This is a genomic window from Pseudarthrobacter xylosi (assembly GCF_055412765.1).
This window is the reverse complement of the sequence record NZ_JBVAYT010000001.1, coordinates 395,728-451,329: the sequence shown is the minus strand read 5'-3', so window position 1 is coordinate 451,329 and position 55,602 is coordinate 395,728. Positions and strand designations below refer to the sequence as shown.

Sequence of the window (55,602 nt, the reverse complement as noted above, 5' to 3'; positions counted from 1 at the left end):
CGCGGCACTCGCTGGCCTGGACCGGAAACTTCCCGCCCGTCACGTCCGTCACCTCAAGCACGGCGACAGGAGAGCAGTAGCGTCCGTCGTTCGCGAAGGTGGCGAAAGCGTTGGCCAGGTGGACCGGGGCGACGCCGATGGCCCCGAGCAGATTGCCCAGCTGATGCATATTGATCTGGGCACCATCCAGTCCGCTGTGCAGCCCCACGGTGTCCACCATCTTCTGGATACCGCAGAAGTCGAGCTGGGTAGCCTCAGCGAACGTGGCCGTGTTGATGGAGTTGTACAGCCCGTAATTCACGGGCATGGGACGGTAATAGCCCTCGTCAGCATTCTGCAGGTCATCGGCGGCGCCCAGCTCGGGGTTGTTCTGGGCCGTACTGTAGGCGCCCAACACCTTTCCGCAGCTGGAGCGCCACGGGAAGCCCAGCGGATACACCCGGCGGGAGGCGTCCACCACGCCTGTCAGTGACTTGCCCTCGTTCAGCCACTCGGCAAACGTGAAGGGCTTCATGGTGGAGCCGGGCTGGAATCCGCCCGCCCCGTTGAGGTCATTGCCTTGCGGATCATGGGAATCCACATTGAAGTTCAGCTGGGTGTCGAACCTACCTTCGGCCGGCAGGAATACCGTGTTCTGCGCCATTGCCAGGATCTTCCCCGTCCCCGGCTGGATCGAGACCAGGGACGCGCCCCAGCGGTCGGGATTCGCTCCGGCGGTGCTGTCAACCTGTGCCTGGGCCGCCGCCTGGAGCCGGCTGTCCAGCGTGGTGACAATGGTGAGCCCGCCACGGAACAGCTTGCGCTCGCGCTCGATCAGGGTTGTGCCGAAGGCCGGGTTGTTCAGGATCAGATGCGAAACGTAGTCGCAGAAGTAGGGTGCCATCTGGGCATTGGCGCAGCCCTGCTTCCCTGGACTGAGCTTGAGTTCGATGGGCGTGGCCGCGGCGGCGTCGTGGTCCGCCTGGGTGATCTTGCCCAGGGCCAGCATCTCGGAAAGAACCTGGTTCCGGCGGTTCGTGGCATGCTCCGGATTGACCGCGGGGTTGTAGTAGCTGGGGCTGTTGACCAAGCCGGCCAGCAGGGCGGCCTGCGGCAGCGTGAGGTCTCCAGCCCCGGTGCTGAAGAAATACCGGGCCGCCGCCTCGACTCCGTAGGCCTCGCGGTTAAAGAACACGATGTTCAGGTACCCCTCGAGGATCTGGTCCTTGCTGAACTTCTTCTCCAGCGCAATGGCCAGCTTCATCTCGCGGAGCTTGTCCCCGAGGCTCTTCTGGCCGCTGAGGATGACCTCGTCGGTTTTGTCCTGGGACACGAACGACTCGTTGATCACGTTGGTGACGTACTGCTGGGTAATCGTGGAGGCGCCCTGCCTGCCCTCACTCGTCAGGTTGAAGATTGCAGCCCGGAGAATCCCTTGCGGGTCAATGCCCGGGTGCTCATAAAAGCGGCTGTCCTCGATGGCTACGATGGCATCCCGGATGTAAGGGGATATCCGGTCCAGGGGGATTTTGATCCGGTTCTCGGAATAAAACGTGGCGAGCGGCTGGCCGTCAGAGGTGAGGACTTTGGTGGACTGCGACGGCGGCGAAACGATCAGTTCCGAGGGCAGATTTTCAAAGTAGCTGATGGATGTGCTGACTCCGTAGCCGACAGTCGCAACAGCAGGGACAACCAGGCTTGCGGCCAGGACGCCGCACGTTGCGCTCGCCACAAAGAATCCGATGACCCCTCCCAGGGCCCTGGCCAGACGATGCTCGCGTTTCTTCTTCTTCGCCATTGTTCAGCTCTCAAGCTAGCGACGTGTGATCAGAATACGCCGTGGGACGTGCTGCATCCAGATGTTGGGCGAACCGATGCCAAGCCGGTACTTCATTGCAAAAATGTCTTTCTCGAGTCTTGTCAGACGATAGTTACCGATATATCGTTAAGTGTCGGTGAGTAGTTGACCGATAACCATTCAATAAGAGCAGAGCAGTCAAGAAGACAGAGAAGGGACGATGCCACCATGAAAGGCATTCACGACGACAAGTTTTTGGAACCGCCGTTCGGGCGCGAACAGTTCGATCGGGGACGATTTGAGCGCGGCAGAGGGCGGCGTGGGCCGCACGGGCACCGGGGGGGAGGATTCGGACCGGGCTTCGGGCCGCGGGGAGGATTTGGTCCCGGGTTTGGACCGGGCGGAGGGTTTGGTCCCGGATTTGGGCCCGGTCCCCGGCGGGCAAGCAGGGGTGACGTCCGTTGGGCCATCCTGTCCCTGCTGGCCGAGGCCCCGTCCAACGGTTATGGCCTGATCAAGACCATCGCGGAGAAAACGTCCGGCGCATGGCGGCCCAGCCCGGGGTCGATTTACCCGACGCTCCAGCAGTTGGTGGACGAGGACCTCATTGCGCCCCTCAGTGAGGGCCGGCGGACCGACTTCACCCTCACTGAGGCGGGCAAGGCCTACGTGGCCGAGCATGCGGAGGAGTTGGAGAACGCGTGGAACAGCGATGCGGAAGGATCGGGGCCAGCGTTTCACCAGAGTGTGGGCAAGCTGATGGGAGTCATACATCAGTTCCGCTCGGCAGCCACGGAAGAACAGCGCAATGCCGCGGTGGAAAAGCTCGACGAAACACGCCGCGCGCTTTACCAGATCCTGGCCGACTGAGCCCTGCCAGGTCAGACGGCTGGGCCCGCTCACGTCAAACTGAACGGGCTCAACCGGAGGCGCCAGAAAGCGTTTATCAGCCTCTGTCCTTAGGCGAAGGTGTCTTCCTTGGCGGGAGCGGCTTCAGTAATGGCAGCAACTGCTGGCGGCCGGTGGCCCAGCGGGTTGAAGTGGCTCCCCAAGCCGCCGAAGGCGTAGGCGGTCTCGGCGTGCTCTGAGAGGTCCACCCCGGCCATCTCGGCCTCGTGGGTCACCCGGAACCCGATGGTCCTGTTGATGGCCCGGCCGATCACCAGGGTCACGCCACCGGAGAGAACTACCGTGACCACCACTGCCACAGCCTGTGCCGTCAGCTGCTGGAGGCCGCCGCCGTAGAAGAGGCCACCGCCCTGGCCGTCCACGGGGAGGGCGACGAAGCCCAGGGCGAGTGTACCGATCAGCCCGGCGCCGAGGTGGACTCCCACCACGTCCAGGGAATCGTCAAGACCAAACCGGTACTTCAGGTCAACAAACACACAGCAGGCTGCCCCGGCCACCAGGCCCAGGCCGATGGCGGCCACTGGACTGATGTTGGCGCAGGACGGTGTGATGGCCACCAGGCCAGCGACAACACCCGAGGCTGCGCCCAGTGACGTGGGGTGGCCGTGGCGGATCTTTTCGGTCAGCAGCCAGCTGAGCATGGCCGCGGCCGGGGTGACCAGGGTGTTGATCCAGATCAGGCCGGCCTGCTCCGCGGTGGTGGCGGCGCCGCCATTGAACCCGAACCAGCCGAACCACAGGATGGCCGCGCCGAGCATGATGAAGGGGACATTGTGCGGGCGGTGGCTGGGATCCTTGGCGAAGCCGTGCCGCTGGCCAACCACCAGGGCCAGGACCAGGGCTGCTGTGCCCGAACTGATTTCCACCACTGCACCGCCGGCGAAGTCGATGACCTGGCCGAAGGCCTCGGTGAGGGCTCCGCCGGCGCTCATGAGCCCGCCGCCCCAGATCATGTAGGCGAGGGGGCAATAGACCAGCGTGACCCACAGCGGCACAAACACTGCCCAGGCGCTGAACTTGGCGCGGTCCGCGATGGCGCCGCTGATGAGGGCCACGGTGATGATGGCGAAGGTGGCGCTGAAGCCGGCCTTGATGAGGTCAGGGGAACCCATGAGGTTCTGGAGCCCGAAGTTGGCGAAAGGGTTGCCAAAAATACCCAGGATTCCCTCGCCGGTGGTCATCGAGTAACCCCACAAGACCCACACCACGCCTACGATGCCGGCGGAGATGAAGCTCATCATGATCATGTTCAGCGCTGCCTTGGCGCGCGTCATGCCGCCATAGAAGAGACCGAGTCCGGGTGTCATGAACAGCACCATTGCCGCCGCGATCATCATCCAGACGTGTTGCGCACTGATCTCCACCGGTGGGTCCCTTCCATTGATCCTGAATACGGGGACTTCCTGTGTGGCCCGCGCAATCCCCCCGATCAATATTTGTCGCCGTGTGTTTCCGTATGCGCTTCGCCACGTTGCGTACAGGTTACGGACAGGCGGCTTTCGTGAAGATCGCATGTCCGTAGTGTTTCCGGCGTGTAAACGGAACCTGCTGAACGGCGCCGGGATGGAAGCCCTGCGACCGGGATCCCAGCACTGGCGGGCGATGTCGCGCAGACGTGGTGAGATGCCGGCGTCGGACGCCGAAAACGGCAACGTTTCCTGAAGGTGAACGGCGGCTCACCGCCGTGGGGCAGCCGCTTTGACGCAGCGTGGGGGAGTGCCTGAGCCGTTCCGGGAATTTACAGTGCGCGGACGCGACGGCGGCTTCCGGCCAAGGTTCGACGCCGGCGTCATGGTTGCTGCCATCAGCGCGGTGGCTGCGCCGCGGTGGGCGGAGTGTGGGCAGGAACGTGACGCGGGTGGATCTCCCTGGGGCTTCGCATGATGCGCACCTGGACTGTTTTGGGCCGTGGCTGGCTGCGCTCAGGGGATTTGTGCTTTCCTGAGCGCAGCCGGGCCTTCGCTGGAGCGCCCGCGGGGCCGGCTGCCGGCCGGGTCAGAAGGTCCGGGCGTTGGCCAGGACGGGCAGCTTGCCGCGGACCTCGGCAATGAGCTCCGGGTCAATGTCGACGACGGCGAGTTCCGGTTCGCCGCCGAGGGCCACCAGCGCAGAACCCAGGGGAGAGATGACGGCGCTGTGGCCGACGCCCGTGGGAGCCTTGCCCGTGGAGGCAATACCGACGCTTGCCGGATCGCCCTGACCGCTGGCCACCACGAAGGTGGTGCTGTCCAGCGCGCGGGCCCGGACCAGGAGGTCCCACTGTTCGGCTTTGCCTTCGCCGGCACCCCATGAGGCGCAGACTATGTTGACCTGGGCGCCGGCTTTGGCGTTGGCCGTGAACAGTGCCGGGAACCGTACGTCGTAGCAGGTGGCCAGGCCGAAGGTGGTGCCGTTTACCTCGAAGGTCACGGGGGCTGTGCCGGCGTCCACGGTATCGGACTCGGCGAAACCAAACGCGTCAAAGAGGTGGATCTTGTCGTAGGAGGTCTCAACGCCCGGTCCGGTGACCAGCAGGGTATTTCGCACGCGGCCGCCCTCGCCCGGGGTGAACATGCCCGCCACCACGGTGATGTCCAGTTCGTGGGCAATGCCGCGGACGGCGGCGGCCCATGGCCCGTCCAACGGCTCGGCGATGTCCTTCAGGCTGTTGCCGAAGGCCCGCATGGCGGCTTCGGGGAACACCACGAGCTCGGCTCCGGCGGCTTTGGCCCGCGTGGCGTAGTCTCGGATAAGCTCCAGGTTGGCGGCCAGATCGGCTCCGGTGATGATTTGGGCCACTGCTAAACGCATGAAAGTACTCCAGTCTGTTGTATACATAATGTATGCGAAAAAGTTCGGTGACGGCTGCGTCCGGCCGCGAGAAAGCGTACGCGTACCTGCGGGAAAACATCCTGATTGACCCGGAGGTGCAGGGGAAGTTCCTGAACGAGCAGGAGCTGGCCGCCGAGATCGGCGTCTCGCGAACTCCGGTCCGGGAGGCGCTCCTCCTGCTCGTCTCCGACGGCCTGGTGGAACTGATTCCGCAGCGCGGGGCCTACGTTCCGCCGGTGACGGGCCGCGAAATGTCGGAGCTGATGGAACTCCGGGGCGTGCTGGAAAGTCATGCCGCCCGCCTGGTGATCGCAGAGCGCCGTGTTCCTGCGAAAACGATGCAGGACACCCTGGACCAGCAGGCCCAGCTTCCCGAGGAGCTGAGCGCGGAGGCTGCACAGGAGTTCATCCGGCTGGACACCCTCTTCCATCAGCTGCTGATCGACGCCGCGGGCAATGAGCTCATCTCCCGAACGTACAGCAAGCTCCATGTCCGGCAGATCCTGGTGGGCGTCTCCGCCTTGTTCCGCACCGGTGACCGGCGCGGGCAGGTGTGCGCCGAACACCAGGACATCCTCGATGCCCTGGTGTCCGGCGACGCCGCGAAGGCGCAGGGGGCCATTGACCATCACCTGGCCATCACCCGGGATATCCTGCTCCGCGCATAGCAGGGGAATCCTCAGTTGCCTGTGCCGGTACCCGACTGCTGGCGTTCTAGTGCGGATCCTTCCAGCATCAGGCGGTAGTCCTCGTCCTCCACAGTGTTGGAATCACGGCCCAGGGCCAAGCCCACGGCGGTGACGCCTGCAGCGACTGCCACGTAGATGGCAACCGGAATCCAGGTGCCGAACTGCGCCAGCAGCAATGTGAACATCAGCGGGGCGATGGCGCCGCCGATCACGCCGGCGAAGGTGTAGGCCAGGGAGCTGCCCGTGGACCGGAGCCTCGGTGAGAACTGCTCCACGATGAAGGCAGCCTGCGGGCCGTACATAAACGAGTGCGCCATAAGGCCGAGCACAATGCCGATGATCAGCATCGGCTCGTTGTCGGCGCCCAGGACGCCGAAGAAGACGAAGGTCCACACGGCGCCCACCACTGCTGCGGTGCCGTAGACCAGGCGGCGGTTGATGCGGTCGGACACGGCGCCGGCCAGCGGGATCATAAAGAGCTGGAACGCGGAGCCGATCAGGACTGCCGTGAGCACCTGGCTGCGTTCATAGCCCAGGGACTGGATGCCGTAGGTGAGGGTGAAAACGGTGAACAGGGCATAGAGCACGTCCGGGCCCACCCGGCACAGCGTGGCCGCGATGAGCGGCCGGAGCTCCTTGCTGAAGACCTCGCGGACAGGGGCGTTGGGCTGTTCGCCATGGGCCTCGATGGCCTTGAAGATGGGGGTGTCTTCGAGCTTCAGGCGGATCCAGAGGCCGAAGCCGACCAGCACCGCCGAGACCAGGAACGCGATGCGCCAGCCGAAACTGATGAACTGTTCTTCGGTCAGTGCGAGGGTCAGGACGGCAAGGGCGCCGTTGGCCATCAGGTTGCCGGCGGGAGGGCCCACCTGGGCTGCAGACGCCCAGAACCCACGGCGGTGCGGATCGCCGTATTCACTGGAGAGCAGGACGGCCCCGCCCCATTCGCCGCCGACGCCCACACCCTGCGCGAAGCGGAGCAGCACCAGGATGATCGGGGCAGCGACGCCGATGGTTGCGTAGCCTGGCAGCACGCCGATCAGGACGGTGGCCACGCCGATGATCATCAGGGTGGTCACCAGCACCTTCTTGCGGCCGATCCGGTCACCCAGCCGGCCGAAGATGATGCCGCCGACAGGCCGGGACACATAGCCCACCGCATATGTGGAGAAGGCCAGGATGGTGCCCGTCAGAGGATCGGATGACGGGAAGAAGACGAGCGGAAATACGACGGCGGCCGCGGCCGAGTAGACGGCGAAGTCATACCACTCGAGTGCGGTGCCGGTGAGGCTGGCGGCGAAGGCCTTGTACAGGCCCTTGGGGTGAATCGGCTTGTCCGGACGCGGCGCTGCGCCGGAAGCCGGAACTGGGACGTTGGCCATGGGTGTTGTCCTCCACGAGATGTTTACGGGTGACGCCCGTCACGCTGGCGTTAAATGTATACATTACGCATACTGGATGTACGTTGGCCACCGATTCCGGTTTCCAGTTTGTAAATTTCTCCAGCAGGACACGCAAAGGATGGATAGAACATGACGACTCTGAGCTTCGAACTTCCCGACGGCAGCACCCGGACAGTCCAGGTCAAGCACCTCCTGAACGCCGGATATGCGGGCCGGGAGCAGGAAGAAGTGCAGGCCCACATTGCCGAACTGGCGGAACTGGGCGTCCCAGGCCCCACCACCACGCCGGCGCTCTACCCGGTCTCGCCGTACCTGGCTCAGCAGGTTTCCGAAGTCCGCGTGCAGCATGCCCGGACCTCGGGCGAAGCAGAATGGGCGCTGGTGATCGCGGAGGACGGTGTGCTGCTGACCGTCGCGTGCGACCATACGGACCGCGAGCTAGAGGTCCACGGGGTGGCGTGGAGCAAGAATGCCAGCCCGGACGTCCTGGGCCGCAAAGCTTGGAGGCTGGACGACGTGCGCGGCCATCTGGACCAGATCACGCTGAAGGGCTGGGTGGGGCAGGGCGATACTCCGGACACGCTGATCCAGGACAGCTCACTGGAAGCCCTGCTGACCCCGGACTACTGGCTGGAGGTGCTGACCGAGCGCGGCCTGAATGAGCCCGGGACGGTCCTCATTTCCGGCACGGTGGCCATGACCCACGGCGTGAACCAGTTCGCCCGCAGCTGGAAAGTGGAGATGACAGACCCCGTGACCGGATCCACCGTGGATGCCCAGTATGTGGTGGAGCAGATGGCCGAGCCCATCGGCTGATTCCGCCGGGCAGGGGCACACTGGGGGTCGCAACTCCCGGTAGCATCATTGCTATGCCCACTGCGCTTGAAATGGCAGGTCCCATCCTGGAAATGATGACCTGGCTGTGCCTTCCGCCGGGGCTTGCCCTGCTGTTCTACTCGGGCATCCTCCGGCGGTTTGTGCACCCGTGGAATGTTGCCGAAGCGGTGGTCTACGCGGACGCTTCCGGAACGGGCTTCCGCTGGTTTGACCGCAAGTACCAGGTCCACCACGCCCCGATGTCACCCCACGACATCAAAGACCTGGCCGTAGGCGACACCCTGCCGATCTACTACCACCCCAAGCGCCCCACACAGTGGCAGACCGCTGCGCCCGAGGCGGCGGGGAAGACCGCCGTCGCGCTTGGCCGTGTGCTCACCGGGATCGGCGCCGTGGCGCTTGTCGTGGGCTTCCTGCTGCCGATGTTCTGACGTTCCGTGGCTGAATCAACCGGCCAGCACCACGCCGATGCCGAGCGCGCCCAGCGCAACACCCGCAAAGGCGGTCCAGAGCACCGCGCCGTATCGGCGTCGACCCTTTCGCGCGAAATTCCCCGCGCGCTGGCGCCGTACCGCCGGCTCTGAGTCAGCTAGATGGCCGCCGCTGCGGCCGCGGATACGTCGATAAGCAGCGGGATGGGGATGCCGTCGTGGGGCAGCCAGCGCAGGAAGATGGCGCTGACCGTCACCAGCGCCATCATGGTCCGGCCCCACACCAGCGTGGTCCGCTCGGGCTGGAGCCCGGGATCCCCGTGCGGCCCGGGGTCCGGAAACCTGGTGCGGACCACCGGGATAACGCCAGAGGATAACGACGAGGACGACGGCGGCAGCCAGTGCCCCTGCGCCGGCCAGCAGCGGCACAATGAGCGGCAGCGGCAGCGGGAGTGGAGTTTTGTTGCGCATGCTCCGTTCGACGCGGATCCAGCGCCCTGCGGCGCCGGCGCTCAGCAGCATGCCCAGGAGCAGGAGCAGTACCGCCAGGCTCTTGCGGACCGGTTCCAGGAACAGGTCCGAGGTGAAGGCCTCGATGGCGATGCCGCCGGCCAGGAGCGCCAGCGCCGTGCGGATCCAAGCGGGGAAGGTTCGTCATTGGCCAGAGTGAAGCGCGGGTCCGGCTTGGTGCCGCCGGGCAACAGCCGCTCGGCAATCTTTCCGCGCGCGACGGTACTGCGTCGCCGGGCGGCGTCTGGTTGCTGGGCGCGGGGAAAATTTAGCCGCTGGCGTCAGCCGGTCCTGGACGAGATGGAAACCACGGCGCTGATGAAAACCGGAAGCGCGGCGCCACTGATCAGCACTATCGCCCCGGCACCCACCCAAGCCGGCACTGTCCGGCGGGGCCGCGCGGATCTCAGCCAGGAAACCGGAACGACGCTCAGCCAGAGGAACAAGAGGAGGGTCCCAATGACGACGAGGACTGCGAACGGTGGAAACATGATGGCACCAGCGAGCAACGGAACATAGAATTTCGCCGCTCCGGGGCCCCACAGCGGAAGGCGCTCGCTCCACCAACCAGCCGCGGCAGCGACGACGGCGCCGTGAAGGAGGGCAAGTCCGGCATACAGTGCCACCGACAGCCAACCGGGTCCAACGATGTTGAAATCGATGTTGTCCGCGCGCAGGGGATCCATCAAGGACCCTACCCACACGAGGAGGAGCAAACCGAACAACGGTCCGGCGAGACGTCCGCGTGGAAGCCAGCGGCGCACGAGGGGGAACAGGATCGCGGCAAGGAAGCCGGCCGGCAGGCCACCGAAGAACAGCAGGGCCATGGTCCCCCCAACGCTGGGAATTCCCACGAATGCCTGGGCCTCCGTTAGCCGGCCCTGTGCGGAAGCGTGGGATGTGTCCGCCAAAATGCGCATGACCAGCCGCCCGCCGGGCCAGGCGGCAAGCAACGCCGAGACCAGTGCGGAAAAGGACACGAGGTTGGCCCACCAGAAGAACCGGCGCAGCGCGCTCAGTTTCACGTCAGTCCGGAACTTTTGCCCGCCGGTGACCGTGGAGGGGTGGGGTCGTGAGGCGGATGGCTCACGGATGCTGCGGCCTCCCCACAGCACCACCACCAGCAGGCCAAGGAGCAGAAAAAGGGCGGACCCCACCACAATTATTGTGGCCATCGCTGATCACCATCCACATCCAAAGGATGGATCAATTGTGCTCCCAACCGCTGGTACGGGCTACCTCCGCGGGGCAAACATGATCACAGCAACCCCGACCAGGCAGATGACGGACCCCGCAATGTCCCACCGGTCCGGGCGAAGCCGTTGAAGATCATTCCCCACGCCAGTGACCCAGCTACAAACACTCCGCCGTAGGGGGCCAGGATCCGGCCGAAATGGGCATCCGGCCGCAGGGTGGCCACAAAACCGTAGAGGCCCAGGGCAATGACACCCAGCCCTGCCCACCACCAGTTCTTGCCCTCGCGGACTGACTGCCACACGAGCCACGCGCCACCGATCTCGGCGGCAGCGGCCAGAACGAACAGCAGAGTCGTTTTGGCGATCGCCACGGTTTTAGCAGGAATACTCGCAGGCTCGTCATGCCAGCCGGGAATGCGGCCGGCCGCGGGGAGGTTGGGCCGTACATGCAACGCATCGGATTCCTTTCTTTCGGCCACTGGGGCCCCGGCCAGGGCTCCCGCACCAGAACCGCCGGCGAGGCCCTGCTCCAGGGCATTGAGCTGGCGGTGGCGGCCGAGGAACTCGGAATCGACGGCGCGTTTTTCCGCGTGCACCACTTCGCCCGTCAGCAGGCGTCCCCCTTCCCGTTGCTGGCAGCCATCGCCGCCCGCACCAGCCGGATAGAGATCGGCACCGGCGTGATCGACATGCGCTACGAGAATCCGCTGTACATGGCCGAGGAAACCGCGGCCACGGACCTGATCAGCGGCGGCAGGCTGCAGCTGGGTATCAGCCGTGGTTCACCCGAGCCCGCCCGGAACGGAGCCGCCGTTTTCGGTCACAAACCGGCAGAAGGGGAGGCCGACGCCGACATGGCCCGCCGGCATACAGCCCGGTTCCGGCACGCCATCACCGGCGCCGGAGTGGCCCAGGCAGAACCGCGTTACGCCGGCGGTGCCACCGGCCTTTTGCCGGTCCAGCCGCAGTCGCCGGGTCTCGCGGAGCGGATCTGGTGGGGCGCCGGAAGCCGCAACACCGCCGTGTGGGCGGCCGGACTGGGCATGAACCTGATGAGCTCCACACTGCTCACCGAGGACACTGGAGTCCCCTTCGACCAGCTACAGGCGGAGCAGATCCAGCTCTTCCGGGACGCCTGGGCGGCGGCAGGACACAGCCGCCAGCCGCGGGTCTCCGTTAGCCGGAGCATCCTGCCGATCGTCGACGACGAGGACAGCAGGTATTTTGCCGGCAGTGCGCTGCGGGACAGCCGGGACCAGGTAGGCGTTATCGACGGCCTGACGGCACGCTTTGGCAAAACCTATGCCGGCGCCCCGGACGTCCTCGCCGAGAAGCTGGCAGCCGACGTCGCGGTCCAGGCCGCAGACACGCTGCTGGTGACTGTGCCCAACCAGTTGGGCGTGGAGTTCAACGCCAAAATGCTGGGCAACATCGCCCGGTACATTGCGCCCGCCGTCGGCTGGAGTCCGTCACGTTCCTGATCCGGCGCCGATTCCGCTGGGTGATCAGCCCGGAAGGGAATATCCTGAGAAGGTGCGGGCCATTGAGGCCCGGTTATTCCTCACGGCCTAGAGAGGGCTCAGCATGTCCGAGAAGCTACACCTCGCACCCGACGACGAATTCCCGGACGATCTATCCGCGGTTCCGGACAAGGAGTTGCAGGTACTGGACAGCCAGGTACAGCGCCAACTGGACTACGAGTACGTGGCCGAGGGTGAACCGAACCCCGAGACCGAATTCCGGCACCACGACCTGGATGAGGAATTCGAGGAACGCGACTCCCGCTGAAAACCGCCCCCGTCGGGCTCGTCCTTTCCGGTGATCCGAGGTGGAAATTGATCAGCTTCCTTACTATTATTGCTTAAGGAACCATCCAGAAGCCACAGCCGTTAGGCTTGTAGCGGGCTTTGGGGGCACTGCGCCCATGATTACTGCGTGACTGCGGAACGGTCAGGAGAGAGAAATATGGCTCGCGCCGCTTTAGGTATTACTGCATGATCCGGCTACGTCAGCTGGCACAGGCGGCATCCGTACTGACCACGCCATTGGCACCGGAAGATATTCTGGCGCTCTTTAACCCTGTCTTCTCCGCGCGCCAGCTGCGTGGAGTGGTGACCCGTGTGGTCCAGGAAACGGCGCAGTCCGCCACCATCTTCTTCCGTCCCGGCCGGGGCTGGCATTCGCACCTGGCTGGCCAGTGGGCGCGTATCGGCGTCGAGCTGGACGGCGTCCGCCACTGGCGTTCGTATTCGCTGAGTGCGCCCGCCGGCAAGGACCCCGCCATCACCGTCACCGACGTCGGGGCTGTTTCCGGAACCCTGGTGCGGACCACCAAACCCGGTGACGTCCTGTTTCTGGCACCGCCGCAAGGCGACTTCGTCCTGCCCGAGCACCCCAGGCCGCTCCTGATGGTCACCGCCGGCAGCGGCATCACTCCGGTGATGTCCATGATCCGCACCCTTGTTCCCCGCCGCCCGGATGCCGACGTCGTCCTGGTGCACTCGGCCCGCACGCCGGGCGACAGCCTCTTCCGCGAGGAACTCGCCGAACTGGCTGACCAGTTCCCGAACTTCCGCCTGGCCCACTGGTACACCGGCGAACAGGGCCGGATGGACCTGACCAACACGGCCGAGCTCGATGCGATCTGCCCGGACTGGAAAGAGCGTGCCGCCTACGCCTGCGGCCCGGACAGCTTCCTGGACGACGCCGAGGCCCTGTGGAAGCAGGCGTCCCTCACCGCCGGCGCCCCCGGCTCCGATGTTGCGCTTGCCGGCGATCCCGGCAACCTGATGATTGAACGGTTCAACACCACGTTCGCCGGAGGTGTAGGGCACGACGGCGGCCTGGTCACCTTTGAGGCGTCGGACCGGGAAATTGACGCCGACGGCGATACGCCGCTGCTCGACGTCGGCGAGGACGCCGGGGTGCTGATGCCCAGCGGCTGCCGGATGGGAATCTGCCACAGTTGCCTGACTCCGCTCCTGGCCGGACAGGTCCGTGACCTTCGCACCAACGAGGTCCACGGCGAACCCGGCCAACTAATCCAAACGTGTGTCTCGGCAGCCGCCGGACCCGTCAACCTCGAACTCTGAGGAGCAATACCGCATGTCAGTAGTTTCAGAAAGCAAGAAAGTCTCCGACACCAACACCGCCCCCACCGGAGCGGCAAAGACGCGCCCCGGAGCGCTGGCCGAGTCCGGCAGCCCTTCGGTCCGCCCTCCTGCCGCAGCGCACCTTACCGACGAACAGGTAGCTGAGCTGGGCCGCGAACTCGACGCGATCCGCGATGACATCCTCGCGAAGCGTGGAGCCTCCGATGCCGCCTACATCCGGCGCATGATCAAGATCCAGCGCGGGCTGGAGATTTCCGGCCGCGCCGCACTCCTGGTCAGCAAGAACAAGGCAGCCTGGGTCACCGGCACCACGCTGCTGAGCTTCGCCAAGATCCTCGAAAACATGGAGATCGGGCACAACGTCCTGCACGGCCAGTGGGACTGGATGCGGGACCCCGACATCCACTCCACCACGTGGGAGTGGGACTTCGTCACCCCGTCGCGCTCCTGGCAGCACACCCACAATGACCTGCACCACCGCTGGACAAACGTGGTGGGCAAGGACAACGACGTCGGGTACAACCTCCTGCGCATGGACGAGAGTCAGCCGTGGACTCCCATGAACCTGGGCAACCCGCTGTACAACGCCATCCTGGCACCCATCTTCGAGTGGGGCATTGCCATCTACGACCTCGAGCTGACCGATTACAAGGAAGGCAAGAAGTCCAAGGAAGCGCTGAACAAGGACCTCAAGGCCCTGGGCCGCAAGGTGATCACCCAGTTCACCAAGGACTACGCCGCCACTCCGGCCGTCGCCATGCTCACCGGTTCCGGCAAACAGGCCCTCTACGGCACGCTGGCCGCCAACGCCATCCGCAACGTCTGGGCCCACGCCGTGATTTTCTGTGGCCACTTCCCGGAGGGTACGGACACCTTCACCGAGGAAATGGTGGAAGGCGAAACCCGCGGTGACTGGTACGTCCGCCAGATGATCGGCTCAGCCAACATCTCGGGCTCCAAGTTCATGCACCTCATGACAGGCAACCTGTCGCACCAGATCGAGCACCACCTCTTCCCGGACCTGCCGTCCAACCGGTACGCCGAGGTTGCACCGCTGGTCCGCGAAATCTGCCAGCGCTACGGCCTGAAGTACACCACGGGCCCCTTGCTGAAGCAGGTGGGATCGACCTGGGGGAAGATCTTCAAGCTGGCGCTGCCGGGCAAGGCTGCCAGGGCTTGAGCTGACTAAGCCATAAAAGAGTGGAGGGGCCAGGCGAAACGCCTAGCCCTCCACTCTTTTTTGTTATCCGGTCTGCTTCTTCAGGAAGGCGAGCAGGACTTCGTTGACTTCCGCGGCGTGCGTCCACAGCAGGCCGTGCGGGGCGCCGTCGATCTCCACATAGTCGGCGCTGGGCAAGGCCTTGGCGAAGAGGCGCCCGGTGGAATCGATGGGCAGGATGTTGTCCGCCGTGCCGTGGACAATCAGCGCGGGGACATCGATCCGGGGGATGTCCCCGCGGAAGTCGGTGAGCCATGTGGGCTGCGCGGCGACTGAGGCGGTGGCGCCGGATCCCGCTGCGATTCTCCAGCTGGCGTCCACGACTTCCTGGCTGAGCCGCGGCGTGCCCAGGAACGTGTCCGAGTTGTAGAAGTTCTTGAAGAATTCCGTGAAGAACGCGTACCGGTCCGCGGTGACGGCTTCGGTCAGCCCGTCAAAGACGTCCTGCGGAACGCCGTCCGGGTTGTCATCGGTTTTCAGGAGGAAGGGTTCCAGGGATCCGAGGAACGCTGCGCGGGCCACCCGGGCCGAACCGTACGTGCTCAGGTAGCGGGCAACCTCGCCGGTGCCCATGGAGAAGCCCACCAGTACGGCGTTGTGGATTTCCAGCCTGTTCAGGAGGGTATTGAGGTCGGCGGCGAACGTGTCGTAGTCGTAGCCGCTGGTGGTTTTGGTGGATTTGCCGAAGCCCCGGCGGTCGTAGGTGATGACGCGGTAGCCGGCCTCCAGGAGGGCGGTGGTCTGCTTTTCCCAGGAGGATCCGTCCAGCGGATAGCCGTGGATCAGGACAACCGGCTGGCCGCTCCCGTGGTCTTCGTAATAGAGCTCGGTATCGGTGTTGTTCTCGGTTCCAACGGTGACGAATGCCATCTCGGCGGTCCTTTCGAAGCTTTCGGAATCAGTTTCGGGCGCAAGTAAAGCGGGCGCCCGGCATTCCCTACTCTAGGGACCGCCGGCCGCGGCACCAAGGATGTGGCTACTGGGAAGGTTGGGGCAGGTCGCACGCGATCTGCGGGTTGACGCCCACATAGTTCAAGGGCCCGGCGACGATGGTCACGGCCACCGTTCCGGCTTGGGCGCAGGACCCGGGTGCCCCGCCGAAGTAACCGCGCTGCCAGGCTGCTATTCCTCCGATGATCAGCCAGATGATAATCAGTGCTCCGAGAAACTTCATGGTGTCCTCCCAAGGCCGTGGCTGCTGGTGCGTTCAAGTATGCGCCGATATCCGGGTTCCAGACAGAACGCTCTCTCACTAAATGGTGCTTATTCCGGAACGCTCTCTCACTTTCTTGAGAAAAGTGAGAGAGCATCGGTCGAAACCCTCCGTTAAGTGAGAGAGCGTTTCAGGGGCGGGCGCCGAAGCCACCGCCGCCCGGGCCCTGGGCTGCGGTGTACTCGCCGGCCGTCACGGTGCCTTCCTGTTCGGCACCGTCCAGGGACCCTTCGCCCACGCCGGCACTGACCGTGGCCGTGCCGCCGGTGTAGACCGTGTATTCCTCGCCTTCAGTGATCGCGGCCGAGGAGAACACCAGGGACGCCGTCGCCTTGGTGGTTACAAAGGCACTGACCACGTTCCCGGCGGAATCGGCGATCTGCACCACCGTGCCTGCCGGAACCGTGGATCCCAGCGTGACCTGCACGCCGGACTGCGTGGAGGAGGTGCCCGGGGTGACCACCATGCCCACGCTCCCGGCCGCCGCCACGGTGCCGCCGGTGACGGTCAGCTCGCCGTTGACGTCCAGGGCCCCGTTGCCGGAGTTGGTAGGGCCGTTGACCACCACGGTGCCGCCGGAGATGCTGGCGTTGCCATTGGAGTCCAGGCCGTCGCCCTGCGAGTTGATGGTCAGCGAGCCTCCGGTGATTTCCACCGTGTAGTCGCCTACCGTTTCACCGCCGCCCATGCCGCCGCCCATCCCGCCCTGGGCCGAGGTGGAGGTGGAGGCTCCGCCCGAGGCGTTCACGCCGTCGTCGTTGGCGGTGACGTTGGCCGTGCCGCCGGACATCTTGATGTGCTGGGCTTCCAGGGCTTCCTCGGACTTGGCCACGGTGGTGACGCCGGCCGCGATGGTGAGGGTGTTGAAGGCCTTGATGCCGTCGTCCGCCGCGCTGACGTTCAGGGTGCCGCCGTTGATGAGGACCCAGCCGCGGCCTTCGTCCTCCTCGTTGTCCGACATGAAGCCGTCGTCGCCGGCGGTGACCTGGTAGGCGCCGTCGAGCAGGACCGCGTAGTCCTTGCCCACGATGCCGTCGTCGGTGGCGTTCACGGTGACGTTGCCGGCGGCCAGCACCAGGCCGTCCTTGGAGGAGATGCCGTCGTTGAAGTTGCCGTCCACGCTCAGCGAGCCGGTGCCGGCGATGGTCAGATCCGCCTGGGAGTAGAGCGCCGCATTCGGGGCGCCCTCCGCGGTGTCCGTGTAGGTGGACGCGTCGCTCAGGGAGTTGGACGTGCCGTCCTCAAGGAACACGATCGCCTCGTTGGCGCTCTGCACCACAAACGGCGAGCCGGTGGAGCTGGAGATGTCCGCGCCGTCCACGATGATGCGCACCACATCTTCCTCGCCGGCGGCCACCACCACCTGGCCGTCGGACAGCGACCCGCTCAGGCGGTAGGTGCCGGCCGCGCTGATGGTGACGGTGTCGCCGTCGACCTTTACAGCGTCCGACGACGTTCCGGAGGCTACTTTGCTGCCACTGTCCGCCAGGGTCACGGCTACTTCGGCGGCCGCATCCCAGGTGAGGTCATCGGCGTCGAAGTGGGTGTCGGCGGCGAGGGTGTCCAGGGAAACAGCGGCCTGGGCCGTGCCGGACGTCGTGGACGAGTTGGAAGTGCCGGAGGAGGTAGAGGTTGTCCCGGTGATGGAGGTTCCCGTGCCGGCGGTGCCGGTGGCGGAGCAGCCGGCCAGCCCAACGGCGAGGGCGAGGGCGGTGACGGACAGGGCGGTGCGGAAGCGGTTCATGGTGCGTTCCTTCGAAGTCAGGGGGAGGGGGTCAGGCGGCGGGGCGGAGGTTCATGGTGCGGCGGAGCGTGCGGTTCCAGCGGTTGGCCGGCAGTTCCGGGCAGAGCGCCGCCATGCCGGTGGCGAACTTGGAGATCCGGGAAGGCCGGATCCCGTGGGCCCAGAGGTGCCGGTCCAGCGGGCCGGACGCGGAGCCGGACTTGGTTTCGAGGATCACGGCGCCGTCCAGGACCCAGGCCTGCCCGCCGGGGCGCTGCCAGGTGACGTTGGTATCGATGGTGGCCCGGCTGCCGGATTCCGGCAGGTAGACGGTGGTGCGGCGGTAGCGGGTTTCGAGGACCGGCCCGAGGGCTCCGGCAGGCGCTCCGCCCACCGCGGCGGCGAGGGTTTCGTGGACGTAGGCCAGGCCTTCGGCCGTCAGCCGGGAACGGTCCGTGAGTTCGTAGGGGATGCGTTCCTTGACGGTGGCTTCGCGGGCGCCTTCGGTTTTGACCTCCAGGAAGCTGATGGCGCTGTCCACGTACGTTCTGGTGCGGACCTTGTAGCGGCGCCGGCGGCCGTGGGCGGCGAGGAGGTAGCTGTCCAGCTGCGCGGTGTCGAAGTAGACGGAGTCGTAAGCGAAGCAGCGGGAGCCGTCCATTTCCAGGACCCGGACCTCGGCGTCGAACGTGGCCAGGAGCGCCTGGGCCAGGTCCTCGGGGACCACGTACTTGCGGTCCACCCGGGTCTGGAGCGCGGCTTCGGCGTTCAGTTCGTCCAGCCCCACGGCCGGCAGTCCGCTGAGGCTGCTGACGACGCCGGCGCCGGCGGGGGCGCTCATGCCGCACCAGCCGAGGCGTGGACGGGGGTGGCCGCACGGTCGGGAGTGGCCGCGAAGGGTGCCGGCTCAGCGTGCCGGGGTGCCGCCGTCGTGATGGCTGAGATGGTGGTGTGAGCGGCTGGCTGGACGATGCGGGGAGTGTAGGCGTACCGGACGTCCACGATGGTTTTGTCGTTGACCAGGTCAAGTTCCTGGACGGTGGCGGAGTGGACCTTGCCCTGCAGGACTTCCTCGAGCCGTGCGTACAGTTCGCCGTCCTCCGCCAGCGCCCGGTCCAGGATGACCAGCTGGTGCCGGTGGGCGGGCAGGACACGGGGGTGGTCGCCGACGAACATCACCAGCAGGATCAGGCCCATCAGCGAGGCGGTCAGCCAGACGGGTTCGATGCCGAGGCCCGCGATCAGGCCCAGCGCCAGGGCCGAGAAGTAATAGGCCACCTCGTGCTGGGCCAGCTCGGTGGAGCGGAGCCGGATGATGGACAGGACGCCGAAGAGACCAAGTCCCAGGCCGATTCCCGCAGCTGAACCGGAGAGTGCGGTGGCCACTGCCAGGACACCCACGTTCATGCCCAGGTACGAGACCACCAGGTCGCGGCGGCGGTGGCGGCGGAGGTAGAGGACGAAGGTGAGGATGGTGATGGCCGCGAGGTCTGCGGCAATGAAAATGAGGGAAGTCATCGGGATTCTCCGGAATCTGTTGGTGGGCTGTTTTCTACGATCCACGGCCAAACTGTGCAGGTGCTGTGACGGAACCCAGGCCCGAATATGAGTGCGGGCTGGGCGCCCGGCTGCTGTTTCCCGGGTGTCGTGCAGCCGCCGTTCCTCCTGGCGGACTTCGATCGATAGGATCAGACCCGTGCTCCGACTTAAACGCCTTGCGGTTTTCTGCGTGTTCGCGATCTGCGTCATCACCGCGGTGGCATTCTGGGCATTCGGACCGTCCGGCGCGGACTCCCGCGGGGCTCTTCCTCCTCCGCCACGGGCTGAGGCGAAACTCGAAACGCTCTCCACCGGCCTTACCACCGCCGTCAATGTCACCCGGAACGCGGACGCCGAGTGGCTCATCCAGGCTGCCGCTCAAACCGGCATACCTGCCCGCGCCCTGCGGGCCTACGTGGGTGCGGCTAGCGCGGCCAATCATTCCGCTCCGGCGTGTGGGATCGGCTGGAATACGGTGGCGGCAGTTGGCTTCGTCGAATCCCACCACGGAGCATACGGCGGCGGAAGCCTGAATGCCGCAGGGCAGGCGAGCGGGCCACTTGTCGGCCCGAGCCTGGACGGCAACGGATTTGCCGTCATTGCTGATACCGACGCCGGCGTCCTGGATGGCGACGCTGCATGGGACCGTGCTGTTGGACCCATGCAGTTCATTCCCTCCACCTGGGAGCTCGCGGGACGGGACGGGAACGGTGACGGCGAAGCGGATCCCTTCAACATCGACGATGCCGCACTTAGCGCGGCCGGCTACCTATGCGCCCATGGCCGCGACCTCACCGCCGCGAACGGATGGACTGCGGCCATCTACTCCTACAACCAGTCCGACTCCTACGTGGACCAGGTGCGCCGCCAGGCCACCTCCTACGCCGAGAAGACGGCCACCACCGGATAAGACCTCGACTACCGGCGTAATGTCCCGGGGTGGTGGCCGCGGCTCAGAGCCGGAGACTGATTCTCAGCCTCCCGCGTAGGGCTCCCGGCCGTGCGCCGGGAAAAGAGGAACCGCTGCTGCACCACATAGCTGACGGCCAGCAGCGCGATTTCCGCCACGATCTTCGCCGGCAGCGCTGCAACGGAGAGCGCCTCCAGGGCTGAGATGAGGCCATAGTTGGCCGCAAGGAGAATAAGAACCAGACCGAAGTAGCGCAGGCCGGCAGCGGCGGCGGGCCTGTCCCGGCCGTGCTCGAACACCACCCGCCGGTTGACGACGAAGTTCACCACCGAGCTCACGGCCCGGGCCCCCACCACTGCCAGCAGCAGCGAGTCGGCGGCCAGGGACAGGAGCAGGAACATCACGGTGTCCACGAGAAACGCCGTGAAGGAGGACGCCAGGAACTTCAGCAGCGGCGCGTAGATGCGGACCGAGTCCGCCACCGGCCGGAAATGCGACCCCAAATTGTGGTCCAGATACACCGTGGCGATGTCCACCGTGTTGATCGCATAGCCGGCCGGCTTGGCTTCCAGCAGGAGGTTCAGCTCGTATTCGTACCGCTCCCCACGGACGGACCGCAGCCACGGGAGCATGGCTGCCGGATAGCCGCGGAGGCCGGTCTGGGTGTCGGAAATGCGCTCGCCGGTGGCCAGCCGGAACAGCAGCCGGGTGGCGCTGTTGCCGAATTTGCTGCGGGCCGGGACGTTGCCGGTGAAGTTCCGGGTTCCCAGCACCATGGCCGGCGAACCGGGCCGCACCGCTGCCGCCACGCGGAGGATGTCCGCGATGGTGTGCTGGCCGTCGCTGTCAGCACACACCACGTTCCGGTTCGGGAGGTGGTCAGCGATGAACCCGAACCCGGTCTTCAGCGCGAAGCCCTTGCCCCGGTTGTGGGAATACCCGATGACGTGGCACCCGAGTGCCCTGACGCCGTCGAACACGTCCTTGTACCCAGGCCCGCTGCCGTCATCAACCACCACCACGGTGGCCCACGGCTCGGCGTCGCGGATGGAACGGATGAGGGCAGGCAGCTGCCGGTCCGGCTCGTAGGCCGGGATCAGGATGATCATGGCGGGCCCTACTCCGCGATGTACAGGATGTCGGAAGTGCCGCGTTCCTTGTTTTCACCCAGCGGGTTGTTGACCAGTCCGCCGTTGAAGTACATGGTGGACGAGCCGCCGCCGTCGAGGTTGTACGCAGTGGTGGCGCCCAGGCCCTGCATGATTTCCGCCAGTCCGGTCATGGTCACGCCTGCGCTGTAGCCGGGGCTGCGGCCGTCCACCACCACAAACACCAGGTGGTTCTCGTCGACGACGCCGACGGCGGTGCGCGGCTGTTCGCCCTGGATGGAATGGTTGCCGAAGTTGGTGTCCACCTCCACGTCCTCGATGCCCGCGGCCACTTCCCCGTTGTCCAGCAGGGACGGGCCGAAGGACAGGGTGTTCCAGACGCCGTCGGCCACGAGCTGCTCGGCGGTGGTGGTGGTCTCGTCGTAAACCTGGACGGTGCCGTCGCGGTAGAAGGCCAGGCCCTGGCGGGCGCCGTCGTCGCGGAACACCACGCCGTTGCGGATCACAATGCCGGTGTCGCGGAAGCCGTAGTAGTCGCCGTTGATGGCGAAACTGGCGTCGTTTGCCGCCGCGATTTCCGAGGTGGTTTCGGTGATGTTTTCGCCGAAGCTGTTGTTGGCGAAGGCTGACCGGAGGGTGGTGGCGTCGCCAAGCACGACGTCGGCAACGTAGTAGGTGACGGTGCTGTCGCCGCTGCCGGTGGTCACCGTGGAGATGGTGATGTTCGAGCTGTCCGAGACGTGGGACGTGGCTGTGGTGACGGCGGTGGCGGCGGAATCGCTGGTGGTGGCCGCCGTCGTGCCCTGGCTGGTTCCCGTTTGGCTGGCCTGATACGCGGAGACGTCCGCGATTTCCACGTGCTGGACCACAAAACGGTCCAGCGCCCAGGCCGTGGCACCACCTGCCGAAAGGGTGAAGGCCACGGCCCCGGCGACGACGGCGCGCCGGACGCGGCTGCCCTTGCGTGGTTTGTTCTGGAGAGGAGTCATGCCTCATTTGTAGGCAACCAAGCTATCGCTTCGATTTGCCGAGGATGTGCGCCGCCTGTGAAACGACCCGGAGACGGGTCAGCCCAGCCCGGGCAGCGCAATGGCCGGCCCAACCGTGGTTGAGCCAGCCATTGGACCGGAGGACTGTGTCAGCGGGTCAGACGGAGGCGCCCTCGAAAGAGATGCGCTTGGCCGCTTCCTTCGCCTCGATCTTTTCCGCCTCGGCCAGGACCTGTTCGGCCTCGTCGCGCCTGACCACTACGACCCCGTCGGCGTCCGCCACCACGATGTCTCCGGGGGAAACCACGACGCCGTCGATCGCCACCGGGATCTGCAGCCGGCCCGGGCCGAACTTGTATGGCCCGGCAGGGGTGACCGAGCGGGCGAAGACCGGCAGCCCGCAGTCCGCCAGGGCGTCGGCGTCCCGGACGGCGCCGTCGATCACAAAGCCGGCCAGGCCCATGTTCTTGGCGCGGAGGCCGATCATGTCGCCGATCAGGGCGCGGGACTGGTCCCCGCCGCCGTTGACCACGATCACGTCTCCCGGCTGGGCTTCGTCGAGGGCCTTGTGGATGTAGAGGTTGTCACCCGGGCGGGTCCACACCGTGTAGGCGGGTCCGGCGAGCTTGGCGCCGGGCCAGCTGGGCGACAGGGCGGACGCCACGCCGATCCGTTCCTGGGCGTCGCCGATGTTGGCCGCCGGGATGGCTGCCAGGCGGCGCACCAGCTCAGCCGTGGAGAGGGGAGGGGTGTGTTCTGCGTGCATGGTGTCGCCGGCCTTTCTGGTGGTGTCCATGGTTACTGCTGTTTCAGGAGTTCATCGATGACCGGCTTGATCAGGGTTTCGCGCTCTTCCCACATCTTGCTGACCTCGGCGGCCGGGACCCAGGTGGGCTGCGTCGCCGCGCCCTTGAGCTTGTCCTGCACGGCAGCTGTCTCGGCAGCCTTCTTCAGTGAAGACTCGAGCCTTGCCACAACTTCCTTCGGCGTCTTGGACGGGACCGAGAGGGCGAAGTTGCTGGCCATCGGCTTGACGTCATAGCCGGCGCTCTTCATCGTGGGAACATCCGGAACGAACGGGCTGGCGTTGTCCTCGATGACGGTCAGGAGCTTGATGTCCCCGGACTTGTACTGGCCGAAGAAGCTGGACACGCCGCCGAGGGCGAAGTCCACCTCGCCGGAGACGATGGCCGCTACTTTGTCCGCGCCGCTGTTGTAATGCACGATGTTGAAGTCCAGGCCCAGCTGGTTTTCCAGGAGGCGCAGGTTGATGTGGTCGTCACCGGCACGGGAGTCGGTGCCCACGGTGATCTTGCCGGGCTCAGCCTTGACGGCGTCGAACAGTTCTTTGATGGTCTTGTACTTGCTGTCCTTGTTGACGCCGATCACCACGGAGTTGGTGGCGAAGGAGCCGATGGGCGTGAAGCTGCTGCGGTCAAAGGCCGCCTTTTTGCTGGGATCCAGGTAGCGGCCCAGGATGGACGGGATGTTGGTGTAGCCGAACGTCAGGCCGTCCGCCTTGGACTGCGCCACGTAGTTCAGGCCTACAACCTGGCTGCCGCCCTCCTTGTTGACCACCTTGATGTTGGCGCCGAGGTCCTCCTGCATGGCCGGTGCCACGATGCGGGCCAGGATGTCGTTGCCGGCGCCGGCGGCGGAGGGGACAATCCACTCGATCGTGGCGCCCGCCTTGGGGAAGTCCGCGGCCGCGGAGGTGGTGCTGCTGCCTGCTTGGCCGCCGCAGCCTGTGAGGGCCAGGGCAACTGATGCGGCAAGTGCGGTGGCGGTCAGTGCGGTGAGTTTTTTCATTTCGCAAGCTCCTTTGGTGCGATGGGGGTGATGGTCTTTTTCTTCAGCATGGAAGCAATGAGGGGGCGGACTGCGCCGAACAGGATGGCCAGGACAATGACGCCGATCAGCGTGAGGCTGATGGGGCCCTGCAGGAACACGTTGTAATCGCCGCGCGAGAGAGCCAGCGACCGCTGGAAATTCTCTTCCAGCAGCGGGCCCAGGATGAGCCCCAGGACCAGCGGGGTGAGCGGCACCTTGACCAGTTGGAAGATGTAGCCGAGGATGCCGGCGCCCAGCATGATCAGGATGTCGAAGGCGCTGCCGTTGATGGAGTAGGTGCCCAAAAACATAAAGGCCAGGATGGCGGCCATGAGGTAGTGGAACGGGACCTTCAGGACCGCGATCCAGACCCGGGCCAGCGGGACGTTGAGTACCAGCAGGATGAAGTTGCCCACGATGAGGCTGGCGATGATGGCCCAGGCGACGTCGGGGTTGTCGCGGAACAGCAGCGGCCCGGGGATCAGGCCGTTCATTGTGAACGCGCCGGCCATGATGGCCACGGTGGCGGAGGTGGGGATGCCGAGGGTGAACAGCGGGATCATGGACGAGACGGCAAGCGCGTTGTTGGCGGCTTCCGGCCCGGCGATGCCCTCCACGGCGCCCTTGCCGAATTCCTTGGTGCGCTTGGAGATCCGCTTCTCGGCGGCGTAGGAGGCCAGTGAGGTTGCAGCACCGGGTGAACCGGGGAGGAGGCCCATGAAGAATCCGATGACAGATCCGCGCAGTGACGGGAAGGCCGAGCGGCGCAGGTCCGTGCGGGTGGGCAGGAGCCTGGCAACCTTGAGGGGGCTCGGGACACCCAGCGGTCCTTTTTGGGCCTGGCCCAGGACTTCGCTGAGGCCAAAGACGCCCATGACGATCGCCACCAGGCCCAGGCCGTCGAACAGTTCAGGCATGTCAAAGGTGAAGCGGGCGATGCCGACGCCCGAATCCACACCGACGGTGGCGATGCCCAGTCCGGCCGCGGCACTGAGCAGGGCTTTGGCGGGGTTGGAGCCGGCGAAGCTGGTGATCAGCGCGAAGCCCAGGAGGGAGACCAGGAACAGTTCGGGGGCACCGAACTCCAGGGCAAGCCGGCTGAACGGTGCCACCACCACGAAGCCGATGACGCCGACCAGGCCGCCCACGAAGGAGGCTAGCGCCGCGATCACCAGGGCGGGACCGCCGCGTCCCTGCTTGGCCATCTGGTAACCGTCGAGTGTGGTGGCGATGGAGGACGCCTCGCCGGGAATGCGGAGGAGGACCGCCGTCGTGGTTCCGCCGTAGGCCGCGCCGTACAGGATGGCGGCCAGCATGATGATGGCGGAGGTGGCATCAAGGCCGAAGGTGACCGGGATGAGGAGAGAGACGGCGGCAGCCGGCCCGAAGCCCGGAAGGACTCCCACGAGCATGCCCAGCACACAGCCCAGCAGCGCGAACAGGAGGTGTTCAGGGGTGAAAACGGTGGCCAGGCCACCCAGGAGCTGATCGAATCCCACGGCTACAGCCCCAGTCCTGCGAGGAAGTCGATGCTGGCCGTCGGCAGTGCCGTTCCCAGCCAGACCTCGAAGACCAGGCGGGAAGCCAGTGCGGAACCAACGGCCACCAGGGCGGCCATCCAGAGCTTCCGCTTGCTGACGAAGAACAGGATGGTTCCCAGCATCAGTGTCATCACGATGGTGTAGCCCAGCAGGGGGAGCAGCAGTGCTGCCAGGAGGATGGCGCCGGAGATGATGCCCACGCGTGCCCAACCTTGGCGGTCCGGGAAATCCGGGGAGTCCGGCTCGTCGCTGTTGTCATCATCGAGCAGGGAAACCAGTGCGGATTCTGATTCGTGGTGCGGCGGCAGGGACTCCACCGTATCGCCGGTAACGTGGACCGGAACGGCTGTCCGCCGGGCGGCCACAAGCTGGATGACCCACAGTACGCCGGCCAGCGCCATCAGCGTCCCGGCCACTGTGGGAAAGAATCCGGCTCCCACACCGGAAGTGTTTGTCAGCCCGTAGCCGGCGCCGACCACTGCCATGGCCAGCCCTCCGGCGACGGCTGCCGAGGCCACCGTCCATTCAAGCGCAACAGGTGCGTTGAGGGTTTGCATCTTCGTTGTCCGCCTCTCTGCGGCAATGTGGAGAAAATAGGGGGAGCAGGATTGGCCGTAAACCAATCTTGCAACCTTGCACAGGATTGCATGTTCGTGAGAGAGTGTCAAGCATCACAGTTTTTCGAATAGGGATCTCAAAGGAGAGCCAGAGTGGGTTTCAAAGCAGTAGTGGCCAGCAGCACGGTCCAGCTCAGCGCCTCCGAGGAGCGCGTTATGAACGTCCTGATGGGGGACGACATGTCAGGAATTCCGGCGGCGGAGGTTGCGGACCGGGCGAAGACCCATGAATCCACCGTTGTACGGCTGGCAAAGAAGCTGGGCTACCGCGGTTACCCGGATCTGCGGAATGACCTGCGCAAAGACGAGACCCAGATCCAGGAAGATCATGACGGAATCATGCGCGGAGACACCGGTTACGATTTGTCCGCCTTCGTAGCCGACGAAATCGTTGCGCTGAAGCGGCTGCCCCACTTCGTCTCCCAGGAAGACCTGGACGCTGCGGCCAGGACGTTGCATGCATCCCGGACCATCTACCTGTTTTCGAGGGACGACGAGAAGCCGACCCGTGACCTGATGGCACGCCGTCTGCGCAGGCTGGGCCTGACCACAGTCACGCTGGGGACCGCCCCCAAGGATCTGGCCGAACGGTTCGTCAGCTTCAACGAAAACAGCACCCTTATTGGTTTCGCGCTACGGGAAGCTCCACTCCAGCTCGCCGCTTTGGTGTCCGAGGCTGCCCGGCGGGGCGGCAAGAGCATCCTGATCTCGGACGTGCCGGGGTACCACTTCCGCCCCAGCCCGGACCATCTCATCACGGCCAGGCGCGGCGACGACGGAGAGTACCGGACCCAGCTGATTCCTGTTCTCCTGGCCTACGCGCTGCAGCTTGCAGTGTTCCACTTGGACCCCACCCGGTACAGGGCGGCAAGGGACGGAATCGAGGATCTGACCCGCCTGTTGGGTGGGGCGGACGAAATCCCGCTTCGGGCGTGAGTGCCGCCAGATGGCGGACGGCCCTCAGTGCGCAGGCAGTCCTGGCGCAGGCCTCGTGGGTGGGAATCCGGCTCATCATCGGGTACCGGGCACTCGCCGAAGGCGCGGACCCGGTATTCCTGGGCGTCCTGGCATCGAGCTTCGCGCTGCCGGCACTACTGACAGCCCTGCCCGCAGGGAGGCTGGCTGACAGGTTCGGCGGCACCGCCATGGCCTTCATCGGGCTGCTGACGGCGGCCGCGGGTACCCTCACGATGCTGGCCTTCCGGGGGCTTGCCGTCCTGCTGGCGGCCAGTGCCCTCATCGGCCTGGGTCATCTCATGGTGATGGTGGGCCAGCAGGCATTTGTGGCCCACGTCAGCAGTGAAGGTTCCACTGACAGTGCATTCGGCACACTGACCGCCGCCGCGTCCATCGGCCAGCTCATCGGTCCGCCCGCGGTCACCCTCGTGGCATCGATGGGTGTTCCGGCCGGGGCGCAGCCGGACACCAGCCTGGGACTGCTGGTGTGCCTGGGCTTCAGTGCATTGGCCACGCCGGCGTACTTCTTCCTCCGGCGCACGGACGCCCGCCTTCGCAAGGGCAGGCACAAGAGCGCGGCTGAGCGGGTCAGCGTGGGAAATGTCCTGAAGGCTCCCGGGCTGTGGCGCTCGCTGGTGGTCAGCGGTGCTGTGCTGGTGACCGTGGACCTGATGTACGCGTTCGTACCGGTCTGGGCCACCGAACAAAACGTGAGCGCCGCCGTCGTCGGATTGCTGCTGGCCCTCCGGGCCGCCGTATCAGTAGCGAGCAGGGTGGGCCTGACCCGGCTGATCGGGCGCTTCGGCCGCAAGGCGATGCTGATCGTGTCCATTGGCGCCGCCGTCCTGTCCCTGGCTGCCTTTCCGCTCGTGGGACCGTATGGTGCCATTGCGGTGATGATCGGGCTGGGACTTGGGCTCGGCATTCCGCAGCCGCTCACCATGGCCTGGGTGGTGTCCCTGACTGCGTCCTCGAGCCACGGCGCTGTTCTGGGCCTGCGCATGACGGTCAACCGGCTGGCGCAGATTACACTGCCCATCGCCGTCGGCTCTTTCGCCGCACCCCTTGGTGTGCTGGGGATATTCTGGGCTAACGCCGCGCTGCTCCTGGGAGCCATTGCGGTAGTGGCAGGGTCCGACGCCGGCCGGCCGCCTGACGCTGAATAGGCCACGTCTTGGTGGCCAAGCGGGTGGGAAAACAAGTGGGCAGACGCGAAGGTGCCGCTTACTGCTGCCGTTGTGGCGTTGGCTTCTGACGGGCGAGGGCATCCGCCGGGCTCAGCCGCAATGCGAGCTCCTGCAGTTCCTTGGGGTGGAACGGCTTGGTCAGGTAAGCGGCAGCGCCGGAGGCCATCCCGGCCAGGATGTCGTCTTCCTCGGACCTGGCGGTGAGGAACAGCATGGGAGCGGTGCTTAAGGCACGGATGGCCCGGGCTACGACGTGCCCGTCCATGTCCGGCAGGCCAAGGTCCAGAGTGATCAGCGCAACCGATGGTTCAGCGGCCGCGGCAATTCCCGCGGCCCCGTTGGCGACCGAACGCACGGAAAAACCTGCGCGCGTCAGGACCACCGTGATCAGACCGCGGATGTCATCGTTGTCCTCGATGACAAGGCAGATGCGTTTTGTTTCCATGAAAGCCTCTCAGCCAGCTTTGCCACCAGTGTACGGGCTGGTGGGGTGGGTAAACCGTCAACGTGACGTATTACGCAAACTGCCCGCCGGTCGTCTCAGCGGTCACCTCGCCGGCCGCCGGCTGCGGGGCGGGGCTCAGCCGTCGTAGTGCGTCTGGGCCGGCCCCTGGCCCAGCGCATTCACCACGGCCGCCGCGACGACATGCAGCTTGGAATTGCGGGTACTGGACGCCGCTTTAAGCAGGTCAAATGCCTCCTGCTGGCTGCACCGGTTCTGAGCCATGATGATGCCCACCGCCATGTCGATCACTGTGCGGGATTCGAGGGTGGCACGCAGGTGCGCCGCCGTCTCGCTGTAGTGCGCGAAACGCACCGCAAGCCGCAGGGCCAACGACGTCTGGCGGACAAAGTCCTCCGCCGCCTTCAGGACGCGGCCTTCGAAGCGGGAGGTCCGGTGGGAGTAGAGGAGGAGGGTGGCTTTGGTTTCCCCCTCCAGCCGGAACGGGATGGCGAGGACTGAACGAATGCCTTGGTCCAGGACCCCTTCGCAGTATTCAAGCCAGCGTGCTTCGTCCTTCACGTCAGGAACATGGACCGTCACCTGCTCTAGCGACGCAGCCATGCCGGGGCTCTGCTCGGACTGGTATTCAATCTGGCTGACAGCGCGGGCAGCGGCGCCGCTGCTGGCAATGGTGGCCGCCTTGCGCTGACGTAGAAGAGTAATAACGCACAGCACTTCATGGCCGGGTTCGGAAAGATTGCGCGCCGAAACGCGGGCGAGCTCATCCAGGAACTCCTCTACGTCGGAGCTGTTGAGGAGTTCTTCGTGCAGGTGCTCGGTGATTGATGTAGCTGTATTTGCTGTTGACTCGCTGGCCACGGGTTCTTAGTGCCATTCGCTCAGGTCAAAACGAGCCGGCAACTCCCCACACAACCCTGCCGTGGAGGCAAAAAGGGTGGCGACGGTCGCTGGATCGACGAACTGTCCAACGGCCTGCTGCTAAACCGATAACCAGAAGTATATACAGGCCAGAGCCTTGCGAAGCGCCACAGGGCGGCCAGGCAGCGGAGCACATCCGGCGGCTAGCCCGGTCTTTTGCTAACCAAGTCCAACCACGCTGAGACCCCCGGACCTTAGGTAGGTCCAGGGGTCTCAGCATGTATTACTTCATTGGAAGTCGATGGGGTTCAGCCCTCCGGTTCCGACGCCGGTTGTGCCGAACGTCAGAACCTTGAGCTACTTGCAGAGGTAAACGGGCCAACCGGGTTCCCAGCCACATCGGACAGGCCCGACGGCGGGGTGTAGGAAGGGAAACCTGCGGCGCTCGTAGTCGCTGTCCCGCTTCTGGTTCCGAGGACGATGGTGAGCCTAAAGTTCACCGGATCCCATTGAACGGTCGACTTGTTGCTTCCGTTCCCATTGAACGTGGCCACCCCCGAGCCGATGTAATTTCCGCCCAAGCTCACGGTCCCGATATTGAGGGAGGAACATACACTGCTGCTGGAGACAGTCAGTGTGTCATTGGACCCGTTGTCCGCCAGAGTGACAGTCACGTCACCGTTTGTGTTGAGCGTCAGCAGTCCCGTGCCGGTGTTAGTCCAGGTACCGCAGAACTTAGAGGCATCCATGCGTTCCGAGTAAGTGATGGTCACTGAGTCTCCGCTGTCGGCCGTTCCATTTCCTCCGGCCAGCGCGACCCCTGTCACCGTGGGCGATGCGACATCCTTCGTGTTCGTTGCTGTACCTGCGGCGCTGATATTGCCGACCGGGTCCGTTGCCCTCGCCGAGTAACTGATGGCACCGGAGTTGAATGAGCCTAGGTCGAGCCCGCCGACGGACCAAGCTCCCGCGCCATTTGCAGTGACAGTCTGGTTGATGGAGTGGACGGAACCGGCATCGGTGACCGTGAGAGTGACCGATGCCCCCGCATCTGACGTGCCGTTGATCACGACGGTGCCGACGTTGGCGGCATTCACTGACGGAGGAGGAGTGACGACAGGAGTGGCGGAAACCGTGTCCTTCGTGTTCGTCGTTGTCGCGGTGCTGGCATTGCCGGCCGCATCGGTGACAGTCACCTTGTAGGTGACCGTGCCTTGGTTCAGCGTGGTCAGGTTAAGGGCTGTGGCGGCCCATGCGCCAGCACCGTTGGCCGTTGGATTTTGTGACACGGTGTGGGCTGACCCGGGGTCCGTGACGGTCAGGGCAACAATTGCGCCTGGATCGGCGGTGCCGTTGACCGGAACGCTAGCCATGTTCCCTGGAGTTACGAACGGTGGAACACTGACGGTTGGCAGTCCGGGGGCGACCGTGTCTTTGGTCTTGGTCACGGCCGCTGAAGTCCCGGTGTTGCCGGCTGCGTCCGTAGCAGTTGCCGTGTACGTGACCGCGCCGTCGTTGAGTGATGTCAGGTTGAGCCCGGTAGTGGACCAGGCCCCGCCGCCCGCCGTCGCAGTTGTTGAAACAGTGTGGGCGGTTCCTGCGTCGGTGACGAGCAGGCTTACTGCCGCGCCGGCCTCCGCCGTTCCGCTGACCGGAACGTTGGCACCGTTAGCGATGTTGACATACGTCGGGGCGGAGATGGTTGGCGCGGCCGGAGGCAGTGTGTCCTTGATGCTGGTGACGGTCACCGTGGACCCCGTATTGCCGGCAGCGTCCGTGGCTTTCGCCGTGTACGTGGCGGTGCCTTGGTTCAGCGAGGTCAGATTGAGGCCGGTAGCGGTCCATGCTCCTGCGCCGGTGGCTGTCACTGTTTGTGAAACCGTGTGGGCCGATCCGGCATCTTTGACCGTAAGCGTCACGGTGGATCCAGGCTCAGCCGTACCGCTGACGGGGACACCGGCGACGTTGGCGATGTTTACGTACGTGGGCACGATGATGGATGGCGTTCCCGGTGCCACCGTGTCGATTTTGACTGCAAGATTCTGGGAGGAGCTTGCGTTGCCCGCATTATCGGTCGCGAAATACGACACGACGTGAGTACCGTTACCGCTCACGGAGACGGCTGCGTTGGCGCCGTTCACCGTGGTTGGGCTGCCGGAATCAACGGCGTAGGTGATCGAGGCGACGCCTGATCCACCTGCGTTGTCCTGGGCTGTGAGGTTGACGATAACGGGGCTGCTGTTGTTGAAGCCGGAGGCGTTGGGGGTGGGGGAAATCGACGCCACGGACGCCACGGGCGCCGTGATATCAGCGGTCACGCCGGCACTGCGTGGGCTTTCTGCGCCGCTCCAGAGTGCGATGGTTGGCGTGACAGTGTAGTACCACGTTCCGCCGGGGACGTTTTGTTCCACGCAGCTGAGGACCGTGAGGGTGCCGCCGCAGGTCCCGGTGGCTGGGGTTATGGATCCGCCCGCAGCGGTGCTGTACCGGGCCAAGGTGTAGCCGGTGACAGCGCGTCCGCCAGAGGTGGAACCGGCGGACCAGCTCACGGAGATATTGGCTCCCTGGACGGAGCCGGATGGCTTGCTTCCGGGCATGACGACGTCGCCGGCAGCGGCGGCGAAGTTGCTGCTGCTGATGGACTGCCAGAACGCGTAGGCTGCGGAACCGATGCCGGACACCAGGAGAATCCCGAGTACTACCCAGGGGGCACGGGTCCTCAGCCAGCCGGCGCGGGGCATTTGGTCTCGTGGTTGAATGCTCATTTTCGGACCGCCAACGTGACTGGAAGATGGAAGGTGGCGCCCTGGCAGGCTGACTGCGATGTCGCGTCCATGCTCGCCGCCCCGGGAAGTGAAACCAAGGTGCTCGAATTCGCTGCGATAGAGACGGCCGGGCTGAGTGGACCCGGAGCGCCGGAGAACATGACGCCCGTGGTGGTGCAGGAAGGATGGGCGGTATCGGCAGTGGCTGGGCCGTTGTTGGTGACGCTGTACACCTGGACGGAATAGGGGTTCGGATTCGTTACCCGTAGCACAACGTCGGCAGTCCCGCCAGGAATCAGGGTTGACGCCGGACCGTCACCGGGAACGAGTGCGTCCACAGTGACGGTCTGCATGTCTCCGGTGCCAGCGGAACCGGCGCCGGAGCCGTCCGTGGCCCAGTACGCATACGCTGTCCCAGCACCGATTGCCAAAGACAGCACGCCCGTCAGAACTGCCACTTTGACACCCCGGGCCCTCATCCATCCCATGGAATTCATCTCAGCTACCTTGTCCTGATCCGGAGTAAACCAGTTGGAGGGATGCGCCCTTGCATCCGTCCTGGTTGGCGGGCGTATTGAGCATTCTGAACTGTGGCTGCTGGTTCACGGAGATGCCCAAGCCGGACAGCGAGGAGCTGCCGGGCGGCACTGCAAGCGGGTACGGACCGCTGTACTGCGTCACCGTGTATTCGGCTGCCGCGCACTGGAGGTTCCGGGCGATGGCGTCGGCAGTCCGGGTCACGCTCTTGATGGAGACGGACAGATTGGTCAGCGCCAAGGTCTTGTTATTGGGATTGGTGATGCCAAGATCCAGCGGGAGCGACTTGCCCGGCGCCAGCTGGCCTGCCAGGTTTCCGGAGAGAGCGAAGCTCTTCTGTGTGGAGTCGATGACCAGTTGGACGCTGGCAGAGGCATTCTGAATTGTGCCGTTAGCATCAGGCCCGGAGCCCACCAATTTAAGCGTGTAGGTGCCATCCGAAGCATTGGCTGGCGTGGTGATCTGCAGAGTCGAAGAGTTCCCTGTGGCCGGGTTCGGCGCGTAGGCGGGCGTAAAACCTGGCGGCAGGCCACCTGACACACTCAGGTTGATCGGTCCGGTGAAGTTGTTACGGGAGAATTGGGTTGAATACACACCGATGGAACCTGGCGGCACAGTCACGGAGGCGGGCGTCGCGCTCATCGAGAATGAACTGGAAATCGGATAATTAACTGTCAGCCCGGCAGAAACGGTGCCGCTGACTTTGCCGCTGACGCCGCTGATGCTGAGGCTGTAGGTCCCGATCGGCGTAGCTTGGGTAGTCGAGACATTCATTGTCGCCGTCGCTGTCGTCCCCGCACTCAAGGTGACGGACGACGGTGAGAAGGTGGCAGATGATCCGCCCGGCAGTGCGCCTGCACTCAGGGAGACGGCACCGGAAAAACCGCCTGTTGACGTAGCGGTCACCACATAGCTGGCGGTCTTGGCTCGCTCAATGGACTGACTTGCAGGCGAGATCTGCAGGGTGATGCCCGGCTTGGCGTTCTGGCTGGCGGCGATTAATGCGCCGGCCGGGACCAGCATGACCAGCAGTCCGAGCAGCAGCAGCTTAACAACGGTCCTGGCCGGGCGAGCGGACGGCGGGAAGGACCATCGTTGCTTCTGCATCTTGTACCCCTTCTGAACGAGTGTGCTTCAAATCGTGAATGGGTCCGTCACTGGGCCGGGCATCAGCGGCCGGCCCAGCGACGGAGTCATTAGTCGCTGGTCAGGGTGAGCGTGATGAGAGCACCCTTGCAAGCGTCCTGGTTCACGGCCGTGTCGGCGAAGGACAACGTTCCGGAACCTACAGCAACGTTGGAGGTGGCCGCCGGCACAGTCGAGTTGGAGACAACGTCGGCAATGGTGAAGTCTGCCGGGAGGCACAGCGGGTCGCTCGTGCTCACGACGGCGTGGATGGTCCCGACCCGCAGACTCGACGTGCCGCCATTGCTCGCCGTGTACGTCACCGTACCGCTGCCACCGGGGGTAAGCCCGGCAGGGACAGCGGCCGACAGGACAACCGTGCCGTTGGCCGTTGCATTCGTTCCGGAGCCGGTACCGGCACCGGTGGTGGTCCAGTAGGCGTAGGCCACTCCGCCTCCCACACTGGTCAGGACTGCAGCGGCACAAACGGCGGCGATCTTGTTCTTCTTGGACATTTTGCGCATGAGGAGTTCCCCTTTTTGTTGAGACCGATGCACTCGCTGTGCCGGCCGGTGTTTCTGTTTGGCTGGTTGCGGCCCCTGGCTGAGTACCGATAGCCCCAAAGGTTCCATGGGCAATTACCCGCAACAACGTGGGTGGGTACGTGTCTTTCTTCGCCGAAAATCATTCGTCCTACTTGGTCTACTCGGTTTAGGCTGGCCGCCTCCTCGGCTCCGAACCGGACATGGACAGCGACACAGGCTGACGACTCCCCGTACGCATGGCGGGCCCTTCACAACAACGCCAGCCTCCGGATCCCCTCCCGGAGGCTGGCATTGTGTTGGCAACTGTGGGCAGAATGAAGCTCACGTTGGCGCTGCCGACGGTGCACCCGAGACCAGCCGGCAAGGACGCCGCGGAGGGACAGGAACATGACCAGACTGCTCATCATCGGGCCGCCGGGCTCAGGGAAAGGCACCCAAGCGGTGCACATCGCTAAGCATTTCGGCATCCCGACCGTATCCACCGGCGAAATCTTCCGGACCAATGTCAGCCAGGAGACGCCGCTGGGCGTTGAGGCCGCCAAGTATCTCGACGACGGCGCTTTCGTCCCGGACCATCTCACCAACGCCCTGGTTAAGGACCGGCTCCTCGACGCCGATCTGCAGCCCGGTTTCCTGCTGGACGGGTACCCCCGGACAGCTCCCCAGGTCATGGAACTGGATAACGTACTGGCTTCGCAAGGCCACCGCCTCGACGCCGTGGTGGAACTCCGCGCACCGGATTCCGAACTGGAGCAACGGATGCTGCAGCGGGCCAAGGAACAGGGCCGGAAGGACGACACCCTCGAAGTCTTCCGGCGCCGCCTGGACCTCTACCACCGCGAAACCCACGAGGTCGTGTCCGTTTATGCTGGCCGGGGGTTGATTATCTCCGTCGACGGGAGCGGGAGCCCTGGCGAAATCACCGAAGCGGCCATCGCCGCCGTCGAAAAGTTCCTGGCCGCGCGGGTGTCCCCATGAGAATTGCAGTGACAGGCGGCAGCGGAAAACTCGGAAGGCATGTGGTCCGCAGACTGACCGGCGACGGCCACCAGGTGCTGAACCTGGACCGGGCCGGGGAACGGAGTCCCGGGCTGGCCATCGTGGACCTGCGCAACTACGGACAGGTCCTTGACGTGTTCCTGGGACTCGATGACCGGCATGACGGTTTCGATGCGATCGTCCATCTTGGGGCCATTCCGGCGCCTGGCATCATTCCGGATGCCGCCACGTTCGAGAACAACATGCTCTCCACCTACAACGTCTTCCAGGCTGCCCGGCGGGCAGGGATCAAGAAGGTGGTTTACGCCTCCAGCGAGACGGTGCTGGGACTGCCGTTCGACGTCGACCCGCCCTACATCCCGGTGGATGAGGAATATCCGGCCCGGCCGGAAAGCACCTACTCCCTGGTGAAGCACCTCGAGGAGCAGATGGCGATCCAGCTGACGCGCTGGGATCCTGAGCTGAGTATTACGGGACTGCGGTTTTCCAACGTTATGGACCCTGAAGACTACGAACGGTTCCCGTCGTTCGACTCCGACGCACGGGCGCGGAAATGGAACCTTTGGGGCTACATTGACGGGCGCGACGGCGCGCAGGCTGTGGCGCGGGCGCTGGAAAACGGCCAGCCCGGATTCGAGGCTTTCATCGTCGCGAACGCTGACACGGTGATGACGCGTTCCAGTGCCAGCCTTGCCGCGGAGGTTTTCCCCAACGTCACCGTGACCAAGGAGCTGGGCGAACACGAGACCATGCTGTCCATCGACAAGGCCCGGCGCCTGCTGGGATTCGAGCCTGAACATACGTGGCGGACCTACCACTCCAACAAGACCACGCCCACGGAGGACTGACGCAGACGGTACCTCAAGAATTCCGCAGGCACCGAAGGGTTGGCACAGGATCGGCCCAGTTCGCGCATCGGTGCGTAGCGGGCTCCTAGTCTGGTGATGGGCGGGGATTTGTTGCCGCCAGCATCAATCCTGACCGCCTCGCTAGGACCCCACCATGCGCACCTTCCGTTTTGTGCTGCCCGCTGCCGCCATGCTGATTTCTGCCGCGGCACTGACCGCGTCGGGCCTGCCCGCCGGGGCCACCGAGCCGGCCGTAGCCCAGGCCGGCACCGACGCAAGCGTCCGCTACCTGGTCCGGTATGCAGCCGAAACGGACATCCCCGCCGAGGCGGCACGCCTGAAAACGCAGGGCATCGGCGTCGGGCGTTCCTTTACGCACGCCCTGCGCGGCGCCGTGGTCACCGCGACGCCGGCGCAAGCCGCGGCGTTGTCCCGCTCGGCGCGCGTCGCCTCAGTTGAAGTGGATGCGGCCATCACTCTCTCCGCGACGCAGCAGCCCGCACCATGGGGGTTGGACCGCGTGGACCAGCGCACCCTGCCGCTCTCCGTCACGGCCAAATCACCCGCGGCACAGTCGACGGCGGTGCCCGTGGCCAGCAACGTGACGGCCACGTTCGGCACGGCCGTCCAAGGAGTTGGTGCCGGAACGTTTGTGCTCCGGAACGCCGCCGGCACGGCCATCCCGGCAACGGTCAGATATAACGCCGCAACCAGAACGGCCACGCTCGATCCGTCTGCCAACCTGGCCGCGGATGTCACCTACACGGCGACGCTGGTGGGCAGCGCCAGCGCCAGCGGCATCCGCAGCAGCGCAGGCGCACCGCTTGCCAGCACAAGCTGGACGTTCACCACCGGTCCGGCTCCCACGGTCACAGGATTCACGCCGGGCAGCAACTCCATCCTCGTCAGGCGGAACAATAACCTTTCGGTGACCTTCAGTGAGCCAGTCCAGGGCGTAGGCACGGCCACTTTTAAGGTGAAGAACGCCGCCACCGGCGCTGTGGTCCCTGCCGCCGTCGTCCGCAACGGCACCAGGAACCAGTGGATCCTGGACCCGCAGAACTCGCTTGCGGCCAAGACGCAATACGCGGTCACCGTCACCGGCGGCGGGACGGCCATCCGCGACCTCGCAGGCAATCAGCTGGCCACCAAAACGTGGCAGTTCACCACGGGATCGCTCTAGCCGTCCGCGCGGGGAAGGGAGGCCGACGGCGGCAATTGGGGGCGCCGTCGGCCTCTGTTGTGTATGCCGAGCAGGCAGGTACTGACAGTGCCTGCCGCCCCGGACCGCGGGTCGCTTACCGTAGGGGTATGGGAGATGTGCGCGCGGATATAAAAGAGTTTCTGAGTTCCAGGCGGGCGCGGATTTCGCCCGAGGAGGCCGGGTTGCCTGCGTACGGCGGGAATCGGCGCGTCGCCGGCCTCCGGCGTGAGGAAGTGGCAATGCTGGCCGGCGTCTCCGTGGACTACTACGTACGACTGGAGCGCGGCAACCTCGCGGGGGCGTCCGAAAGCGTACTGGATGCCCTGGCCCGCACGCTGAAGCTGGACGAAGCCGAGCGGGAGCATCTTTTTGACCTCGCCCGCGCCGCGGGGCCGGGGCGCAGGAGCCGCAGCAAGCCTTCCAGCACGGTCCGGCCTGAAGTCCAGCAGGTGCTTGATGCGATGGCTGACGCGCCGGCGTGGGTCCGCAACGGCCGCCATGACATCCTCGCTGCCAACCGGATGGGTCGGACCCTCTACTCGCCCGTGTTCCAAAGCGCGCACCGGCCCGTGAACACCACCCGCTTTACGTACCTTGACCCGGCGGCCCGGGAGTTCTGGCGTGACTACGATCAGATCGCCAACGATGCCGCAGCAATGCTCCGGCTTGAAGCAGGCAGGAATCCGCACGACCCCGACCTGATCCGCCTTGTTGGCGAGCTGTCGACGCAGAGCGAGCTGTTCAGGGACCGGTGGGCTTCCCGGGATGTGGTCTTCCACCGCAGCGGGCTTAAGAGGTTGCATCATCCGGTGGTGGGGGACCTTGACCTGAACTACCAGTCCATGGAACTGCCGAGTGAGCCCGGCTTGGTGTTGAACGTCTATACCGCACCTGCGGATTCACCGACGGCCGACGCCTTGCAGCTGTTGGCGTCCTGGGCTGCCACGCACGACGAGGCCTTGGCCGAACCGGGACCAGCTGCAAAGCACCCGCAGTAACGCCGCTCTGCGGCGCAACTGCGGGTGCCTGTCGTCTTCCTATGTCGTCGAGGGGTATTCGTCGGCAGTGAGCTTGGCACCCCAGACCGTTTCGGGTTCCTCGCTGTCCACGGGCGCTTCCCACAGGGCGAGGTGGCACATGAAGTTGCCTTCCGTCGCGCCGTGCCAGTGCCACTCGCCCGCGGGCGTATAGACGGTATCGCCGGGGTGCAGCTGGATCAGCTCTTCCCCACGCGATTGGACATACCCCATGCCTTCCGTGACGTGCAGGGTCTGCCCGACGGCGTGCCTATGCCAGGCGGTGTGCGCGCCGGGGGTGAAGCGCACCAGATTCAGCCGGGCGCGGGAGGGCTGCTGGCCGGAGTAGTACGCGTTGAAATAGACGTCGCCGGTAAACCAGTCCTCGGGTCCCTTGACGGTGGACGTCTTGGGTTGCTTAAGCGTGCTCATGCTTTGTCTCCTTCGATGCCGGTGCTGAGGCTGAGGTCCCGCCACTGGTCCAGTTCCGAGCGCTGCCATTCGGCCACTGCGGCAAAGGCGCCGAAAGCGTCTTCGCCCAGCACCAGCAGCGCCGGCGGGTCCGCACTTTCGGCGACCTTCACGATGGCTTCCGCAGCCTTGGCCGGGTCACCCGGCTGTGTTCCATCCATCGTGTCGTTCTCCTTGCGCCGCTTCCCGGCCGTCTCCGCGTAGTCCTCGATCGGCGTCGCCGACTGCGTCAGCGAGCGGCCCGCGAAGTCGGTGCGGAACGCGCCGGGTTCGATGACGGTGACGTGGATGCCCAGCGGTTTGAGTTCCTTGTGGAGCGATCCGGAGAGGCCCTCCAGGGCCGCCTTGGTGGCCGAGTAGTAGCCCGACCCGGCCGGCGAGATGCGCGCACCGATCGAGGAGATGTTCAGGATGGACCCTGACCGGTTCGCGCGCATGCCCGGGAGGACTGCTTTGATCATGTCCACAGCGCCGAAGACGTTTGTGTCGAACAATTGCCGGATGTCGGCGTCGTCCGCTTCTTCCACCGCGGCGCGGTAGCCGTAGCCGGCGTTGTTGACCAGCACGTCGACGCCGCCAAATCGTGTCTGCGCCTGTTGGACCACCGTGCTGATCTGCGCCCGGTCAGTGACGTCGAGCGGAAGTGCCAAGGCCGTGTCCAGGTAAGCGGCCGTGATGTCTTCCACCGCGGTGACGCTTCGTGCCGTGACGACGGCGTTGTGGCCGTGCGCCAGAACGGTTTGTGCGAGTGCGCGGCCGAGTCCGGTGGAGCAGCCTGTAATGAGCCAGGTAGCCATGGTTGGTTCCTTTCGAGAGTGACGCTACGGACGGACCAGGACCTTGAGGGCCTCGCGGGAATCCATCGCGCGATAGCCGTCGGGCACGTCGTTCAGGCCGATGGTGCGGTCGAATACCTTGCCCGGGTTCACGGAGCCGTCCAGGACGCCGGGCAGCAGCGTCTCGATGTAGGCGCGGACGGGAGCGGGGCCGCCGGTGAGTGTGATGTTCGGGCCGAACATGGAGCCGAAACCGATCGGGGCGTCCTCGTACTGGGGCACGCCCACCCGGCTGATCACGCCTCCCGGGCGGATCACGCCGAGGGCCTGGTCGTACGCCGGGCGGTGCCCCACGCACTCAAGAACGGTATGCGTCCCGTCGCCACCGCTGAGTTCGCGGACCTTCTCGATGCCGGCCCCACCGCGCTCGGCGACGACGTCGGTGGCGCCGTATTCGATGCCCAGGTCGGTGCGGGCCTTGTGGCGGCCCATCAGGATAATCTGTTCGGCACCGAGCTGCTTGGCGGACAGCACCGCCATCAGCCCCACGGCGCCGTCACCGATGACCGTGACGGTGGTCCGGGCGTTGACGCCTGCCTTGATAGCGGCGTGGTAGCCGGTGCCGTAGACATCGGAGAGGGTCAGGAGCGAGGGCAGCAGCTCACTGTCCTCACCCACCGGGGCCTTGACCAGGGTGCCATCGGCGAACGGCACGCGGACGGCCTCGGCCTGGGCGCCGCCGATCCCGCCGGCGGCCCAGAACCCGCCGTGGCGGCAGGAGGTCTGCAGGCCTTCACGGCAGAAGACACATGTCCCGTCGGACCAGGCGAACGGGGCGATGACGAAGTCCCCCTTCTTCAGGGTGGACACCTCTTTGCCCGTTTCCTCGACGACGCCGATGAACTCATGTCCCATGGGGCTGCCCTGCCTGGACGAGGGCATGCCGTGGTAGGGGTGCAGGTCGGAGCCGCAGATACAGGAATTAACGATCCGCACGATGGCATCGGTCGGATTCTGGATGACGGGGTCGGGCACGTTCTCCACGCGCACGTCGCCGGCGCCATACATGATGGTTGCTCGCATTTTCGTTTCCTCATCACTTCGTCAGGGGCAGGAGCCCGGATGTTCCTTTACTAGCGAACCGCACATTCCGCTCGGGTGGGAGTGGCTGCTGATACAGGTACCCGCAGTGCCTCCCACCGACCGATGGGATAGCTCAGAGATGCAGCTCAAACTCCGTGTGCCCGTGCCGGATCCCGTTGATTTGCAGTTCCAAGGCGTGGACCCCCGGGTGGTGCACCCGGGTGGTGCACCCGGGTGGTCATCTGCCGGAAGGCATGACGCTTCGATAGTGTGCGGGTCTCACCGGCGGCCAGGGTGAGCGCCGCGATCTTGAAGACCTTGGCCGATTGCGTGCCGTTGGCTTTGACGTAGTGGACCACATAGTCCACGGCGAGCTGGGCATCGCCGTTTCCGGTGTTGGCGATCGCGAAGTCGAAAGCCAGTTCACCCGGCATGGCCACCGAGTTCCTGTCCAGCCTGGGCCCGGTGACAGCCACCGACGCCGGCGTGAACCCCTGCAGCGCAAGTGCACCGGGGTGGGCCTTCTTGATCAGCGTCCGCAGGCCATGCCTGACCACCCATGCGGTGTTGGCGTCCGGGGAGGCCAGCCAGCGAGCCGCCGTCGCCACCACTATCTCCGGTGCGTGCCGGGCCAGATCGTTGAGATGGTTCGCCACCGAGCGCCGCACGTACTCGGAAGGGTCCCGGTAGAGGGCGTCCAGAATGGGGAGGGTGGCCTCCGGATGAAGCACGACGGCGGGTACCCGCACCGCCCAGGGGAGGTACGGCCGCGTCCCCTCGCTGGCCAGCCGCCTGACATGCTGGTCATGATGCCCGGTCCAGCCCTGGATGATCTGCAGGGAACGCTCCAGGTCCGCGGCCAGCAGCCGGCGGATGGCGAACTCGCCGGTGAGCCTCGGGGTAAGTTCGGCCAGGAGGGACAGGCAGTCGTCAAAGTCAGGCGCAGTGCCTGATTCGAGGGTAAGCGTGACGGCCGCATCGGATACCGGCCAGAGGACCCACCCCATGAAACCGGCGCCGGAAAGGGCGCTCCGGAAGATGCGTGCCGCCGTCGGATATCCCGGATCCGGAAGCTGCCGGACGTCCGCCAGCAGCGCACTGCTCACAGCATCCGTCCGGCCGCGCAGGCTCAGATCGTCCAAGTGGGCGGCGGCAGCGGCGACGTGCGGCCAGTCCGTTCCCGGAGCGGCCTCAGCCAGGGTTCCGGCGAGTGTATCAACACCCTGCCGGTTGATCAGCTCATTCATCGCGCCCATTAAGTCAGGCTACCTCGGCGGGCTGACATGCCGGTGGGGAGCCGCCGTAGTAAAGATCAGGGCCAATAGCGGGCAGAAGGGATAATCTTCACCTTAGGCACTCCATAACGGCGCACGGACGGAAATACAGTGGCAGAGCAGGCAGGCAAGAACAGTTTTTGGCGGACCTTCCATGACAAGTTCGTGGTGGAGGAACGCTTCATGGAACCGGCCGCGCGGAAGGCCCTGTACCGGACGGCGGTGGTGCTCATCAGCGTGGGGACCCTGCTGTTCGTCGTTACGCTGGTGGGCGTCCTGCAGAGCAACACCGGCCCGTGGGGTCCCGACGAATCCATCCGCAACTGGCTGCTCTCGCTCCGGTCAGACACCCTCACTGCCGTGATGATCTTCCTCGCGGTGGTCTTCGGTCCCGTCGCCTTGCCCATCATCGTGCTGGTGGTGACGGTGGTCTGGGGGTTCGCGGCGAAACACGCCTGGCGGCCCATCATGCTCGCCGCCGCCATGCTGACCGGCGTCGTGATATCGCAGATCATCCTGGCGATCGTCCAGCGCTCGCGGCCCCCCGTGGAACTGATGCTGTTCGGCGCCGACCACACCTTCTCGTTCCCGTCCGGTCACGTCCTGGGTGCCTGCGACTTCCTGCTGGTGACCACGTTCCTGGTTTTCTCGAGACGGGAAAACCCGAGGTCGGCCGTCTTCGGCTTCGTGGGTGCGGGCATCGGCATAGTCCTCGCCGTGGTAAGCCGCCTGTACCTCGGCTACCACTGGTTCAGCGACGCGCTGGCCTCGATTACGCTCTCGCTGCTGATCCTCGGTGCCGCCATCGCCCTGGATACGTGGCGGACCGCCCGGATCCCCGGCGAACGGATCACGGGCGAACTCTCCAAGGCCGACGCGCCAGGCGACTAGCCGCGATGGCAACCGAGGACGACGTACGGAGGATGTGCCTGGCACTGTCCGGTGTCACCGAACGCAGCAGCTGGGACCAGCCGGCCTGGTTCGCGAAGACGCTGATGGCACGCCTGTGGGAGGAGGGCGTGCTGACGGTTAAGACCACCGAGCGCGAGGCCCTGGCCGGCACGGAACCCGAAACGTATTTCTGGACCCCGCACCACGAGCGGTCGCCGCAGCTGGTGCTGGTCCGGCTGGCGCGGATCGGCACCGAGGAACTCGGCGAACTGCTTGAGGAGTCCTACCGGCTGGCGGGCGGCCTAGGGTCTTGACCGGCCCGGTCCGGGGAAACCCGGCCCCGGCATGCCGGCCACGGGGAATCCCGGGAAACCGGGTGAGCCGGCCGCGTCCGTGCCGCTGCCCAGCAGGCTGCGGGTGAGGGTTTCGGCGTCGGCCATCAGGTCCTCCTCGGCGGCCGCCAGATGGGCATCAGACACCGGCGCGTCATCCAGTGCCGCCGCCACCACTGCCCGCCGGACCAGTTCCCGGGCGAAGGAGGCGGTGGTTCCCGCGGTGCGTTCCGCCACGGCATCCAGGGCTTCCGGGCTGAACGCAACCAGGCGGCCGTAGAGTTCCAGCAGCCGGACACGCTCGGCATGTGCCGGGAGCGGGATCTCCACCGCGAGGTCCACCCGGCCTGGCCGCTGAGCCAGTGCGCGTTCCAGCATGTCCGGCCGGTTGGTGGTGAGGACAAACGCGACGTCGGCGTCGTTGTCCAGGCCATCCATGGCGTCCAGCACCTCAAAAAGCAGCGGCTGCGGCCCGTGCCCGAAACTCCGGTCCTCGGCGATCAGGTCGCAGTCCTCCAGCACCACAATCGAGGGCTGCAGCGCGCGGGCCATGCGCGCGGCCTCGGAGATCCTGGCGAGCGACCCGCCCGAGAGGAGGATCGCCGTCGAGCCTTCACTCTGGCTCAGCAAGTGCCGCACGGTGTGGGTCTTGCCGGTCCCGGGCCGGCCGTAGAGCAGGATGCCGCGTTTGAGGTGCTGGCCGTGTTGCTTGAGGGACGCCCGGTGCGTGGCGATGCCCACGGTGTGGTCTGCGACCTTCTGCAGCAGGCCGTCGGGCAGGATAACGTCCGACGCCGGGAGGCTGGGGCGGTGGTGGAACGTCACCCCCGCTGTGCTCGGCCCATACTCGGACATCACCAGGGAGATGACCTGGCCCTTGAGGACGCTGTTGTTGTCTATCCGGAGACGGAACTCGGCCAGGAACTCGTTGGCTGTTCCGGGCCCGGTGGCCAGCACTTCCAAGGTGGCCGTTTGACGCCCGGTCCGGGGGTCCGCGTCGCGCTGAAAGACAGCCAGCCTGTGGCCTTCGAAACTGAAGAGCCAGAGCCCCATGGCCACCGCCTGGCGCTGCGTATCAGGTCCCACGGCAAGGTTGGTGTAGTCGGGCTGGGACAGCGGAAACTGGGGAAACAGCTGGGACTGCTGCACCATGTCGCTGAGTGTCTGGTGGTGCCGCTGCGCGCCGCCGATGCCCACCAACTTGCTGTCCGGATCCTGATTGGCAAACTCCGCCATCAGGATGTCTGCGTCCACAAACCGGTGCGGCGGGATGTTCTCCACCACCACGGAGAGGCCCACGGCCGGCTCTCCCAAATGCTCTGTTAGCGCTTCCAACAGCTGCTTGCCCGCCTGCTGCCGCTGGCTCCCGGCCTGCGCCAGCTGAACCAGTGCCGAAAAATCGTCGATGAACTTCCCCAGTTTTTCATCCATGCACAGACCCTAACAGGGTGCCCGAATTAGACCAGCGAATGCACAAAACCAATTTTGCTAAAACGCTTGATCAAACTCAATCTCAGCGCTACCGTTGAGTGATCAAACGCTTTAGCAGAATGGACATCAGTGCCGATGAAACGCTCAGTTTTCTTCCAGCCCGCCGACGGCTGGGTTGGCGACCTCATCCCCTTCGAGAAGGACGGGGAGTTCTGGCTCTTCTACCTCCACGAGGTCCGGTCGGACCCGAAACCGGGAACCTCATGGAACCTCGTCACCACCAAGGACCTCACGCAGTTTGAGGACCAGGGCGTTTCGCTCCGTCACGGAAGCGAAACCGATCTGGACTTCAACGCTTACACGGGCAGCGTCGTCGTCGATGAAAACGGTATCCACCACCTGTTCTACACGGGACAGAACCCCCGCAACCTTGGACCGGACGGCGCACCCCTGCAACTCGTTATGCAGGCCACAAGTTCCGATGGCATGCAGACCTGGGTGAAGCACCCGGAACTTACCTTCGGCGCCCCGGACGGCTACGAGTCCGGGGACTGGCGGGATCCCTTCGTCTTCCGGGATGAAGCCGCAGGCCAGTGGCGGATGCTGCTGGCGGCACGGCACTCCGCCGGACCTGAACGCCGCCGCGGCGTTATTGCACAATGCGTCTCCGACGACCTCATGACCTGGCAGCACACCGAACCGTTCTGGGATCCGCGGCGCTACATCACGCATGAATGCCCGGACGTCTTCGCGTGGGGTGACTGGTGGTACATGGTCTACTCGGAGTTCTCCGAATCGTTCACTACCCGGTACCGCATGGCCAAGAGCCCCGACGGCCCGTGGACCGTACCAGACCTGGACAGCATCGATGGGCGGGCCTACTACGCCTCAAAGACCGCAGAGCGAGACGGGCGCCGCTTCTTTTTCGGCTGGATCGCCAGCAAGGAAGGCAACCGCGACGACGGCCCCTGGCAGTGGGCAGGCACCATGTCCGTCCTGGAAGCCCGGCAAAACCCGGATGGAACGCTCGGATTCGCCTTCGCGGATGAACTCGTGGACAGCTTCTGGGACGAGGTACCGGTGTCTCTCACGCACGAACTCCCCACCCGGCTTAGCGTCCCGGACGGATATGCCGCCGTCGTCTCGAAGGAAGAACTGCCCAGCCAGTTCTATGCCAAGGTAGTACTGGACATTGGCGCCGGGACCACGGAATGCGGTCTGCTGCTGCGCTCAGGCCCGGACGGTGACCAGTCCTACGTACTGCGCCTTGAACCGAAGCGCGGCAGGCTGGTCTTCGACCGGTGGCCAAGGACCAGCACCGGTGACGCGCAATGGCATGTCTCCGGTGACGTTCCGTTCGACCTCGAAGTGGAACGCCCGTGCGATCTTGCCCCCGGCGAACACACCCTGGAAGTCATCGTGGACGGCGACATCTGCGTTGCCGTACTGGACCGGCAAGTGGCCCTCAGCACCAGGATCTACGACTTGCCCGCGGGGCGGATCGGCGTTTTCGCCGGCGAAGGATCCGTCACCGTCACTGAACTTGAAATACTCCAGCGCACCGACAACTAAATACCCACCACCCTCATCCTCCGTTCCAATCAAGGGAGATTGCCCTCATGAATAAACTGTTCCGTGCTGCCGCTGTTGCAGCCGTCACCGCCCTGGCTCTGACAGCCTGCGGCGGTGGAGGGTCCAGTGACCCTTCCAACGTCAGCCCCACCGGGGAAATCAAAGCCCGTGAAATCTCGTGGCTGCTTTCCCGGCCAGCGGACGGGGCCGTCATCAACATCATGAAGAAGCTCGCGGACGAGTACGCCAAAGACCACCCGGGCTTCGAACTGAACCTCATCACCACCCCCGACCGGCCCTCCTACATCCAAAAGCTCGAGACGCTGGCCGCGGCCAACAAACTCCCCGAACTCTTCGACACCGACGCCACGCCTTTCGCCCAACAGCTGGCCAAACAAGGCAAAATGGTCGACGCCGAAAAGCTGCTGAAGTCCCTGGATGTCTATGACGACTACCGGCCCAGCGCGCTGGACTACCAGCGGTTCGACGACGGGTCCCTGAACATGATTCCGTTCCAGTTCGAGCTGGAGTTCGTCTGGTACAACAAGGCCCTGCTGCAGAAGGCAGGGGTCGCCGTCCCAAAGTCCCTCGATGACATCCCCGCCATGTGCACCGCCCTGCGCGATGCCGGCATCACCCCCATCGCCATCGACGGCCAGGACCAGTGGCCGCTCGAGCGGTACGTCGCCTACCAGCCGTTCCGTGAAGCCGGTCCGGATTTCATCCAGAAGCTCAAGAAGGGCGAAGCGAAGTTCTCTGACCCCGCCGGCCAGAAGACCGTCGAATGGCTGGCAGCGCTCGGCAAGGCCAAGTGCTTCCAGGACGGCTTCTCCTCGCAGGGCTACTCCGACGCCCAGAACCAGTTCACCTCCGGCCAGGCAGCGATGTACAACATCGGCACCTGGGAACTGCCAAGCCTGGCGACGGACAAGCTGAATCCTGACGTGCGCGACGACATCGACTTCTTCACCCTGCCCACCACTGCGGGGTCCGTCACCGCGGCCAACGAGTTCGTCTCGCCGTCCGGGATCGGCATGGCCGTCAACTCCAAGACCTACGACCCGCTCGTCAGCGACTTCCTGAAGTTCGCCCTGACGAAGTACCCGGCCGAATACGCGGCCACCGGTGCGCTCTCGCCGACCACCAAGGTGGAGACCGTCGTACCGGCCAACGCAACACCCCTGTACAAGAAGGCCCTGGAGAAGGCCAACGACCTCGGAGGCAAACAGGCCATGCCGTGGGACACCCAGCTTGACCCGACAACCAACGGCCGGCTGCAGCAGGAGCTCGTGCTTCTCGTCCAGGGCAACATCACACCAGAACAGTTCACCAGCACGATGGACAGCACCATCGCGCAGAACGCGCCGAAGTTCTTCAAGTAACCACAGTGGTGGGGGCTGCGGCCCCCACCCGAAAGGCCTAGCCATGCTCCCCAACAGGTCACGACTTTCTGTCCTGGTGTTCCTGCTCCCACCCCTGCTCCTTTACTGTGTCGCCGTGCTGTTCCCAATCGTGCAGTCGCTGTTCCTCAGCTTCTTCTCCTGGAACGGCATCAGCGACATGGAGTTCGTAGGGCTCGCCAACTACGTGCGGATGCTCACCGGAGACGACATCTTCTGGCGCTCCTTCTTCAACGCCCTCGGGTACCTCGCCATCTGCCTGGTACTGCAGCTCGGCGGCGCCTTGCTCGTCGCCAGCCTCCTCACCTCCATGCGGCGCGGCCGCGAGCTCATCAAAACGCTCTACCTGCTGCCTGCGGTGATCTCCACCGTGGCCATCGCGTTCCTCTTCGTGCGGATCTACTCGATCGAACCGGTTGGCCTGCTCAACCAGCTCCTGCACTGGATCGGCCTGGGCGCCCTTGAACGGCCCTGGCTCTCGGACATCAACACCGTTCTCGCCGCAGTATCGGCGCCGGAAGGATGGCGGTTCACCGGCCTGTACATGCTCATCATCTACGCCGCGCTGCTGTCCGTCCCGCAGGAACTTGAGGAGGCTGCCCGCCTCGACGGCGCGTCGCGGTGGCAGCTGTTCACCAAGATCCGCTTTCCGCACATCATGCCCGTCTGGATCACCACCACGATCATGGCAACAACCTACGGCCTGCGCGGATTCGACATTCCCTACCTCATGACGAACGGCGGTCCCGGACAGTCCTCGGAGCTGCTGACCACATATATGTACAAGACGGCCTTCTCGAGCACCGACTTCGGATACGCCAGCACCATCGCCGTCTTCATCGTGGTCGAGTGCCTGGTCGCCGTGGGGCTCATCCTCTTCCTGCTCAAACGAAAGGCGGACGCATGAGCGCGCCGGCAGCTCCGATTACCAGGCCCAGGGCCGTACCATCAGACAGCGGGCCGCCGCCTCGCAGGCGCCGGCCTCCCAGCCTCCACAGCACCCTGTCAAGAGTGCTTATCGCCCTCATCGTCATCGTGCAGGTCTACCCCCTCGCCTGGCTGTTCATTACCAGCCTGCGCACCGAACACGACTTCGCCACTGGTGACCCCTTCGCGCTGCCAAAGTCCCTGACGTGGGAGAACTACACCCGCGCGTTCGAGACGGGCAACCTGTGGTTGAACATCCTCAACAGCTTCATCGTCACCATGGGCGCCAATGTCCTGATTGTGCTTTTGGGAATGATGGCGGCCTATGCGCTGCAGGTCCTCGGGTTCCGGTTCAGCAAGTTCGTCCGCAGCCTCTTCCTGATCGGCATCATCGTGCCCGTCCAGATCGCCCTCGTGCCGCTCTTCATCGACTACTCAACCATCAACCTGCTCGACACCTACCCGTCGATGATCATTCCCCTGGCAGGCTTCGCCCTGCCGATGTCGATCTACCTGTTCTCCTCGTTCTTCGAATACATCCCCCGGGAAACGTACGAGGCCGCCTCCCTGGACGGGGCAGGACCGTACCGTATTTTCGGTCTCATCACGCTGCCCTTGTCGGTAAATACCGTCGTGACAGTCGTCCTGGTCAACAGCATCTTCATCTGGAACGACTTCATCTTCGCCAACACCTTCGTCCTCTCCGAAGAACTGAAGACCATTCCGCTGGGCCTGCAGAACTACATCGGCGCCATGGGTAAGACTGACTGGACAGCCACCTTTGCCGCCGTCTGCGTCACCATCACGCCCCTGCTGCTGGTGTTCCTCGTGCTGAACAAAGCAATGATCCAAGGCCTGGAGAGCGGGGCGACCAAAGGGTGACGGCAGGAACAGACGGATATACTCCTCGAGGAGGGCACATGATTTCGCAGGAGAATAGTTCGGTCACGCCAGTGGGTGCAGGTGCACCCCTCAAACGGCCCGGGCGCCCCCAACCCGTCACCCTCAGGCAGGTCGCCGAGGCCGCGGGCGTCTCCACCGCCACCGTCTCCCTGGTAGTCAACAAGAAAAAGGCTGCCCGGATTTCCGACGAGACCCGCCAGCGTGTGCGGGACGCCATCCGGGACCTGGGCTACCGGCCAAATGCCCTGGCGCAGACCCTGGTCAGCGGGAGTTCGCGGTTCATCGGGCTCGTCGCCGACGCCATTGCCACCACCCCTTTTGCCGGCCAGATCATCCACGGCGCCCAGGACGAAGCCTGGAAGCACGGCTACGCACTGCTCATCGCCAACACCGAAGGCAACCGCGAGCTGGAGACGGACGCGATTGCCATGATGCTCGAATACAAGGTCCGCGGAATCCTCTACTCCACCTGGTTCCACCGGCCCACGGACATCCCTGCGTCACTGCGGGAGTCGGACTTCGTCCTGGTCAACTGCTTTTCCACTGAACCGGGTGCCCGGGCTGTGGTCCCGGATGAAGTACAGGGTGGCCGCTCAGCCACCGAGATCCTGCTGAAGCACGGCCACCGCCGGATCGCTTTCATCAACGCCACCATCCCGGCCCCGGCCAAGGACGGACGGCTCCAGGGCTACAAGGAGGCGCTGGAAGCGGTAGGCATCCCGTTTGACGAGGGCCTGGTCCTGGAGGCCTACCCGGACCAGGAAGGCGGGTACGGAGCCACCGAGGAACTCCTCAAACGCGACGTCACCGCCGTGTACTGCTACAACGATCGCATGGCGATGGGACTTTACGACGGCCTGCGCGAGCACGGCATGTCCATCCCGGACGACATGGCCGTGGTGGGGTTCGACAACCAGGAAGTTATCGCCGCCCACCTCCGGCCCCCGCTTTCCACGGTATCCCTGCCGCATTACGAACTGGGTGCTGCGGGGGTGCGGATGCTGCTCGGCCTGGACGAAGCACCGGCCAGTTCCGCCGCAAAAATTTACTGTCCCAGCGTGGAACGAACCTCGGTGCAGGCGTTGGCACCGGCCTAGTCGGCCGCGTAGATCCGGCCGATCTGCCATCTCGTCAACACCGCTTCGGTGTGCCATTCTGGGACGTACCATTTCCACGTTTCTCCTTCACAGAGGACTGAATCCATGCACATTTCCGCCAAGGACTTGGCCGCGCTCATCCCTGCGGACTTCACCCTGGGCGTGGCTACGGCGGCCTACCAGATCGAGGGCGCACTCACCGAGGACGGCCGTGGCCCGGCGGGTTGGGATATCTTCTCGGCCAAGGAAGGTGCCATCGTGGACGGCCACAGCCCGGCCGTGGCCTGCGACCACTACCACCGCATGCCCGGCGACGTTGCCCTCATGAAGCAGCTGGGCGTCGACTCATACCGGTTCTCGCTGTCCTGGCCGCGGATCCAGCCAAACGGCAGCGGGCCGGTGAATCCTGCCGGGCTGGCGTTCTATGACCGGCTCCTGGACGAGCTCCTGGCCAACGGGATTTCGCCCATGGTCACCCTCTATCACTGGGACACGCCGCTGGCATTGGACGACGCCGGCGGCTGGATGAATCGCGATACCGCCTACCGTCTGGGCGAGTTCGCGGCGATCGCCGCTGCTGCCTACGGCGACCGGGTTGCCCGCTGGGTCACCATCAACGAGCCGGCCACGGTCAGCACCAACGGCTACACCATGGGCCTGCACTCACCGGGCGAAGCGCTGATGCTAAACGCGCTCCCCAGCGTGCACCACCAGCTTTTGGGCCACGGGCTCGCGATGCAGGCATTGCGCGGCGCCGGGGTTCCGGGAGAGATCGGGATGACCAACGTGTACTCGCCCATGGTCCCGAACTCGATCAACCCCTTGGACAAGCTGAGCGCCGGCATGATGGATATCGCACAGAACCGGCTGTACGCGGACCCCGTCCTCACGGGCCAATATCCGGACGTCATCCGCGCCGCGAAGTTCTTCGGCTCCTTCGACCATCCGGACGAGGACATGGAGATCATCTCCCAACCGCTGGATTTCTACGGCCTGAACTACTACATGCCCACGAAGGTAGCCGTCGGCGCCGGTGAGGGGGCGGTGCCGGCCACCATGGCGGAGGCCATGGGCAGCGACCTGAGTGCGGCCGGCAGCGGCTCCACGCCGTTCCACGTCGAGGCCTGGCCCGAAGCGGACATCACCGCCTACGGCTGGCCGGTGAAGCCCGAGTATATGGGGGTGGCGCTGAAGGAAATGGCGGAACGGTACCCCCATCTGCCGCCGGTGATCATCACCGAGGGCGGGGCGAGTTTCGAGGACATCATCGTCCGCGATAAGTCCACCAACACTACGTTCATTCCGGACGAGCGGCGCCTGAAATACCTGTCGGACCACATCGAGTCCGCGCTGAAGGCCACGGCTCCCGGCGGCGAAGCCGAGGGCATTGACCTGCGTGGCTACTACGTGTGGTCCCTCATGGACAACTTCGAATGGTCGGCAGGCTACAACCAGCCGTTCGGCCTGCTCCACGTTGATTTCGAGACCCTGGAGCGAACGCCGAAGGCGTCCTACTTCTGGCTCCAGGAGCTCATCGAGGAGCGGAACCTTGCCGCCGCGGCCGGTGCCGCCGTCGCGCAGGCCATGGAACCTGACGCTACGGAAGCGCCCGACGACGGCGTGACCACCTCGGGTGCCACCGCCTAGTTTGACAGGGCTTCTGGCCTCGCAGGTCTAAAGCAGGTCCAGGACCTTGAGCTGTTTGGCCATCCCCGCGCCGTCCGGCGAATAGATCCAGGGCACCACCGAGGTGGTGTGGTCGCCGTCCTCGGAGTGCCCGCCGGCGAAAACGGACTCGCTGACAGAAAGCTGCCGGATGGCGATGGCGGCCACTTTGTCGGCGTTTTCCTGGGCAAAGCCTGAATAGATCTGCTCGTCGTGCTGGCCGTTGTCGCCGATCAGGAGCCAGCGCATGTCCGGAAATTCCTTGGCGAGGCGCTCCAGATTTCGGTGCTTGTGCTCCTGACCGCTGCGGAACCAGCGGTCCTGAGTCAGGCCCCAGTCTGTGAGCAGGAGGGCGCCGGACGGATACATGTTCCGGCCCAGGAACCGCGCCAGGGTGGGGGCGGCATTCCACGGACCCGTGGACAGGTAGATGACCGGCGCGTCCGGGTGTTCAATGGTGAGCCTTTCCAGCAGGACCGCCATCCCCGGCGTTGCCATCCGTGCGCGTTCGCTGAGGACAAACGTGTTCCACAGAGCCAGGAACGGCCTGGGCAGGGCGGTGACCATCACGGTGTCGTCGATGTCGGACACGATGCCGAACTTCGCATCCGCGTCGATCACTTGGATCTGCGTCTCCACGGGTTCGGTCCCGTCAGCCCGCAGCACAGCGGTGTGCCAGCCCGGCGGGAGCGCCACGTCCACCACGGTGTCGATCAGACCGCCCCGGTCTGCCCGGACCCGGGCGGTGACGCCGCCGATGGTGATTTCCACCTCGACGAACTGCATCGGAACGCTGGTGAAGGCCCGCCAGCCGCGGACGTTCTGATTGCCGTTGCGCGCTGCGTGCTCTGCCCGGCTGCCCGGGGCAGGATTCTTGGTCAACAGGACGCGGCCAAGCACCCGTACCCAGCTGGTTGAACCGTAGCCCTGGTACGCAATGGTCTGTGACGTGAAATTCCAGCCCTTGGCCAGCTGAATGCGGACGGCGTTGACGACGTCGGAAATCCGGTGCGCCAGACGGAGAGTCCGGGTACCGGACAGTGGTGCGGGATGCGGAGTGTTCTGCGGTGAGTTCTGAGGAGCCCTGTCCATGCCTCCACTCTGCCACAGCGCAACCGCGCGCCGGGCACCTTGGCGGTCCCGCCGTCGGGCGTGACGTCATCCCTCACCAAGTCAGCCCTCACCAAGGAGCCAGCGGAGGGTGTCGGCGTTCCGCACGGCGTTCCCGCCGCCGTCGTTATTGAAATAGGCATAGACGTCCTTGCCGGCCGCCGACCATTCGCGGATGCGGTCCGCCCACCACTGCAAATCCGTGTCGGAGTAGGAGCCGCCGTACAGGTGCTGATGGTCAGGCCCATGGAGCCGGAGGTAGACGAAGGGCGCCGTGGCGCGGAGGATGCACGGCAGATGGGCCCCGCTCATGATGCAGTAGGCGGCCTGGTGCCGTTCCAGCACGGCGTAGACGTCCGGATGGTCCCAGCTGGGGTGCCGGAACTCCACGGTCACCCGGATCCACCACGGGACCGCGGCGAGGAAGTAATCCAGCCGCGCATCATCGCGTTCCAGCTGCGGTGGCAGTTGGACCAACAGGACGGCCCGCTTGTCGCCCAGTTCGTGCCAGCAGCGTGCAATCCGCTCCAGCCAGACTTCGGGTGCGTAAAGCTTCTTGCCATGCGTCAGGCCCCGGGGGGCCTTGGCGGACATCGCAAACCCGTCCGGGAGCCTGCGCCGCCAGCTGGCGAAAGAGGCCTCCCGAGGCCACCGGTAAAAGCTGGCGTTCAACTCAACGGTGCCGAACCGGGAAACGTAGTGCTGGAGCCTGTCCCGGGCCGGGAGGCCTGGCGGGTACAGCACGTTCTCCCAGTGGTCATAGCTCCAGCCGGAAGTGCCGATATGTATCGCCACAGTCAGCTGACCCGCAGGGATGAGGGGTGATCCATGATGCCTCCGGTGTTCGTGGACCGGCCGTCAGTTCAGGCTACACCGCGGTGCTTTGGCGCCAAGTTTTACCGTTGTTTTCCCTGGAGAGGACCATCCTTGTGGCAGTCTATGGACATGGCGCGCATCGAAGACTATGCAGTTGTTGGCGACCTCCACACAGGCGCCCTGGTCAGCACCGAGGGCTCGATCGACTGGCTTTGCCTGCCGCGCTTCGACTCGCCGGCATGTTTCAACGCCCTCCTGGATACGCCGGAGGCAGGACGCTGGCTCCTGGCACCCGAGAGTGGCGGCACCTGCACCAGGCGCGGCTACCGGGACGGGACCCTGATCCTGGAAACAGAATGGGAAACCCCCGAGGGCACTGTCAGGGTCATTGATTTCATGCCGCCGCGCGACGAGGTGGCGGACATCGTGCGGATCGTGGAGGGTGTGAGCGGAAGCGTCAGGATGCACGGTGAACTGGCGCTGAGGTTCGACTACGGCCACATCATTCCCTGGGTGCGGCGCGACAAGCACGGCCTGCATGCCGTCGCCGGCCCCGACTCCGTCTACTTTGTCACCAAGGCGCCCCTCCACGGCGAGAACATGCACTCCGTCAGCGACTTCACGGTCCAGGCCGGGGAACGCGTCCCCTTTGTCCTGACGTGGGCCCCCAGCCACGTTCCCCGCCCGCACACGGTGGACGCCGAGGTGGTGCTGGGCACCACGCTGGCGTTTTGGCGCGGCTGGGCGTCCCAGTGCACCGTGCAGGGAAAGTACCAGGATGCCGTGGTCCGTTCGCTGGTGACACTGAAAGCCCTGACGTACGCTCCCACGGGTGGCATCGTGGCTGCGGTCACCACGTCCCTGCCGGAACAGCTCGGAGGTCCCCGCAACTGGGACTACCGATACTGCTGGCTGCGGGACGCCACCATGACGCTGCAGGCACTGCTGGCCGCCGGCTACACCGCCGAGGCCGCCGCCTGG

The 55,602-nt window shown here is 65.1% G+C and carries 55 protein-coding genes and 3 pseudogenes (2 of these 58 cut by a window edge); 26 read left to right on the top strand and 32 right to left on the bottom strand.

Annotation, left to right across the window (positions count from 1 at the left end; all coding sequences use genetic code 11):
* Positions 1-1,777: the 5' portion of a transglycosylase domain-containing protein gene (locus ACZY1F_RS02135; protein WP_463940013.1), read on the bottom strand. The gene continues 650 nt to the left of window position 1, outside the view; only the first 1,777 of its 2,427 coding nucleotides appear in the window; its start codon is at positions 1,775-1,777; its stop codon lies off the left edge, out of view.
* Positions 1,778-2,005: 228 nt separating this feature from the next.
* Between ACZY1F_RS02135 and ACZY1F_RS02130 the strand changes: the two genes are divergently transcribed.
* Positions 2,006-2,647 (top strand): PadR family transcriptional regulator, encoded by a 642-nt coding sequence (locus tag ACZY1F_RS02130; protein WP_463940012.1) that lies wholly within the window; start codon positions 2,006-2,008, stop codon positions 2,645-2,647.
* 89 nt (positions 2,648-2,736) lie between these two features.
* Here ACZY1F_RS02130 and ACZY1F_RS02125 read toward each other — a convergent pair whose 3' ends face one another.
* Both ACZY1F_RS02125 and ACZY1F_RS02120 read right to left on the bottom strand, forming a co-directional pair.
* Positions 2,737-4,050 (bottom strand): ammonium transporter, encoded by a 1,314-nt coding sequence (locus ACZY1F_RS02125; protein ID WP_463940011.1) that lies wholly within the window; start codon positions 4,048-4,050, stop codon positions 2,737-2,739.
* A gap of 631 nt (positions 4,051-4,681) precedes the next feature.
* Positions 4,682-5,476 (bottom strand): carbon-nitrogen hydrolase family protein, encoded by a 795-nt coding sequence (locus ACZY1F_RS02120; RefSeq protein ID WP_463940010.1) that lies wholly within the window; start codon positions 5,474-5,476, stop codon positions 4,682-4,684.
* 32 nt (positions 5,477-5,508) lie between these two features.
* Here ACZY1F_RS02120 and ACZY1F_RS02115 point away from each other — a divergent pair, with 32 nt between their 5' ends.
* Complete coding sequence (locus ACZY1F_RS02115) at positions 5,509-6,165, top strand: GntR family transcriptional regulator (RefSeq protein ID WP_463940009.1); 657 nt, start codon at positions 5,509-5,511, stop codon at positions 6,163-6,165.
* A gap of 11 nt (positions 6,166-6,176) precedes the next feature.
* On the opposite strand, the gene ACZY1F_RS02110 is transcribed toward ACZY1F_RS02115, so the two are convergent.
* Positions 6,177-7,568, bottom strand: coding sequence for an MFS transporter (locus ACZY1F_RS02110; protein WP_463940008.1), 1,392 nt, complete (start codon positions 7,566-7,568; stop codon positions 6,177-6,179).
* Positions 7,569-7,718: 150 nt separating this feature from the next.
* Between ACZY1F_RS02110 and ACZY1F_RS02105 the strand changes: the two genes are divergently transcribed.
* The 3 genes from ACZY1F_RS02105 to ACZY1F_RS02095 are packed head-to-tail and all read left to right on the top strand — an operon-like array spanning position 7,719 to position 9,010.
* Positions 7,719-8,405 carry a DUF2848 domain-containing protein gene (locus ACZY1F_RS02105; protein ID WP_463940007.1) on the top strand — a complete coding sequence of 229 codons (687 nt, stop codon included), beginning with the start codon at positions 7,719-7,721 and terminating at the stop codon, positions 8,403-8,405.
* Between the two features lie 53 nt (positions 8,406-8,458).
* Positions 8,459-8,857, top strand: a complete 399-nt coding sequence (locus ACZY1F_RS02100) for a hypothetical protein (RefSeq protein ID WP_463940006.1) — start codon at positions 8,459-8,461, stop codon at positions 8,855-8,857.
* 6 nt (positions 8,858-8,863) lie between these two features.
* Positions 8,864-9,010: a hypothetical protein gene (locus tag ACZY1F_RS02095; protein ID WP_463940005.1), complete on the top strand. Its 147-nt coding sequence runs from the start codon at positions 8,864-8,866 to the stop codon at positions 9,008-9,010.
* Positions 9,011-9,015: 5 nt separating this feature from the next.
* On the opposite strand, the gene ACZY1F_RS02090 is transcribed toward ACZY1F_RS02095, so the two are convergent.
* From ACZY1F_RS02090 to ACZY1F_RS02075, 4 genes and pseudogenes are all read right to left on the bottom strand, one after another.
* Positions 9,016-9,213, bottom strand: a complete 198-nt coding sequence (locus tag ACZY1F_RS02090; RefSeq protein WP_463940004.1) for a DUF202 domain-containing protein — start codon at positions 9,211-9,213, stop codon at positions 9,016-9,018.
* Positions 9,214-9,220: 7 nt separating this feature from the next.
* Positions 9,221-9,635 (bottom strand): annotated as a pseudogene (locus ACZY1F_RS02085) (YidH family protein); the annotation flags it as partial.
* A gap of 13 nt (positions 9,636-9,648) precedes the next feature.
* Complete coding sequence (locus tag ACZY1F_RS02080) at positions 9,649-10,542, bottom strand: hypothetical protein (RefSeq protein WP_463940003.1); 894 nt, start codon at positions 10,540-10,542, stop codon at positions 9,649-9,651.
* 60 nt (positions 10,543-10,602) lie between these two features.
* Positions 10,603-10,865 (bottom strand): annotated as a pseudogene (locus ACZY1F_RS02075) (YnfA family protein).
* Between the two features lie 144 nt (positions 10,866-11,009).
* Here ACZY1F_RS02075 and ACZY1F_RS02070 point away from each other — a divergent pair.
* The 4 genes from ACZY1F_RS02070 (at position 11,010) to ACZY1F_RS02055 (ending at position 14,856) form a co-directional block, all read left to right on the top strand.
* Positions 11,010-12,044 (top strand): LLM class flavin-dependent oxidoreductase, encoded by a 1,035-nt coding sequence (locus tag ACZY1F_RS02070; RefSeq protein ID WP_463940002.1) that lies wholly within the window; start codon positions 11,010-11,012, stop codon positions 12,042-12,044.
* 103 nt (positions 12,045-12,147) lie between these two features.
* Entirely contained in the window at positions 12,148-12,351 is a 204-nt protein-coding gene (locus ACZY1F_RS02065) for a hypothetical protein (RefSeq protein WP_463940001.1), read from the top strand.
* Between the two features lie 206 nt (positions 12,352-12,557).
* The gene (locus ACZY1F_RS02060) at positions 12,558-13,655 is read left to right on the top strand and encodes a ferredoxin reductase (RefSeq protein ID WP_463940000.1); all 1,098 of its coding nucleotides are present in this window, start codon (positions 12,558-12,560) and stop codon (positions 13,653-13,655) included.
* Positions 13,656-13,668: 13 nt separating this feature from the next.
* Complete coding sequence (locus ACZY1F_RS02055; protein WP_463939999.1) at positions 13,669-14,856, top strand: fatty acid desaturase family protein; 1,188 nt, start codon at positions 13,669-13,671, stop codon at positions 14,854-14,856.
* A 63-nt stretch (positions 14,857-14,919) separates the two neighbouring features.
* Here ACZY1F_RS02055 and ACZY1F_RS02050 read toward each other — a convergent pair whose 3' ends face one another.
* The 5 genes from ACZY1F_RS02050 to ACZY1F_RS02030 all read right to left on the bottom strand — a co-directional run bounded on the left by ACZY1F_RS02050 (position 14,920) and on the right by ACZY1F_RS02030 (position 19,349).
* Positions 14,920-15,765, bottom strand: a complete 846-nt coding sequence (locus ACZY1F_RS02050; protein ID WP_463939998.1) for an alpha/beta fold hydrolase — start codon at positions 15,763-15,765, stop codon at positions 14,920-14,922.
* Between the two features lie 106 nt (positions 15,766-15,871).
* Positions 15,872-16,069 (bottom strand): hypothetical protein, encoded by a 198-nt coding sequence (locus tag ACZY1F_RS02045; RefSeq protein WP_463939997.1) that lies wholly within the window; start codon positions 16,067-16,069, stop codon positions 15,872-15,874.
* A gap of 169 nt (positions 16,070-16,238) precedes the next feature.
* Complete coding sequence (locus tag ACZY1F_RS02040; protein ID WP_463939996.1) at positions 16,239-17,852, bottom strand: carbohydrate-binding domain-containing protein; 1,614 nt, start codon at positions 17,850-17,852, stop codon at positions 16,239-16,241.
* Positions 17,853-17,883: 31 nt separating this feature from the next.
* Positions 17,884-18,672, bottom strand: a complete 789-nt coding sequence (locus ACZY1F_RS02035; protein WP_463939995.1) for a polyphosphate polymerase domain-containing protein — start codon at positions 18,670-18,672, stop codon at positions 17,884-17,886.
* Complete coding sequence (locus ACZY1F_RS02030) at positions 18,669-19,349, bottom strand: DUF4956 domain-containing protein (protein ID WP_463939994.1); 681 nt, start codon at positions 19,347-19,349, stop codon at positions 18,669-18,671. Before ACZY1F_RS02030 ends, ACZY1F_RS02035 begins: the two co-directional genes overlap by 4 nt.
* Positions 19,350-19,527: 178 nt before the next feature.
* On the opposite strand from ACZY1F_RS02030, the gene ACZY1F_RS02025 reads away from it, so the two are divergent.
* Positions 19,528-20,280, top strand: a complete 753-nt coding sequence (locus ACZY1F_RS02025; RefSeq protein WP_463939993.1) for a lytic transglycosylase domain-containing protein — start codon at positions 19,528-19,530, stop codon at positions 20,278-20,280.
* A gap of 8 nt (positions 20,281-20,288) precedes the next feature.
* On the opposite strand, the gene ACZY1F_RS02020 is transcribed toward ACZY1F_RS02025, so the two are convergent.
* The 6 genes from ACZY1F_RS02020 to ACZY1F_RS01995 all read right to left on the bottom strand — a co-directional run bounded on the left by ACZY1F_RS02020 (position 20,289) and on the right by ACZY1F_RS01995 (position 26,306).
* Entirely contained in the window at positions 20,289-21,389 is a 1,101-nt protein-coding gene (locus ACZY1F_RS02020) for a glycosyltransferase family 2 protein (RefSeq protein ID WP_463939992.1), read from the bottom strand.
* 8 nt (positions 21,390-21,397) lie between these two features.
* Positions 21,398-22,378, bottom strand: a complete 981-nt coding sequence (locus ACZY1F_RS02015) for a phosphodiester glycosidase family protein (RefSeq protein WP_463939991.1) — start codon at positions 22,376-22,378, stop codon at positions 21,398-21,400.
* Between the two features lie 157 nt (positions 22,379-22,535).
* Positions 22,536-23,174 (bottom strand): RraA family protein, encoded by a 639-nt coding sequence (locus tag ACZY1F_RS02010; RefSeq protein ID WP_463939990.1) that lies wholly within the window; start codon positions 23,172-23,174, stop codon positions 22,536-22,538.
* A gap of 2 nt (positions 23,175-23,176) precedes the next feature.
* On the bottom strand, positions 23,177-24,187 hold the full coding sequence (locus ACZY1F_RS02005) for a Bug family tripartite tricarboxylate transporter substrate binding protein (RefSeq protein ID WP_463939989.1): 1,011 nt from the start codon (positions 24,185-24,187) through the stop codon (positions 23,177-23,179).
* Complete coding sequence (locus ACZY1F_RS02000) at positions 24,184-25,707, bottom strand: tripartite tricarboxylate transporter permease (RefSeq protein WP_463939988.1); 1,524 nt, start codon at positions 25,705-25,707, stop codon at positions 24,184-24,186. Before ACZY1F_RS02000 ends, ACZY1F_RS02005 begins: the two co-directional genes overlap by 4 nt.
* A 2-nt stretch (positions 25,708-25,709) precedes the next feature.
* Entirely contained in the window at positions 25,710-26,306 is a 597-nt protein-coding gene (locus ACZY1F_RS01995) for a tripartite tricarboxylate transporter TctB family protein (RefSeq protein WP_463939987.1), read from the bottom strand.
* A 153-nt stretch (positions 26,307-26,459) separates the two neighbouring features.
* Here ACZY1F_RS01995 and ACZY1F_RS01990 point away from each other — a divergent pair, with 153 nt between their 5' ends.
* Both ACZY1F_RS01990 and ACZY1F_RS01985 read left to right on the top strand, forming a co-directional pair.
* Complete coding sequence (locus tag ACZY1F_RS01990) at positions 26,460-27,302, top strand: MurR/RpiR family transcriptional regulator (RefSeq protein WP_463939986.1); 843 nt, start codon at positions 26,460-26,462, stop codon at positions 27,300-27,302.
* The gene (locus ACZY1F_RS01985) at positions 27,299-28,489 is read left to right on the top strand and encodes an MFS transporter (protein ID WP_463939985.1); all 1,191 of its coding nucleotides are present in this window, start codon (positions 27,299-27,301) and stop codon (positions 28,487-28,489) included. The genes ACZY1F_RS01990 and ACZY1F_RS01985 overlap by 4 nt, the downstream gene beginning before the upstream one ends.
* Positions 28,490-28,547: 58 nt before the next feature.
* On the opposite strand, the gene ACZY1F_RS01980 is transcribed toward ACZY1F_RS01985, so the two are convergent.
* The 3 genes from ACZY1F_RS01980 to ACZY1F_RS01970 form a co-directional block, all read right to left on the bottom strand.
* The gene (locus ACZY1F_RS01980) at positions 28,548-28,955 is read right to left on the bottom strand and encodes a response regulator transcription factor (RefSeq protein WP_463939984.1); all 408 of its coding nucleotides are present in this window, start codon (positions 28,953-28,955) and stop codon (positions 28,548-28,550) included.
* A 135-nt stretch (positions 28,956-29,090) separates the two neighbouring features.
* Positions 29,091-29,834 carry a GAF and ANTAR domain-containing protein gene (locus ACZY1F_RS01975; protein WP_463939983.1) on the bottom strand — a complete coding sequence of 248 codons (744 nt, stop codon included), beginning with the start codon at positions 29,832-29,834 and terminating at the stop codon, positions 29,091-29,093.
* Between the two features lie 344 nt (positions 29,835-30,178).
* Positions 30,179-32,599, bottom strand: coding sequence for a beta strand repeat-containing protein (locus ACZY1F_RS01970; protein WP_463939982.1), 2,421 nt, complete (start codon positions 32,597-32,599; stop codon positions 30,179-30,181).
* A gap of 15 nt (positions 32,600-32,614) precedes the next feature.
* Here ACZY1F_RS01970 and ACZY1F_RS01965 point away from each other — a divergent pair, with 15 nt between their 5' ends.
* Positions 32,615-32,845 carry a hypothetical protein gene (locus tag ACZY1F_RS01965; protein WP_463939981.1) on the top strand — a complete coding sequence of 77 codons (231 nt, stop codon included), beginning with the start codon at positions 32,615-32,617 and terminating at the stop codon, positions 32,843-32,845.
* Between the two features lie 252 nt (positions 32,846-33,097).
* Here the strand turns inward: ACZY1F_RS01965 and ACZY1F_RS01960 are convergent, their stop codons facing one another.
* Together ACZY1F_RS01960 and ACZY1F_RS01955 are read right to left on the bottom strand one after the other, a co-directional pair.
* Positions 33,098-34,243, bottom strand: coding sequence for a COG1470 family protein (locus ACZY1F_RS01960; RefSeq protein WP_463939980.1), 1,146 nt, complete (start codon positions 34,241-34,243; stop codon positions 33,098-33,100).
* A gap of 89 nt (positions 34,244-34,332) precedes the next feature.
* On the bottom strand, positions 34,333-34,785 hold the full coding sequence (locus ACZY1F_RS01955) for a hypothetical protein (RefSeq protein ID WP_463939979.1): 453 nt from the start codon (positions 34,783-34,785) through the stop codon (positions 34,333-34,335).
* A gap of 408 nt (positions 34,786-35,193) precedes the next feature.
* On the opposite strand from ACZY1F_RS01955, the gene ACZY1F_RS01950 reads away from it, so the two are divergent.
* From ACZY1F_RS01950 to ACZY1F_RS01935, 4 genes are all read left to right on the top strand, one after another.
* Complete coding sequence (locus ACZY1F_RS01950) at positions 35,194-35,784, top strand: adenylate kinase (protein ID WP_463939978.1); 591 nt, start codon at positions 35,194-35,196, stop codon at positions 35,782-35,784.
* The gene (locus tag ACZY1F_RS01945) at positions 35,781-36,653 is read left to right on the top strand and encodes an NAD-dependent epimerase/dehydratase family protein (protein ID WP_463939977.1); all 873 of its coding nucleotides are present in this window, start codon (positions 35,781-35,783) and stop codon (positions 36,651-36,653) included. The genes ACZY1F_RS01950 and ACZY1F_RS01945 overlap by 4 nt, the downstream gene beginning before the upstream one ends.
* 154 nt (positions 36,654-36,807) lie before the next feature.
* Positions 36,808-37,836, top strand: coding sequence for an Ig-like domain-containing protein (locus tag ACZY1F_RS01940; RefSeq protein WP_463939976.1), 1,029 nt, complete (start codon positions 36,808-36,810; stop codon positions 37,834-37,836).
* Between the two features lie 128 nt (positions 37,837-37,964).
* Positions 37,965-38,855, top strand: a complete 891-nt coding sequence (locus tag ACZY1F_RS01935) for a helix-turn-helix transcriptional regulator (protein ID WP_463939975.1) — start codon at positions 37,965-37,967, stop codon at positions 38,853-38,855.
* Between the two features lie 39 nt (positions 38,856-38,894).
* On the opposite strand, the gene ACZY1F_RS01930 is transcribed toward ACZY1F_RS01935, so the two are convergent.
* From ACZY1F_RS01930 to ACZY1F_RS21245, 5 genes and pseudogenes are all read right to left on the bottom strand, one after another.
* The gene (locus ACZY1F_RS01930) at positions 38,895-39,305 is read right to left on the bottom strand and encodes a (R)-mandelonitrile lyase (protein ID WP_463939974.1); all 411 of its coding nucleotides are present in this window, start codon (positions 39,303-39,305) and stop codon (positions 38,895-38,897) included.
* Entirely contained in the window at positions 39,302-40,141 is an 840-nt protein-coding gene (locus ACZY1F_RS01925; protein ID WP_463939973.1) for an oxidoreductase, read from the bottom strand. The genes ACZY1F_RS01930 and ACZY1F_RS01925 overlap by 4 nt, the downstream gene beginning before the upstream one ends.
* 24 nt (positions 40,142-40,165) lie before the next feature.
* Positions 40,166-41,203 carry an alcohol dehydrogenase catalytic domain-containing protein gene (locus ACZY1F_RS01920; protein ID WP_463939972.1) on the bottom strand — a complete coding sequence of 346 codons (1,038 nt, stop codon included), beginning with the start codon at positions 41,201-41,203 and terminating at the stop codon, positions 40,166-40,168.
* Positions 41,204-41,336: 133 nt separating this feature from the next.
* Entirely contained in the window at positions 41,337-41,420 is an 84-nt protein-coding gene (locus ACZY1F_RS21250) for a YhaZ family DNA alkylation repair protein (RefSeq protein WP_498049653.1), read from the bottom strand.
* Between the two features lie 85 nt (positions 41,421-41,505).
* Positions 41,506-41,637 (bottom strand): annotated as a pseudogene (locus tag ACZY1F_RS21245) (YhaZ family DNA alkylation repair protein); the annotation flags it as partial.
* A 951-nt stretch (positions 41,638-42,588) separates the two neighbouring features.
* Here ACZY1F_RS21245 and ACZY1F_RS01910 point away from each other — a divergent pair.
* Positions 42,589-43,368, top strand: a complete 780-nt coding sequence (locus tag ACZY1F_RS01910) for a phosphatase PAP2 family protein (RefSeq protein ID WP_463939970.1) — start codon at positions 42,589-42,591, stop codon at positions 43,366-43,368.
* 5 nt (positions 43,369-43,373) lie between these two features.
* Complete coding sequence (locus ACZY1F_RS01905) at positions 43,374-43,682, top strand: MmcQ/YjbR family DNA-binding protein (protein ID WP_463939969.1); 309 nt, start codon at positions 43,374-43,376, stop codon at positions 43,680-43,682.
* On the opposite strand, the gene ACZY1F_RS01900 is transcribed toward ACZY1F_RS01905, so the two are convergent.
* Positions 43,671-45,131: an AAA family ATPase gene (locus ACZY1F_RS01900; protein ID WP_463939968.1), complete on the bottom strand. Its 1,461-nt coding sequence runs from the start codon at positions 45,129-45,131 to the stop codon at positions 43,671-43,673. The genes ACZY1F_RS01905 and ACZY1F_RS01900 overlap by 12 nt on opposite strands.
* A 135-nt stretch (positions 45,132-45,266) precedes the next feature.
* Between ACZY1F_RS01900 and ACZY1F_RS01895 the strand changes: the two genes are divergently transcribed.
* The 6 genes from ACZY1F_RS01895 to ACZY1F_RS01870 all read left to right on the top strand — a co-directional run bounded on the left by ACZY1F_RS01895 (position 45,267) and on the right by ACZY1F_RS01870 (position 52,677).
* On the top strand, positions 45,267-46,703 hold the full coding sequence (locus ACZY1F_RS01895) for a family 43 glycosylhydrolase (protein WP_463939967.1): 1,437 nt from the start codon (positions 45,267-45,269) through the stop codon (positions 46,701-46,703).
* 47 nt (positions 46,704-46,750) lie between these two features.
* Positions 46,751-48,085: an ABC transporter substrate-binding protein gene (locus tag ACZY1F_RS01890; protein ID WP_463939966.1), complete on the top strand. Its 1,335-nt coding sequence runs from the start codon at positions 46,751-46,753 to the stop codon at positions 48,083-48,085.
* Positions 48,086-48,128: 43 nt separating this feature from the next.
* The gene (locus ACZY1F_RS01885; RefSeq protein ID WP_463939965.1) at positions 48,129-49,010 is read left to right on the top strand and encodes a carbohydrate ABC transporter permease; all 882 of its coding nucleotides are present in this window, start codon (positions 48,129-48,131) and stop codon (positions 49,008-49,010) included.
* Positions 49,007-49,912, top strand: coding sequence for a carbohydrate ABC transporter permease (locus tag ACZY1F_RS01880; protein WP_463939964.1), 906 nt, complete (start codon positions 49,007-49,009; stop codon positions 49,910-49,912). The genes ACZY1F_RS01885 and ACZY1F_RS01880 overlap by 4 nt, the downstream gene beginning before the upstream one ends.
* 38 nt (positions 49,913-49,950) lie before the next feature.
* Entirely contained in the window at positions 49,951-51,030 is a 1,080-nt protein-coding gene (locus ACZY1F_RS01875; RefSeq protein WP_463939963.1) for a LacI family DNA-binding transcriptional regulator, read from the top strand.
* 105 nt (positions 51,031-51,135) lie between these two features.
* Complete coding sequence (locus ACZY1F_RS01870) at positions 51,136-52,677, top strand: glycoside hydrolase family 1 protein (protein ID WP_463939962.1); 1,542 nt, start codon at positions 51,136-51,138, stop codon at positions 52,675-52,677.
* 27 nt (positions 52,678-52,704) lie between these two features.
* On the opposite strand, the gene ACZY1F_RS01865 is transcribed toward ACZY1F_RS01870, so the two are convergent.
* Both ACZY1F_RS01865 and ACZY1F_RS01860 read right to left on the bottom strand, forming a co-directional pair.
* The gene (locus ACZY1F_RS01865) at positions 52,705-53,787 is read right to left on the bottom strand and encodes an App1 family protein phosphatidate phosphatase (protein WP_463939961.1); all 1,083 of its coding nucleotides are present in this window, start codon (positions 53,785-53,787) and stop codon (positions 52,705-52,707) included.
* Between the two features lie 81 nt (positions 53,788-53,868).
* Positions 53,869-54,600: a DUF72 domain-containing protein gene (locus tag ACZY1F_RS01860; RefSeq protein ID WP_463939960.1), complete on the bottom strand. Its 732-nt coding sequence runs from the start codon at positions 54,598-54,600 to the stop codon at positions 53,869-53,871.
* Between the two features lie 150 nt (positions 54,601-54,750).
* On the opposite strand from ACZY1F_RS01860, the gene ACZY1F_RS01855 reads away from it, so the two are divergent.
* Positions 54,751-55,602, top strand: partial view of a glycoside hydrolase family 15 protein gene (locus ACZY1F_RS01855; protein WP_463939959.1) — the beginning only. The gene runs 960 nt beyond the window's last position; the window shows 852 of its 1,812 coding nt (coding positions 1-852); it begins with the start codon at positions 54,751-54,753; its stop codon lies off the right edge, out of view.

Bases quoted from the DNA above. Each gene is read 5' to 3' on its own strand.
- ACZY1F_RS01875 (WP_463939963.1), top strand. From the start codon at position 49,951: ATGATTTCGCAGGAGAATAGTTCGGTCACGCCAGTGGGTGCAGGTGCA.
- ACZY1F_RS02120 (WP_463940010.1), bottom strand. From the start codon at position 5,476: ATGCGTTTAGCAGTGGCCCAAATCATCACCGGAGCCGATCTGGCCGCC.
- ACZY1F_RS01940 (WP_463939976.1), top strand. From the start codon at position 36,808: ATGCGCACCTTCCGTTTTGTGCTGCCCGCTGCCGCCATGCTGATTTCT.
- ACZY1F_RS01885 (WP_463939965.1), top strand. From the start codon at position 48,129: ATGCTCCCCAACAGGTCACGACTTTCTGTCCTGGTGTTCCTGCTCCCA.
- ACZY1F_RS02040 (WP_463939996.1), bottom strand. From the start codon at position 17,852: ATGAACCGCTTCCGCACCGCCCTGTCCGTCACCGCCCTCGCCCTCGCC.
- ACZY1F_RS02045 (WP_463939997.1), bottom strand. From the start codon at position 16,069: ATGAAGTTTCTCGGAGCACTGATTATCATCTGGCTGATCATCGGAGGA.
- ACZY1F_RS02055 (WP_463939999.1), top strand. From the start codon at position 13,669: ATGTCAGTAGTTTCAGAAAGCAAGAAAGTCTCCGACACCAACACCGCC.
- ACZY1F_RS02020 (WP_463939992.1), bottom strand. From the start codon at position 21,389: ATGATCATCCTGATCCCGGCCTACGAGCCGGACCGGCAGCTGCCTGCC.
- ACZY1F_RS02105 (WP_463940007.1), top strand. From the start codon at position 7,719: ATGACGACTCTGAGCTTCGAACTTCCCGACGGCAGCACCCGGACAGTC.
- ACZY1F_RS01865 (WP_463939961.1), bottom strand. From the start codon at position 53,787: ATGGACAGGGCTCCTCAGAACTCACCGCAGAACACTCCGCATCCCGCA.
- ACZY1F_RS01955 (WP_463939979.1), bottom strand. From the start codon at position 34,785: ATGCGCAAAATGTCCAAGAAGAACAAGATCGCCGCCGTTTGTGCCGCT.
- ACZY1F_RS01980 (WP_463939984.1), bottom strand. From the start codon at position 28,955: ATGGAAACAAAACGCATCTGCCTTGTCATCGAGGACAACGATGACATC.
- ACZY1F_RS02050 (WP_463939998.1), bottom strand. From the start codon at position 15,765: ATGGCATTCGTCACCGTTGGAACCGAGAACAACACCGATACCGAGCTC.
- ACZY1F_RS01905 (WP_463939969.1), top strand. From the start codon at position 43,374: ATGGCAACCGAGGACGACGTACGGAGGATGTGCCTGGCACTGTCCGGT.
- ACZY1F_RS02080 (WP_463940003.1), bottom strand. From the start codon at position 10,542: ATGGCCACAATAATTGTGGTGGGGTCCGCCCTTTTTCTGCTCCTTGGC.
- ACZY1F_RS01925 (WP_463939973.1), bottom strand. From the start codon at position 40,141: ATGGCTACCTGGCTCATTACAGGCTGCTCCACCGGACTCGGCCGCGCA.
- ACZY1F_RS02130 (WP_463940012.1), top strand. From the start codon at position 2,006: ATGAAAGGCATTCACGACGACAAGTTTTTGGAACCGCCGTTCGGGCGC.
- ACZY1F_RS01900 (WP_463939968.1), bottom strand. From the start codon at position 45,131: ATGGATGAAAAACTGGGGAAGTTCATCGACGATTTTTCGGCACTGGTT.
- ACZY1F_RS02030 (WP_463939994.1), bottom strand. From the start codon at position 19,349: ATGACTTCCCTCATTTTCATTGCCGCAGACCTCGCGGCCATCACCATC.
- ACZY1F_RS01930 (WP_463939974.1), bottom strand. From the start codon at position 39,305: ATGAGCACGCTTAAGCAACCCAAGACGTCCACCGTCAAGGGACCCGAG.
- ACZY1F_RS01950 (WP_463939978.1), top strand. From the start codon at position 35,194: ATGACCAGACTGCTCATCATCGGGCCGCCGGGCTCAGGGAAAGGCACC.
- ACZY1F_RS02035 (WP_463939995.1), bottom strand. From the start codon at position 18,672: ATGAGCGCCCCCGCCGGCGCCGGCGTCGTCAGCAGCCTCAGCGGACTG.
- ACZY1F_RS02100 (WP_463940006.1), top strand. From the start codon at position 8,459: ATGCCCACTGCGCTTGAAATGGCAGGTCCCATCCTGGAAATGATGACC.
- ACZY1F_RS02070 (WP_463940002.1), top strand. From the start codon at position 11,010: ATGCAACGCATCGGATTCCTTTCTTTCGGCCACTGGGGCCCCGGCCAG.
- ACZY1F_RS01970 (WP_463939982.1), bottom strand. From the start codon at position 32,599: ATGAGCATTCAACCACGAGACCAAATGCCCCGCGCCGGCTGGCTGAGG.
- ACZY1F_RS01870 (WP_463939962.1), top strand. From the start codon at position 51,136: ATGCACATTTCCGCCAAGGACTTGGCCGCGCTCATCCCTGCGGACTTC.
- ACZY1F_RS01960 (WP_463939980.1), bottom strand. From the start codon at position 34,243: ATGCAGAAGCAACGATGGTCCTTCCCGCCGTCCGCTCGCCCGGCCAGG.
- ACZY1F_RS02010 (WP_463939990.1), bottom strand. From the start codon at position 23,174: ATGGACACCACCAGAAAGGCCGGCGACACCATGCACGCAGAACACACC.
- ACZY1F_RS01890 (WP_463939966.1), top strand. From the start codon at position 46,751: ATGAATAAACTGTTCCGTGCTGCCGCTGTTGCAGCCGTCACCGCCCTG.
- ACZY1F_RS01880 (WP_463939964.1), top strand. From the start codon at position 49,007: ATGAGCGCGCCGGCAGCTCCGATTACCAGGCCCAGGGCCGTACCATCA.
- ACZY1F_RS02065 (WP_463940001.1), top strand. From the start codon at position 12,148: ATGTCCGAGAAGCTACACCTCGCACCCGACGACGAATTCCCGGACGAT.
- ACZY1F_RS02060 (WP_463940000.1), top strand. From the start codon at position 12,558: ATGATCCGGCTACGTCAGCTGGCACAGGCGGCATCCGTACTGACCACG.
- ACZY1F_RS01895 (WP_463939967.1), top strand. From the start codon at position 45,267: ATGAAACGCTCAGTTTTCTTCCAGCCCGCCGACGGCTGGGTTGGCGAC.
- ACZY1F_RS02005 (WP_463939989.1), bottom strand. From the start codon at position 24,187: ATGAAAAAACTCACCGCACTGACCGCCACCGCACTTGCCGCATCAGTT.
- ACZY1F_RS01920 (WP_463939972.1), bottom strand. From the start codon at position 41,203: ATGCGAGCAACCATCATGTATGGCGCCGGCGACGTGCGCGTGGAGAAC.
- ACZY1F_RS02110 (WP_463940008.1), bottom strand. From the start codon at position 7,568: ATGGCCAACGTCCCAGTTCCGGCTTCCGGCGCAGCGCCGCGTCCGGAC.
- ACZY1F_RS02015 (WP_463939991.1), bottom strand. From the start codon at position 22,378: ATGACTCCTCTCCAGAACAAACCACGCAAGGGCAGCCGCGTCCGGCGC.
- ACZY1F_RS01935 (WP_463939975.1), top strand. From the start codon at position 37,965: ATGGGAGATGTGCGCGCGGATATAAAAGAGTTTCTGAGTTCCAGGCGG.
- ACZY1F_RS01995 (WP_463939987.1), bottom strand. From the start codon at position 26,306: ATGCAAACCCTCAACGCACCTGTTGCGCTTGAATGGACGGTGGCCTCG.
- ACZY1F_RS01945 (WP_463939977.1), top strand. From the start codon at position 35,781: ATGAGAATTGCAGTGACAGGCGGCAGCGGAAAACTCGGAAGGCATGTG.
- ACZY1F_RS02115 (WP_463940009.1), top strand. From the start codon at position 5,509: ATGCGAAAAAGTTCGGTGACGGCTGCGTCCGGCCGCGAGAAAGCGTAC.